This is a genomic window from Terrabacter sp. 2YAF2 (assembly GCF_052114705.1).
Lineage (GTDB): Bacteria > Actinomycetota > Actinomycetes > Actinomycetales > Dermatophilaceae > Terrabacter.
Map to the genome: position 1 here is coordinate 1 of NZ_JBFRFG010000027.1, position 42,708 is coordinate 42,708.

General features: G+C 70.5%; 42 protein-coding genes, 1 pseudogene and 1 riboswitch. Of the genes and pseudogenes, 34 read left to right on the top strand and 9 right to left on the bottom strand.

Annotation, left to right across the window (positions count from 1 at the left end; genetic code table 11):
• The first annotated feature begins 770 nt into the window (after positions 1–770).
• The 3 genes from AB4030_RS20435 to AB4030_RS20445 all read left to right on the top strand — a co-directional run bounded on the left by AB4030_RS20435 (position 771) and on the right by AB4030_RS20445 (position 2,904).
• On the top strand, positions 771–1,430 hold the full coding sequence (locus AB4030_RS20435; RefSeq protein WP_442281035.1) for a hypothetical protein: 660 nt from the start codon (positions 771–773) through the stop codon (positions 1,428–1,430).
• 113 nt (positions 1,431–1,543) lie between these two features.
• On the top strand, positions 1,544–2,311 hold the full coding sequence (locus AB4030_RS20440) for a YcnI family copper-binding membrane protein (protein ID WP_442281036.1): 768 nt from the start codon (positions 1,544–1,546) through the stop codon (positions 2,309–2,311).
• Positions 2,308–2,904, top strand: a complete 597-nt coding sequence (locus AB4030_RS20445; RefSeq protein WP_442281037.1) for a copper resistance CopC family protein — start codon at positions 2,308–2,310, stop codon at positions 2,902–2,904. Before AB4030_RS20440 ends, AB4030_RS20445 begins: the two co-directional genes overlap by 4 nt.
• 126 nt (positions 2,905–3,030) lie before the next feature.
• Here AB4030_RS20445 and AB4030_RS20450 read toward each other — a convergent pair whose 3' ends face one another.
• From AB4030_RS20450 to AB4030_RS20460, 3 genes are all read right to left on the bottom strand, one after another.
• Entirely contained in the window at positions 3,031–4,254 is a 1,224-nt protein-coding gene (locus AB4030_RS20450) for a hypothetical protein (RefSeq protein WP_442281038.1), read from the bottom strand.
• 133 nt (positions 4,255–4,387) lie between these two features.
• Positions 4,388–4,954 (bottom strand): cupredoxin domain-containing protein, encoded by a 567-nt coding sequence (locus AB4030_RS20455; protein WP_442281039.1) that lies wholly within the window; start codon positions 4,952–4,954, stop codon positions 4,388–4,390.
• On the bottom strand, positions 4,947–5,492 hold the full coding sequence (locus tag AB4030_RS20460; RefSeq protein WP_442281040.1) for a hypothetical protein: 546 nt from the start codon (positions 5,490–5,492) through the stop codon (positions 4,947–4,949). Before AB4030_RS20460 ends, AB4030_RS20455 begins: the two co-directional genes overlap by 8 nt.
• 502 nt (positions 5,493–5,994) lie before the next feature.
• Here AB4030_RS20460 and AB4030_RS20465 point away from each other — a divergent pair.
• Positions 5,995–6,534 (top strand): annotated as a pseudogene (locus AB4030_RS20465) (integrase core domain-containing protein); the annotation flags it as partial.
• Here AB4030_RS20465 and AB4030_RS20470 read toward each other — a convergent pair.
• On the bottom strand, positions 6,531–7,199 hold the full coding sequence (locus AB4030_RS20470) for an MgtC/SapB family protein (protein ID WP_442281041.1): 669 nt from the start codon (positions 7,197–7,199) through the stop codon (positions 6,531–6,533). The pseudogene AB4030_RS20465 and the gene AB4030_RS20470 sit on opposite strands and share 4 nt — an antisense overlap.
• The gene (locus AB4030_RS20475) at positions 7,156–7,887 is read right to left on the bottom strand and encodes a peptidoglycan-binding domain-containing protein (RefSeq protein ID WP_442281042.1); all 732 of its coding nucleotides are present in this window, start codon (positions 7,885–7,887) and stop codon (positions 7,156–7,158) included. Before AB4030_RS20475 ends, AB4030_RS20470 begins: the two co-directional genes overlap by 44 nt.
• 684 nt (positions 7,888–8,571) lie before the next feature.
• Between AB4030_RS20475 and AB4030_RS20480 the strand changes: the two genes are divergently transcribed.
• The 5 genes from AB4030_RS20480 (at position 8,572) to AB4030_RS20500 (ending at position 11,828) form a co-directional block, all read left to right on the top strand.
• The gene (locus AB4030_RS20480; RefSeq protein WP_442281043.1) at positions 8,572–8,772 is read left to right on the top strand and encodes a hypothetical protein; all 201 of its coding nucleotides are present in this window, start codon (positions 8,572–8,574) and stop codon (positions 8,770–8,772) included.
• A gap of 40 nt (positions 8,773–8,812) precedes the next feature.
• Entirely contained in the window at positions 8,813–9,634 is an 822-nt protein-coding gene (locus AB4030_RS20485; protein ID WP_442281075.1) for an ANTAR domain-containing protein, read from the top strand.
• A 192-nt stretch (positions 9,635–9,826) separates the two neighbouring features.
• A complete protein-coding gene (locus tag AB4030_RS20490) occupies positions 9,827–10,729 on the top strand; it encodes an SDR family oxidoreductase (RefSeq protein WP_442281044.1) in 903 nt (300 codons plus the stop codon).
• 120 nt (positions 10,730–10,849) lie between these two features.
• The gene (locus AB4030_RS20495; protein WP_442281045.1) at positions 10,850–11,119 is read left to right on the top strand and encodes a DUF7218 family protein; all 270 of its coding nucleotides are present in this window, start codon (positions 10,850–10,852) and stop codon (positions 11,117–11,119) included.
• Between the two features lie 94 nt (positions 11,120–11,213).
• A complete protein-coding gene (locus AB4030_RS20500) occupies positions 11,214–11,828 on the top strand; it encodes a flavodoxin family protein (RefSeq protein WP_442281046.1) in 615 nt (204 codons plus the stop codon).
• Positions 11,829–11,851: 23 nt separating this feature from the next.
• On the opposite strand, the gene AB4030_RS20505 is transcribed toward AB4030_RS20500, so the two are convergent.
• Positions 11,852–12,355, bottom strand: a complete 504-nt coding sequence (locus AB4030_RS20505; RefSeq protein WP_442281047.1) for a MarR family winged helix-turn-helix transcriptional regulator — start codon at positions 12,353–12,355, stop codon at positions 11,852–11,854.
• 161 nt (positions 12,356–12,516) lie between these two features.
• Here AB4030_RS20505 and AB4030_RS20510 point away from each other — a divergent pair, with 161 nt between their 5' ends.
• The 8 genes from AB4030_RS20510 to AB4030_RS20545 all read left to right on the top strand — a co-directional run bounded on the left by AB4030_RS20510 (position 12,517) and on the right by AB4030_RS20545 (position 21,571).
• The gene (locus AB4030_RS20510) at positions 12,517–14,313 is read left to right on the top strand and encodes a thiamine pyrophosphate-requiring protein (protein ID WP_442281048.1); all 1,797 of its coding nucleotides are present in this window, start codon (positions 12,517–12,519) and stop codon (positions 14,311–14,313) included.
• A 2-nt stretch (positions 14,314–14,315) separates the two neighbouring features.
• Positions 14,316–14,810, top strand: a complete 495-nt coding sequence (locus tag AB4030_RS20515; RefSeq protein ID WP_442281076.1) for a hypothetical protein — start codon at positions 14,316–14,318, stop codon at positions 14,808–14,810.
• Positions 14,810–15,535 carry a gluconate 2-dehydrogenase subunit 3 family protein gene (locus AB4030_RS20520; protein WP_442281049.1) on the top strand — a complete coding sequence of 242 codons (726 nt, stop codon included), beginning with the start codon at positions 14,810–14,812 and terminating at the stop codon, positions 15,533–15,535. Before AB4030_RS20515 ends, AB4030_RS20520 begins: the two co-directional genes overlap by 1 nt.
• Positions 15,532–17,220, top strand: a complete 1,689-nt coding sequence (locus tag AB4030_RS20525) for a GMC family oxidoreductase (RefSeq protein ID WP_442281050.1) — start codon at positions 15,532–15,534, stop codon at positions 17,218–17,220. The genes AB4030_RS20520 and AB4030_RS20525 overlap by 4 nt, the downstream gene beginning before the upstream one ends.
• Positions 17,217–18,341, top strand: a complete 1,125-nt coding sequence (locus tag AB4030_RS20530) for an enolase C-terminal domain-like protein (protein ID WP_442281051.1) — start codon at positions 17,217–17,219, stop codon at positions 18,339–18,341. The genes AB4030_RS20525 and AB4030_RS20530 overlap by 4 nt, the downstream gene beginning before the upstream one ends.
• Positions 18,338–20,104, top strand: coding sequence for a glycoside hydrolase family 15 protein (locus AB4030_RS20535; protein ID WP_442281052.1), 1,767 nt, complete (start codon positions 18,338–18,340; stop codon positions 20,102–20,104). Before AB4030_RS20530 ends, AB4030_RS20535 begins: the two co-directional genes overlap by 4 nt.
• Positions 20,105–20,183: 79 nt before the next feature.
• Entirely contained in the window at positions 20,184–21,206 is a 1,023-nt protein-coding gene (locus AB4030_RS20540) for an SDR family oxidoreductase (RefSeq protein WP_442281053.1), read from the top strand.
• On the top strand, positions 21,203–21,571 hold the full coding sequence (locus AB4030_RS20545; protein WP_442281054.1) for a hypothetical protein: 369 nt from the start codon (positions 21,203–21,205) through the stop codon (positions 21,569–21,571). Before AB4030_RS20540 ends, AB4030_RS20545 begins: the two co-directional genes overlap by 4 nt.
• A 36-nt stretch (positions 21,572–21,607) precedes the next feature.
• Here AB4030_RS20545 and AB4030_RS20550 read toward each other — a convergent pair whose 3' ends face one another.
• Positions 21,608–22,795: a zinc-dependent alcohol dehydrogenase gene (locus AB4030_RS20550; protein WP_442281055.1), complete on the bottom strand. Its 1,188-nt coding sequence runs from the start codon at positions 22,793–22,795 to the stop codon at positions 21,608–21,610.
• Positions 22,796–23,019: 224 nt separating this feature from the next.
• Between AB4030_RS20550 and AB4030_RS20555 the strand changes: the two genes are divergently transcribed.
• From AB4030_RS20555 to AB4030_RS20565, 3 genes are read left to right on the top strand one after another with little or no spacing between them, the layout of a single operon-like run.
• Complete coding sequence (locus AB4030_RS20555; protein ID WP_442281056.1) at positions 23,020–25,434, top strand: molybdopterin oxidoreductase family protein; 2,415 nt, start codon at positions 23,020–23,022, stop codon at positions 25,432–25,434.
• Entirely contained in the window at positions 25,431–25,913 is a 483-nt protein-coding gene (locus AB4030_RS20560; protein WP_442281057.1) for a hypothetical protein, read from the top strand. The genes AB4030_RS20555 and AB4030_RS20560 overlap by 4 nt, the downstream gene beginning before the upstream one ends.
• Positions 25,910–26,611 (top strand): GPR1/FUN34/YaaH family transporter, encoded by a 702-nt coding sequence (locus AB4030_RS20565; protein WP_442281058.1) that lies wholly within the window; start codon positions 25,910–25,912, stop codon positions 26,609–26,611. The genes AB4030_RS20560 and AB4030_RS20565 overlap by 4 nt, the downstream gene beginning before the upstream one ends.
• A 62-nt stretch (positions 26,612–26,673) precedes the next feature.
• Here the strand turns inward: AB4030_RS20565 and AB4030_RS20570 are convergent, their stop codons facing one another.
• Entirely contained in the window at positions 26,674–27,255 is a 582-nt protein-coding gene (locus tag AB4030_RS20570) for a DUF2231 domain-containing protein (protein WP_442281059.1), read from the bottom strand.
• A gap of 82 nt (positions 27,256–27,337) precedes the next feature.
• Positions 27,338–28,183: an MBL fold metallo-hydrolase gene (locus tag AB4030_RS20575; RefSeq protein ID WP_442281060.1), complete on the bottom strand. Its 846-nt coding sequence runs from the start codon at positions 28,181–28,183 to the stop codon at positions 27,338–27,340.
• Between the two features lie 319 nt (positions 28,184–28,502).
• Between AB4030_RS20575 and AB4030_RS20580 the strand changes: the two genes are divergently transcribed.
• From AB4030_RS20580 to AB4030_RS20645, 14 genes are all read left to right on the top strand, one after another.
• Complete coding sequence (locus AB4030_RS20580; RefSeq protein ID WP_442281061.1) at positions 28,503–29,021, top strand: hypothetical protein; 519 nt, start codon at positions 28,503–28,505, stop codon at positions 29,019–29,021.
• A gap of 106 nt (positions 29,022–29,127) precedes the next feature.
• Entirely contained in the window at positions 29,128–29,862 is a 735-nt protein-coding gene (locus AB4030_RS20585; protein WP_442281062.1) for a hypothetical protein, read from the top strand.
• Positions 29,862–31,388, top strand: a complete 1,527-nt coding sequence (locus tag AB4030_RS20590) for an Ig-like domain repeat protein (RefSeq protein ID WP_442281063.1) — start codon at positions 29,862–29,864, stop codon at positions 31,386–31,388. The genes AB4030_RS20585 and AB4030_RS20590 overlap by 1 nt, the downstream gene beginning before the upstream one ends.
• Before the next feature lie 107 nt (positions 31,389–31,495).
• Positions 31,496–32,104, top strand: coding sequence for a CDP-alcohol phosphatidyltransferase family protein (locus AB4030_RS20595; protein WP_442281064.1), 609 nt, complete (start codon positions 31,496–31,498; stop codon positions 32,102–32,104).
• Positions 32,101–33,075, top strand: coding sequence for a DUF881 domain-containing protein (locus AB4030_RS20600; protein WP_442281065.1), 975 nt, complete (start codon positions 32,101–32,103; stop codon positions 33,073–33,075). The genes AB4030_RS20595 and AB4030_RS20600 overlap by 4 nt, the downstream gene beginning before the upstream one ends.
• Complete coding sequence (locus AB4030_RS20605) at positions 33,072–33,404, top strand: small basic family protein (protein WP_442281066.1); 333 nt, start codon at positions 33,072–33,074, stop codon at positions 33,402–33,404. Before AB4030_RS20600 ends, AB4030_RS20605 begins: the two co-directional genes overlap by 4 nt.
• Positions 33,405–33,406: 2 nt before the next feature.
• Entirely contained in the window at positions 33,407–34,327 is a 921-nt protein-coding gene (locus tag AB4030_RS20610) for a DUF881 domain-containing protein (protein WP_442281067.1), read from the top strand.
• Positions 34,328–34,499: 172 nt separating this feature from the next.
• Positions 34,500–34,889: a glycine cleavage system protein GcvH gene (gcvH, locus tag AB4030_RS20615; protein WP_442281068.1), complete on the top strand. Its 390-nt coding sequence runs from the start codon at positions 34,500–34,502 to the stop codon at positions 34,887–34,889.
• A 147-nt stretch (positions 34,890–35,036) separates the two neighbouring features.
• Positions 35,037–35,507 (top strand): FHA domain-containing protein, encoded by a 471-nt coding sequence (locus tag AB4030_RS20620; RefSeq protein WP_442281069.1) that lies wholly within the window; start codon positions 35,037–35,039, stop codon positions 35,505–35,507.
• The gene (gene ftsR, locus AB4030_RS20625) at positions 35,504–36,229 is read left to right on the top strand and encodes a transcriptional regulator FtsR (protein WP_442281070.1); all 726 of its coding nucleotides are present in this window, start codon (positions 35,504–35,506) and stop codon (positions 36,227–36,229) included. The genes AB4030_RS20620 and ftsR overlap by 4 nt, the downstream gene beginning before the upstream one ends.
• A 41-nt stretch (positions 36,230–36,270) precedes the next feature.
• The gene (locus tag AB4030_RS20630; RefSeq protein ID WP_442281071.1) at positions 36,271–36,792 is read left to right on the top strand and encodes a bifunctional nuclease family protein; all 522 of its coding nucleotides are present in this window, start codon (positions 36,271–36,273) and stop codon (positions 36,790–36,792) included.
• A gap of 197 nt (positions 36,793–36,989) precedes the next feature.
• Positions 36,990–37,574: a MerR family transcriptional regulator gene (locus AB4030_RS20635; protein WP_442281072.1), complete on the top strand. Its 585-nt coding sequence runs from the start codon at positions 36,990–36,992 to the stop codon at positions 37,572–37,574.
• Positions 37,575–37,709: 135 nt separating this feature from the next.
• Positions 37,710–37,809: riboswitch (glycine riboswitch) on the top strand.
• A 76-nt stretch (positions 37,810–37,885) separates the two neighbouring features.
• Entirely contained in the window at positions 37,886–40,813 is a 2,928-nt protein-coding gene (gcvP, locus tag AB4030_RS20640; protein ID WP_442281073.1) for an aminomethyl-transferring glycine dehydrogenase, read from the top strand.
• A 106-nt stretch (positions 40,814–40,919) separates the two neighbouring features.
• A complete protein-coding gene (locus AB4030_RS20645; protein WP_442281074.1) occupies positions 40,920–42,407 on the top strand; it encodes a glutamate--cysteine ligase in 1,488 nt (495 codons plus the stop codon).
• Positions 42,408–42,708 lie beyond the last annotated feature (301 nt).

Consider the following 42,708-nt stretch of genomic DNA (forward strand, 5'->3'; position numbering starts at 1 on the left):
TGCGAGGAACCGGCCAGGACGGCTGTGATGACAAGACGACGCTTCGACACCACCGACCCTGCCGGATCCGGTTATGCCGATGACCTGCGACACGCCATTCCGATGTCCTGAGACAGCCCATTCCGATGTCCTGAGATCGGACACTGTCAGCCCGACCGATTGGGGCCTGACCTGTTCACGCAGGTCAGGCCCCGTTCTCATGTCGGCTCCGACTCACGGATCCCGCTGGTGCAGTTTCGTCCGTGGGCCCAGTTTGGGCCCACCACATCGAGAAGGCTGTCCCGGCGTGGGTCAGCGCCTCTGAGTCGGGGTGCAGTAGGTAGCGGCCGGTCACTGCCGGTCCTGGTGCCCGGCGACGCACCAGCTCAACGAGCGCCAGCTGGGTCACCACCTGGTCCCACTTGGTCGCCTCGCGAAGCGTGGCTGTCGTCTGACGCCTCCGCGTGGGCCGGTGACCAGTCGCGACTCGGGATCGCGTCCCACGGTGAGGCGGCCAGTATGTGTCTCACCGGCGCGATGATCGGGACGCGACGAGGGCGCCCCTTGGTTGCCTTCGTCACCGGGCCGCCGCGACCCGGATAGGTCTGGCGCTTCACATCGATGAGGCCGGCCGACAGGTCGATGTCACGCATGTGCAGCCCGGACACCTCACCGGGTTTGCGCATGAGCAAGACCCCGCGGTGACCGACTCTGTCGAGCTAGCCCATCCGAGCTCGGGTCGGCTGCTACCCGGGTGAGGTCGAGGAGCGGGCAGTCGCTACGTTTGAACAGTGCAGACACCGAGCCGAGGGGCTGCGCGGGTGGTCCGCGCAGGAATCCTCGGCTCTGCTTCGCTTCTGCTCGCCGCTGGCGCGCACCTGATCGGCGGCGGCCAACTTCCCGGGCTGCCGGTCCTCGCGTTCCTCGTGTTGATGGCCGCCCCGGTCGTTCTCTTCGTCACCGCCCGGCGGTGCCGCCTACCTCGCGTGCTGACTGCGCTCGGAGTCGAGCAGGTTCTGCTGCACGCTGCGCTCTCCGTGACCGCGGGTGCGTCCACGTGCGGTGTGAGCGTGGTCACGGCTTCGGGTCACCACGCGATCGTCGTGACCGGCGGGACGTGCGGCTCGATCAGCGCGACGGGTGCGGCTCATATGCCCCCAGCGGGGTTGCCGCCCGGGTCGATGGCCCACCTGATGGGCTCGTGGCCGATGCTGGCGGCTCACCTCGTGGCGACCCTGCTCACCGCCGCGGTGCTTGCCCGGGGCGAGGCTGCCCTCTGGGCGCTGGCCGACCGGATCGTGCCGCGCTCGTTGCCGTCCGCCCGCCCTCTCGCGGTCGAAGCTCGCCCCGCTGGGCCGGGCGCTGCGGTGCTGGGGCCGGTCCTGTCCTGGTGGGCCGATGGGACGTCGCCGCGCGGGCCGCCGGCGCGCGTCGTGCCGGGCCTGGCCTGACCCCGTCGCCTCGTTGTGGCGTCGGGTCGGGTGCGGCGTCCGGTTCTGGACGCACCCACCCTTGGTGCTTCGCCGACCGTGCGGAGCCCTCCCAACGGAATACGAGGAAACCCATGACCACCCGTGCGCGCTTTGCGCTTCCCACCCCTGCCCGCCGCTCCACCCGCCGCTCAGGGCACCGCCTCGTCGCGACCCTGAGCCTGGCTGCCGCGCTCGTCGCCGGCTCCGCAGCGGCCGCCCAAGCCCACGTCCACGTCGATTCGGACAGCACCGCCTCCGGGTCCTTCAGTGAGCTGGCTTTCCGGGTCCCCAACGAGTCCGCGACCGCAAGCACCGTCAAGGTCTCGGTCGAGCTACCGACCGACAAGCCGTTCCTGTCGGTCTCCGCAAGGCCGCTGCCGGGCTGGGACGTCTCCCTGACCAAGGCACCGCTGCCGAAGCCGATGACGGTCGACGGGACCACCGTCACCAAAGCCGTGCGCACCGTGACCTGGACCGCGCGCCCCGGCACCCAGATCGGGCCCGACCAGTACCAGGAGTTCGACCTCTCGGTGGGCCCGCTGCCCGCTCCCGGGCTCGTCCTGATGCCTGCCACCCAAACGATGTCGGACGGGTCGGTCGTGCACTGGGACCAGCCGACGCCGGCCTCCGGCGTCGAGCCGGAGCATCCGGCTCCCTCCTTCACCGTGACGGCTGCGACGGTTGCGTCTGGACACGACAGCGCCGCACCCGCCTCGTCGACGGGTGCCACAGGTCAGGACAGCGCCGGCGGCGACACCCTCGCCCGCACGCTGGGGGGCATCGCCGTCGTCCTGGCGCTCGGCGCCGCGGGAATCGCGGTGGCCGGTCGTCGGCGTCAGGTGACAGGGACCCGGCCGTGACAGTCCGGCTCGCGGGCGCGACCGGGCATGTGGGGACTTGGCGCCCAGTTGCCGCCCTCACCTCCGCGCTGCTCGTCCTCCTCGGTTCGGCGGTCACCCTCGTGGTGGCCGCCGGCCCGGCCGCGGCCCACGACGTCCTCGTCTCCACCGCACCCGCGAACGGCTCCACGGTCGCGCAGACTCCGAGCAAGATCGTGCTCACCTTCACCGACCCGGCGCTGTCGATCGGGACCCAGATGGTCGTGACCGGCCCTGCCGGATCGGTGGCCATCCCCAAGCCACGCCTCGTGGACAACACCGTCGTGCAGGACCTGCCCGGATCCTCCCCGGCGGGGCGCTACACGGTCCTGTGGCGAGTGACCTCGGCCGACGGTCACCCCGTCTCGGGTCAGATCTCCTTCACCTCACGCGCGGCCAGCGCCCCCAAGGCGCCCGAGACGACAGGGACCGCACCGGTCGTTGAGCACGCGACAGCGTCGGGATCAGGACTGCCCGTCGGGGCCCTCCTGGTCGTGCTCATCGTGCTCGCCATCCTCGCCGCGACGGGCTGGGAGGTTCAGCGGCGCAGGGCACGAGGCACCAAGGGCATGTGAAACGGGGCCGGCCGCGGGATGGCCGGGGTTGGCGGCGGAAGCCCGAACTTGCCATGCCCCAAACGCGTTCGTGCCACCGGCCTGAGGCGGCCTGCGTGCGACACCTGGCAAGTATCCGGTCGAGTCTCAACTGGCGAAGAGCAGCAGCAGCCCACCGCACGTGTAGATGACCATCAGGGCGAGCATGGGTAGCTGCCCGAGCAGCGCGCCGCGCCGGTCGAAGCGCGCGACGGCTCGCTCGTGGGCGTGGACGATGCCGAGGAGGTGGCCCAGCACGATCGCGGCCGCCTGCAACGTCGCCACGAGGGTGGGGGCGATGAGGTCGGAGTTGGGCATGAGGAGCCGGGTCCCGAGGTAGTCCGCGCCGGTACCGAGGGGGTCGGACAGCAGGGTGAGCGTGTGCTGGCCGGCGTAGACGCCGAGGGACCAGTAGTGCGCGACGGCGTAGCCGGCGGCAATCGGCACCAGGGACGGCGCGAACACGGTGGCCATGCCTCGGGCGTCCGTACCTGAAAGGACCGCACCGGCCCAGCCGGCGAGCGAGACGGTGCCGATCACGAAGAGGGTCATGGCGCCCAGTCCGGCGGTCTGGGTGAGCACCGGAACCGGCGATGCCTGGGAGAAGGTGAACCAGGCCGGGTTGGCCGAGAACCCGTCGTAGGCGGTGCTGCCGAGCATGACCGCGACGGTGCCCAGCAGGCCGGTTCGGACCTGGATCTGCTCGAGACCGGCCAGAGGACTGCGCAGCACCCAGCGCCTTTCGGACCGGTGTCCGAGCATGCTGAGCGCCCCGTAGAGCCGCGACAGGACCTCGAACGGGTCGGCCCACCGGAACCAGGTCCGCCCGAACACGAACGCCCCGAGCAGGTCCAGGACGACGAAGAGCGCCACGGCCGATCCGAGCACTGCCTGTGAGGTGCGGTTCGGGGCGACGAGCTCGAGCCACGTGAACGCGAACAGCCCGAGCGCGGCGGGCCAGTAGCCCAGCCGGTAGCGCAGGATGGCGGCGTCCGGGTCCACCCGGGCCATGCGGCATACGGCCAGGTGGATCCAGCGGATCGGGTTCAACACGACCCACACCGGCCCGAACAGGAGCGACAGGGCCAGGACCCCCACCCACAGCCAGACGAACACCAGGTAGGGGGCCGGGTTGTTGGCATCGTCCACGCCGAAGGCCAACGCGGCGACCGTCACCGCGAACAACAGCAGCGACACCGCGGCGGCAACCGCCCGCACCACCCGCGAATCGAGGAACGCGGCCACGAAACGGGGCAGGAGCACGCCGTGGTGGTCCCGCACCCGAGGCTCACGCCAGAACACGACCAGGGCGACGAACGAGAGGACCAGCACGACCGCAGCCCCGACGATCAGGTACCCGAACGGAAGAGGTAGGTCCTTCCGGCTGCCCACCCCATGCGCAGGGATCAAAGCAGGTGCGCTCGTCAACAGCGAGTGAGACGAAAGAGCCAGACTCGTCACGGCGTCAGCTGACCGCGATCTGCAGCAGCGTCAGCGCCGGGTGGTGCATCTCGACCTCGTAGACGCCAGGAACGTCGCCCTTGAGCTGCAGGGTCACGGGAACGCCGGCCTTGATCTCCTTCTCGACTTCGAACCCGTGCGCATGAACCTCGTCGTCGTGGTCGCTAGTCACCACCACGTTGATCGTCTCGCCCACCTTCAAGGGGATCGTCGCCGGCGCCGGCGTGATCGTGCTGCCCTTGACGGTCACCTCGACCGTCCGGCCCGAGGCCGTCGTGCTCGGCGTGGCACCCACCGGGGCGGAGCTCGTAGCGGTCGTGGAGCCTTGCGCGGATGTTGCCGCCCCGGCCGATGGAGACGCCGTGGAGCAGGAGCCGAGCGCGAAGGCGACGGCCAAGGACGTGATGGAGGCCAAAGAGGCACTCAACGGACGGCTGATCGGCATACGTGCGCCTTTCCAGGTATGGGTTGGGCCGCGCAGACGAGCGACACCAAAAAGGTAGACGGATAATCCGGGTGAAAGTAGCGAAAACCAGACCGGCGCGCCTTCCCACCGGACCAGCTCAGACATCGACCGTTCTTGAGCGCCGCCGTAGCTCGACCACGACGACGAATATGAGTAGACCGAAGGCCACGATCACGGCGCCCATCAGGATGACCCCGACGTGGCTCCTTGCCGTGGTGGGACGCTCGAGGCTGTTGGGTAGCGCAGCGACGACGGTCAGCTTCGACACCTCGCCCGCGCCGCTGAGAGTGAAGTGAACGGTGCGCACCCCGCGCGTGTACGTCACGGCGTCGACTTCAAGGTCCCACTGTCCCTCGTCCAGCGGGATGTCTGTGACGTACTGCCCCGGGGCCCCGCTCGCCCCGAACTTGAGCTGAGTCGTCTGACCCGAAGAGCTGTCTCTGACAAGCCCAAGGACGTCTTCGTCGACGACCGGGTCGCCGTCGTCGTAGCGGACCTCAGCCTGCACCCTCACCCCGCCCGGGGCGGGGACGACGGCCACGTTGATCAGCGAGTTCTTGTTGTGGGCGGGCGCGATCGCTGGCCCTGCATAAGCGCTGACCTCGCCGACCGCACCCACCAGCGCCAGTGTCACCAGCACCACGGCGCACACCCTCGCATAAGCGATGGGAAACCACGTGGCAAGGGACATGCCCTCCGTCCGCCGGATCATTGGCAGAAGGGCAGCAGGCGGCCGCGGCGAAGATGGACGACCACGAACCCCGTCATCGTGCGAGCGGTCATAGATCGTCCTCCCCGTCGAGCAGCCAGGCGCGAACCGCCGCGCGCCTTCCTGAAACGACGGTAGGGACGAAAGGGGTGCATGGGCGCCGAATGTGGGAATGTCGCTGGTTTTGTCATCTTCCGGTCATGATCGCTACCCGGTCCGGGTTCGTCGTGGCCTTGTCCGTTGCCGGGAAGCCAGTGCCATTGACCTGCAGCTCGCCCCACCCGCAGCAGACGAGGCCTACGCCAGCTCGACCCGACCAGGCAGCAGCACTACAACCCCCATGGGCCCGTCTCCCAAGTTCATGCGCGGGGCACTCGGCGTGCTTCTTCGTCCAGCGCAGCCGAGGGTGCATGAACTGCTCGCACCGGGGGCGAACGGCGGCTGGCACATCCACGGCCGAGGCTCGGACCGCAAAACGGGCCGTCGACCGGGCCAAGAGCGCCGGCGCCCGCGCCGGGTACACCTACCTGCACTCCGCCATCGACGGATTCTCCCGGTCGGCTACACCGAGCCTCTGACCGATGAGACCGCCGCCTCCGCGGTCGCGTTCCTGTCCCGGGCGCGGGTGTTCTTCGCCGCCCACGGCATCACGAAACTCACCCGCGTCGTGACCGACAACGGTTCCTGCTACCGGTCCCACGCCTTCGGACGCGCCGTGAAAGGGCTCGGCGCGAGGCACCAGCGGATCAAGCCCTACACGCCCAAGCACAACGGGAAGGTCGAGCGGTACCAGCGGACCCTCGCCTCAGAGCTGCTGTACGCCCGCCCATGGGAGTCCGAGCAGCAGCGCAACGACGCGATCAGCACCTGGCTGATCCACTACACCTACCATCGGCCCCACACCGCCACCCGGGACCAGCCCCCAGCCTCACGCCTCGAGACCGGTGTCACCAACGTCATGAGCAACTACACCTAGTCCGGACGTCCTTCGCCGCTCAGAACGCGCAGGGACTGCACGCTCGCCAGGTCCGTGATCTCCTCGACGAGGTCGCTGACGAGCTGAGGGGTCGCCTCGAGCTGAACAATCGCGCGCACCGTCGTCTCGGCACCCTCCTGCCGTAAGGTCTTCGCGTCGAGAACGGTGGCCGTAACGCCGTGCTCAGCAGCCAACCCCAGGGCGACCGGCAGCGCCCCTTGACCTGCCGTGTACCGCATGAGCAGCGTCGTGCTCACCGGGTCTGCCTGCATCCGTCGCCCCAGCTTCCCCAGGACGGTCACCGTGAGCAGGTGGCAGCCGGTGGCCATGACAGCGAGCGCCGGCATGCCTGCGCCACAGGCCATCCCGACAGCGGCCGTCAACCATATCGAGGCCGCGGTCGTCAGCCCGGACACGCTTCCTCGGCGCACGAAGATGACCCCGGCTCCTAGAAAGCCAATGCCCGACACGATCTGCGCCGCGATCCGCGATGGGTCGACTGCTGCGCCCCGGCCTGTGACGTCCGCGAACCCGTAGGCGGACACCAGCGTGAAGACCGCCGAGCCGACGCCGACGAGCGTATGCGTTCGCAGACCTGCGCTCTTGAAGCGCCGGTGGCGCTCAAGGCCGATGATCGCCGACAGCACGAACGCCAGCCCGAGCAAGGCCGTCTCGGTCCAGGTCGTGGCGCTGACCCACCTCATACTCTCTGCGTACCCACGAGGGAGCCGCGATGAACGAGCGCCTTCTGCACTCGCAACCAACCCTGCGAGGGCCGGCCTCGCCAGCCATGCGCGCGAGAACGAGTGAAGGCGGCGGCGCTGAGCCAGTGTGACGGGCACGCACCCTAGCGCGATGTCCGGCAGGCCCCGCTTTGGGCTGGATCCCAGGCCGTGAGGGTAGTGGGCCGCTCGGAGCATGGGTTCTCGCGCCAGCGACGAATAGGCGGCAAGAGAGGGATGTGGCGACGCGCCCGGTTGCCGCGGAAGGACGCACTTGCCTGCGCCACCCTGCAGAGGTCGCGCCGTGAGTCTCGACGCGGTGCTTGCAACGCCACGGTGCCGCTTCGAAGGCGCCGCTTCGGATCGCTAGGGATTTGAGTTCTAAAGGCCCAGGGACACCGTCGGCATCGTCGCCAATGTTGCGCTGGAATCGTTCGACTGCGGCTAGGGTCGCGGTTCCGTAGGAGCCGTCAACGTACTTGCGATTAAGGAGTCCCAGGAGCGCCAAGGCGTTCTCGAAAGTCTCAACAGAGTCCGTGCTGCCTGAAATCCCTTCGCCCTGAGATCGTGAAGGATCCAGAGCGGCCGCGCGCTTGGTCTCGGCCAAGGACACCCTGGGTCGCTTGTTCACTGACTCTCCCGAGCTGGCATGGCCTCCACCCCCTGGTGGCTGCGACTCTCCCGAATCCGAACTCGGGGAACTTGCCGTTGACTGAGAGACGACTGGTCCCGGATTTGCCAGTGCCCGTGCTTGTGGTCAGCCGTACCGTGCTCCCGCGAGTGTGCAGGGCAAGACGCGCCGGTGCTCCTTCCCTCACGCACCAGGTTGGTGGAAGGCGTAGGCCGGGTGATGCGCGTTCGGTCGCGGGCCCAACTTGGGCCCAACGCTGTGCACGCCGTGCCCATATCGGCACTCAAGAAGCGGTCGCTGGCCCTCATCGCGAGCGCGCGTGATGACCTCAACCGATCTGGGGTCAAGGGGTCGCAGGTACAAATCGTGTCAGCCCGACCGTTTGGGGCCTGACCTGTTCACGCAGGTCAGGCCCCGTTTTCATGCCGGCCCGGCTCTCGGAGGCGCGGCTGCACCATGCGACGCAACGCGAGCCCTCAGCCGTGCGATCCGGTGACATCTGGCCAGGGCGTCGACCTGCTCGCCATGGGATCATCGGGCCATGGCGAGTGAGTCCAAGAGCGCGTGGAGGCCGCCCGAGATGACGACGGCCAGCGCGACCCGCGTCGAGTCCGCCGCTTCCGTGAAGTGCGGGGCGGCCTTCCTCCGAGGCCGTGTGACGCCCAACGGTCGGCCCGTTGACTCATGACGTACGTCTGGGTCGCCGTCGTCGTGGTGCTCGTGCTCGGCGTCGGGCTCATCGTCTGGGGCTCGCTGTCGGGGCCGGCACCTTCGGGGCGAGATGTGTCCGCCCGGCGAACCGTCCAGACCCAGGTCGGTGCGGTGATGGTCGGCCTCTCGCTGTGCGTGCTGGTGATCGCCTACCTCAGGGCCAACTCGTCCTAGGCCGTGACAGAGGTCGCGCGCCCGACGTGCCCTCTTGCGCATGGAGGCCGATTCCACTCGTCCATCAAGGATCCGAGGGAAGCGGGCGCTGCCGGGCCTCGAGATCCGGGATAATGCGCGCATGCACGACGATGCCGGCGACCTCTCCTCGGCCGTTGCGTTCGCCAGCCTGGCGCGCGACCTGACCGAGACCCCCGGATTTCTCCCCAAGCTGCAGCTGATCACGGCTGCCGCCACAGAGGTTGCCCCGTGCCGGTGGGCGTCGATCGCGGTCACGCCGCATCTGTCCTCGCTGCCCGCCAAACGGTCGGCCTCCACGGACCCGGCTCTCGGGGCAGTCATCGCCGCCATCGCGGGCAGCACTGGCTCGAGCCCGGGCATCGACGCCTTCCAGCGCGGGGTGACCGTCGACTGTCCAGACCTGGCACGTGAGCCGCGCTTCCCCGAGTACGCCGCCCGCATGCTCGCGGAGACCCCTGTCAGGTCCGTGCTCTCCACGGCCATCCGGATCCACGACGTCACCGCCGGCGTGCTCACCTTCTATGCCGCTGAGGCTGGCGCGTTCGACGACATGGCGCTGGAACGCGCCCTCCTGCTGACCGAGCACGCCGCGGTGGCGATCGCGGCCGAGCTCAGCGAGGACCGCGCCGACAACCTGGAGGCGGCCCTCGCGAACAGCCGAATGATCGGCACAGCTGTGGGCATCCTCACGGAGCGGTTCCGTATCCCGCCGGGCCACGCGTTCGCGAAGCTGCGGGAGGCGAGTCAGCACACGAACCGCAAGCTCCGCGACATCGCCGCCGAAGTCGTCGAGACGGGCACCCTCGCGGGCGACGCGGGGGCGGCACTCGAGGTTCCCTGACGTCGCAGCTCGGCCGGCGCCCGGTGCGACGTGGCCGGCGCCCGGTGCGACGTGGCCGGCGTCTACTCCTCTGCCCTCAGGCTGCCCCCAAGCTGCCGGCACAGAGGGCAGCCTGAGGGCAGAGGAGTAGGCGCCGCTGCGCTGGGTACGGCCCCTGAGACAGACCAGTTCCTCACCCCACGGAGACGCACCGTGTCCGACATCGCCCGCCACGCTGAACAGCTCACACGCCAGGACGACCAGGGTGGCTTTCCTGCCCAGCAGCAGGAGCCACCGGGGCTCACCCGTGAGATGCACCCGGTGCCTGACCACGGGGAGAAGAGCTACGTCGGCCACGGTCGACTTCAGGGGCTTCGCGCCCTGGTCACGGGTGGGGACTCTGGCATCGGGCGCGCGATCTCCATCGCCTACGCCAGAGAGGGCGCCGACGTCGCGATCTGCTACCAGCCGCCGGAACAGTCAGACGCCGAGGACACCGCCAGGCTCGTCGAAGAAGCCGGCCGCGCGTGCGTCCTGCTCCCCGTCGACCTCGTCGACCGGCAGGCGTGCCTGCAGGTCGTCGCGGACGCTGTGCGGGGTCTCGGCGGGCTCGACGTGCTGGTCAACAATGCCGGCTACCACTGGGACCGTGGCCCCGCTGGTCTGGAGAGCCTGCAGCCCGAGCATGTCGAGCGCGTGCTGCGCACCAACCTGCACGCCGTGATCTGGCTCTGTCAGGCGGCCCTTGCCCACCTCGGTCCCGGCTCGTCCATCATCAACACGACGTCCATCCAGGCCTACGACCCGTCGCCGACGCTGCTCGACTACGCCGCGACCAAGGCCGCAATCAACAATCTCACCGTCAATCTCGCTGCGGCACTGGGCCCTAGAGGGATTCGCGTGAACGCCGTCGCCCCGGGGCCCATCTGGACGCCTCTCCAACCGGCGACACGGGACGAGAAGAAGATCGCCTCGTTCGGGTCCGACACGCCCCTCGGCCGGGCCGGCCAGCCGGGTGAGGTCGCCCCGGCCTACGTCTTCCTCGCCTCGCCGTCCGATGCGAGCTACATCTCGGGCACGGTGCTCGGCGTCACCGGCGGGGGAGCCGTCTTCTGACGATACGGAGGGTGGCGTCGACGCAGCCGGCGATTCCGCCACAACGGTCTTCCAGCACGCGGTGCATGGCACGGCCCTTGGGTAAGCACCGTAGGACAGCGCGAACCCGAAGGAGGCTTCATGCCACGCAACAGCCCCGGCCCCTCGGTCAAGGACAAGAAGATGTACGAGTCTCTGCGCGACGAGGGAGCCAGCAAGGAGAAGGCCGCCCGGATCTCGAATGCTGCCGCGGCGAGCTCGCGGTCGAAGGTCGGGCGCAAGGGTGGCCACGCCAAGGACTACGACAACATGACGAAGGACCAGCTCATGCAGCGGGCCCGCGAGATCGGCATCAAAGGACGATCGACGATGAGCAAGTCCCAGCTCATCTCCGCCCTGCGCGATCACTGACGCCTCTGGCGTCGAGGCAAAGGCCTCGCCACCCCATCCGCCCCGAATGACGGAACGAGGACCGCACCCGAATCGCCGAACGAGAGGTTGCACGATGACTTTGACCGCCGTCGCCCTCAACTGCACGCTGAGCCCCTCGCCCGCCGAGTCGAGCACCGAGCTGCTCGCCCAGCAGGTGCTCGACTCCCTCGCCGAGCACCGCGTCACCGGAGCGATGGTCCGCGTCGTCGACCATGACGTCCGGCCCGGCGTCAAGCTCGACATGGGTGAGGGCGACGAGTGGCCCGGCATCCGTGAGCAGGTCATGGCCAGCGACATCCTCGTCCTGGCCACCCCGACGTGGCTGGGCCAACACAGCAGCGTCTGCCAGCGCGTTCTCGAGCGCCTCGACGCCGAGCTCTCCGAGAAGGACGAACAGGGCCGACCACTGACCTACGGCAAGGTCGCCGTCATCGTGGTCGTCGGCAACGAGGACGGCGCCCACCACATCAGCGCCGTCTGTTTCCAGAGCCTGAACGACGTCGGCTTCACCATCCCCGCTGGCGGGGTGACGTATTGGAACGGCGAGGCCATGCACGGCACCGACTACGTGGATCTGCCCGAGACGCCGAAGACGGTCGCAAGCACCACGAAGACCCTGGCCGCCAATGCGGCTCACCTTGCGAGGCTCCTCTCGGCCGACGCGTACCCGCCGTCGGACGACGGGTGATGCGGGAGCGTCGAGGGCCGGGCCTACCCGCCCCAGCCCAGGGCATAGAGGTCGGCGGCGGCGAGCCCTCCTGCGGCCCGGGCGAACTCGCGCAGTGCGGTGACGAGGCTGCGGCGGTCGTCCGCATCCATGCGGGCCAGGATCGGCCGGATCTGCTCTGCCCGCCCGTGCATGACCTCGTCGACGACCTCGCGACCGGCTGGTGTGAGGCGCAGGAGGAGTTGCCGGCGGTTGTCAGGGTCGTCCGTACGGTCGACGAACCCACGAGCCACCAGCCGGTCGCACAACCTACTGGCGCGGGTGAGGTGGATGCCGACCGCCTGCGCCAGCGCACCGAGCGACAGGGGCGGGCCGCTCGCCAGCACCACGAGCGCGCGCAGGTGGAGCAGGTCCGTGACGTCACTCGTGGCAGCCATCGACCTCGCGGTGATCGCGACGAGCACCCGGCAGGCGTCGAGGACGGCTTCGACCTCCGGGTCTCGGGGTCGGCGACTGTCAGCAGCCTCGCTGCGGTCCGGTTCAGGCACCACCCAAGTCTCCGCGCAACTCTTGCAATCCGCAACTGTTGCGCGTAGAAAGAATACAGGTCTTCCTGTCAGACGCCGCTGGCGGAGGGCTCGCACGTGGCGAGCCGTGGGTCGGACCGGGTCCGGAGCCTCGCTCGTCGACGACGACGAAGGAGATCGAGATGGCCCAGCAGGTTGCCGACGTGGTTCTCGCCCGACTGCGCGAATGGGACGTGCGTCAGGTCTTCGGCTTTCCGGGTGATGGGATCAACGGCCTGCTCGCCGCCTGGGGGAGGGCCGAGGACAACCCGCAGTTCGTCCAGGCCCGCCACGAGGAGATGGCCGCCTTCGAGGCGGTCGGCTACGCCAAGTTCTCGGGTCGGGTCGGGGTCTGTGCTGCCACGAGCGGGCCCGGCGCGATCCACCTGCTCAACGGGCTGTACGACGCCAAGCTCGACCACGTTCCGGTCGTGGCGATCGTCGGACAGACGGCACGCAGCGCGATGGGCGGGTCGTACCAGCAGGAGGTCGACCTGATGACCCTCTTCAAGGACGTCTGCTCCGACTACGTGCAGATGTGCACCGTGCCCGAGCAGCTGCCCAACCTCATCGACCGCGCGATCCGGATCGCCCAGGCCCGCAGTGCCCCGACGTGCATCATCTTCCCCTCCGACGTGCTCGAGCTCGACTACACCCCGCCCGGCCATGCGTTCAAGATGGTGCCCTCGAGCGTCGGCACCGCACGCGCCACCGCGTGTCCCGACGACCAGGCCGTGCGCCGCGCCGCCGACCTGCTCAACGCCGGCGGGAAGGTCGCCATGCTCGTCGGCCAAGGCGCGCGCGGCTGCGAGGCCGAGCTGACCGAGGTGGCCGACCTGCTCGGGGCGGGTGCGGCCAAGGCGCTTCTCGGCAAGGACGTGCTGCCTGACACGCTGCCGTGGGTCACCGGGTCCATCGGCCTGCTCGGCACCACCGCGTCGTGGGACCTGATGATGGGCTGCGACACGCTGCTGACCGTCGGCTCCAACTTCCCCTACACACAGTTCATGCCACCGCTCGACCAGGCCCGGGCCGTACAGATCGACCGCTCCGAGGCCTGGATCGGGATGCGCTATCCCTACGAGCTCAACCTCGTCGGCGACGCCAGGGCCACCCTCCAGGCTCTCATCCCGCTGCTGCACAGCAAGGAGGACCGCTCCTGGCGCGAGGAGATCGAGGGGAGTGTCGCCGACTGGTGGCAGACGGTCGACCAGTGGGCGATGAACGACGCCGAGCCGGTCAACCCGATGCGGATCTTCTCCGAGCTCTCCAGTCGTCTGCCCGGAGACGCCATGCTCGCCGCCGACTCCGGCAGCGCCGCCAACTGGTACGCCCGCAACCTGCGCTTCCACAGTGACATCCGCGGCTCGCTCTCCGGGACGCTCGCCACGATGGGCCCCGGCGTGCCCTACGTCATCGGCGCCAAGTGGGCCCACCCGGACCGCCCGGCGATCGCCCTCGTCGGCGACGGCGCCATGCAGATGAACGGCATGGCCGAGCTGATCACGGTCGCGCACTACTGGCAGCAGTGGACCGACCCGCGGCTCGTCGTGGCCGTGCTCCACAACAACGACCTGAACCAGGTGACGTGGGAGATGCGCGCCATGGAGGGATCGCCGAAGTTCGCCGAGTCTCAGACGCTCCCCGACGTCGACTACGCCGCCTTCGCCCGGAGCCTCGGGCTCGTCGGGGTCAACATCGACGACCCCGACCAGCTCGGCCCGGCCTGGGACGCCGCCCTGTCCGCCCAGCGGCCCACGGTGCTCGACGTGCGCTGCGACCCCGACGTGCCGCCGATCCCGCCGCACGCCACGATGGAGCAGGCCAAGGCGACCGCGGCTGCGGTCCTCCACGGCGACGAGGACCGGTGGGGCTTCATCAAGCAGGGCGTCAAGATGAAGGCGCAGCAGGTGGTCCCCGGCCTCAAGGGCGGTGAGTGACCATGGCTCGAGGTGCCCAAGCCGCCACCTGGCTCGACCGGGCCCTCGTCGACGTCCGGACCGGACGGTTCGAGCGCGCCCTCGCCGGCCTGACCGCCGCCGGAGCCGGCATCACGACGGCCGAGATCTACCTTGCCCACGACGGCGCCAGCTTCGGCAACAAGCTCATGTGGTGGCCTGTCGCGATCCTGCCCGCGGCCGTCCCGGCTGGCGTCGCCGGCGTCTTCTCCAAGCGTGCCGCCCACACCGTGCTCCCGGCCGCCTCCGCCCTCATCATCGCCAACGGCCTGCAGGGGACGTGGCTGCACTGGCGCGGCGTCTCCCAGCGCCCCGGCGGCGTCACGCGCTACAACCTCGAGGCCGGCCCCCCGCTCTTCGCGCCGCTGCTGGCCACCCTCGTGGGGGGCATGGGCCTGCTGGCCGCGGTCCTGCGACGGGAGGATGACCCGCCAGCGCGTCCGCGTCATTGGGTCCGAGCCCGGCTGACGAGGGCCTGATGCCGTACCAGTCACCGAGCCGTCGCGCCGTCACCCCGCAGGGCCGCGGCCGCTTCCCCGGCTTCGACGTGCTCGACTCGGTCGACGCCTGGGACGACGTGACGGCCGGCGTCGTCCTCGGCCGCCTCGCGCACCCCTCCGACCTCGCCTTCTTCACCCCGCACGAGGTGTCGGTCGCGGCGCCGCTGCTCGACCTGCTCCTCGCGCAGGACGGCGAGCCGCGGGTGCCGGTGCTCGAGCTGCTCGACGCCCGCCTCGCGGTGGGTGAGACCGACGGCTGGCACTACGACGAGCTGCCCGAGGACGGCGACGCGTGGCGCCACACGCTGTCCTGGCTCGACGAAGACGCGGGGGAGCACTTCGACGGTGCCCGCTTCGCCGAGCTCGACGCGAGCCGGCAGGCCGCACTGGTTCAGGACGTCCAAGAGCTCTCCTCGACCGGCAAACCGTGGCACGGAGTGTCCGCCGAGCACGTGTGGAGCCTGTGGACGCGATATGCGTGCACGGCCTTCTACTCCCACCCCTGGGCCTGGAACGAGATCGGCTTCCCTGGCCCGGCCTACCCGCGCGGCTACGTCGACCTGGGGGTGGGCGCCCGCGACCACTGGGAGGTCGCCGATGCGGTCGACCGGCGGCCCACCCCCTTCGCCGAACGCGTCGAGGCGGCTCGCCGTGAGCACGCCGCCCTGCTCGAGCGCCACGGCCGAGAGGAGGGTATGCGTTGAGCCGGCTCCAGAGTCCCCGAAGCGAGCGCGAGCTGCGCGCCCGCAACGACTCCGCCTGGCTGCTGCCGACCGACGGCACGCGGACGAACCACCGCCTGCGCAACGACATGCGCCGCTTCGACGACACCGACGAGGTGGACCTCGTCGTCGTCGGTGCCGGGGCGGGCGGCAGCGTCCTGACCCAGCGCCTCGCCCGCGCGGGCTGGCGCGTGGTGTGCCTCGACGCCGGCCCGTTCTGGGACCCCGACGCCGACTGGGTCTCGGACGAGCGCGGCTCGCACACCCTCTACTGGACCGACCCGCGCCAGATCGGTGGCAGTGACCCCGTGCCGATGGGCTCGAACAACTCGGGTCGCGGCGTCGGCGGCTCGATGGTGCACTACGCCGGCTACACCCCGCGCTTCCACCCCAGCGACTTCTCCGTGCTGACCGACGACGGGGTGGGCGCGGACTGGCCGATCGCCTACTCCGACCTGCGCCCCTTCTACGAGCAGATCGAGCAGGAGCTGCCCGTCGCCGGGCAGGAGTGGCCGTGGGGCGACCCGCACTCCTACCCACACTCAGCCCACCGGGTGGGCGGCAACGGGGAGATCTTCCAGCGTGGCGCGCTCGCCGCCGGCATCGAGACGCGTGTCGGGCCGGTCGCCATCGCCAACGGCCGCTTCGGCCACCGGCTGCACTGCATCTACCGCGGCTTCTGCCTGCAGGGCTGCAAGGTCAACGCCAAGGCCAGCCCACTCATCACGCACGTCCCGGACGCCCTCGCCCACGGCGCGGAGATCCGGCCCGACAGCATGGTCACGAGGGTCGCAGTCGACGACGACTCGGGCCGGGCGACCGGTGTCACCTACCTGCGACGGGGGCGCGAGCACTTCCAGCGGGCCGGGGCGGTCGCCGTCGCCGGCTACTCCATCGAGACCCCGCGCCTGCTCCTGCTGTCGGCCACCGAGCGGTATGCCGCGGGGCTGGGCAACGACACCGACCAGCTCGGGCGCTACCTCATGGTCCAGGGGGCCCCGCAGGTCTCAGGCCGGTTCGAGGAAGAGGTCCGCGCCTACAAGGCCCCGCCGCCGGAGGTCTCCTCGGAGCAGTTCTACGAGACCGACCCGACCAAGCCCTACCGTCGCGGCTGGTCCATCCAGAACGTCAGCCCACTGCCCATCACGTGGGCCGAACACGTTGTCGCGCAAGGCCACTGGGGTGCTCCGCTGCGCGAGTACCTCCGCGACTTCGTGCACTGGGCCACCATCGGGGCGCTGTGCGAGTTCCTCCCACAGCCCGACAACCGGGTCACCCTGGCCGACGAGAAGGACCGGCACGGCCTGCCGATCGCGCACTTCTCCTACTCCCAGTGCGACAACGACCACATGCTGACCCAGGCCGCGACAGAGTCGATGGAGACGATCCTCACGGCGGCCGGCGCCAGCGAGGTCATGACGATCGACCGCTACGCCCACCTCGTCGGAGGTGCCCGGATGGCAGCCCGGGCCGAGGACGGCGTCGTCGACGCCGACCACCGCGTCTTCGGGATCCCCAACCTCTACGTCGTCGACGGCAGCGTGCTGCCGACCCAGGGGTCGGCCAACCCGGCCCTGACGATCATGGCGCTGGCCGCCCGGGCAGCGGATCGCCTTGCGGCGCAAGCGCGGCAGGGTCTGACCGAGCAGCAGGCGGTGCGGCCGTGACTGCGAGAGCCAGGGACGCGGCATACGCCCGCGACGACAGCGCCATCACCGGAGTCGAGGCGGCGGTCTACCGCTTCCCGACGCCCGAGCCCGAAGCCGACGGCACGCTCAAGTGGCACGCGACGACGGCCGTCACCGTCACACTCGAGGCGGGCGGCTGCACCGGCCTCGGCTGGACCTACTCGAGCCGCGCGGCGGCCGCGGTGGTCGAGGACGAGCTGGTTCCGCACGTGCTCGGCCGCAGCGCCCTCGACGTGACCGACGGCTGGTCGGCGATGCGCCGCGCCGTCCGCAACCTCGGCAGCAGCGGCCTGGCCATGCAGGCCATCAGTGCCGTCGACGTGGCGTGGTGGGACCTCAAGGCCCGGCTGCTGGGCGTGCCGCTCGGCGACCTGCTCGGCCGGTGCCGCGAGCAGGTGCCCGTCTACGGCTCGGGTGGTTTCACGACGCTCGACGACACCCAGCTCGCCGAACAGGTCGAGGCCTGGACCGAGGCTGGCTGCACGGCGATGAAGATCAAGATCGGCGAGAGCTGGGGTGCCGACCCCGAGCGCGACCTCCAGCGCGCCCGGCAGCTGCGCCGGCTCGCTCCCGAGGGCACGCAGCTCATGGTCGACGCCAACGGCGGCTACACCGTCGGCGAGGCCATCCGGGTCGGCGACCGTCTCGACGACCTGGGCGTCGGGTGGTTCGAGGAGCCGGTCTCCAGCGACGACACCGCGGGCCTTGCCGCCGTCCGTGAGGCGCTCACCTGCGACGTCGCGGCGGGGGAGTACGCCGCGACCCCCGACGACGTCACGGCGCTGCTGCCCGTTGTCGACTGCCTCCAGCTCGACGCCACCCGGTGCGGTGGCTACACCGGCTGGCTCCGGGGCGCGACCCTGGCCGAGGCGGCCCACCTGCAGGTCTCGGCGCACTGCGTCCCATCGCTGCACGCGGTCGTCGCGGCCGCGGTGCCCAACCTGCGGCACGTCGAGTGGTTCGTCGACCACGCGCGGCTCGAGCCACAGCTGCTCGACGGGATACCGGAGGTGGGCGACGGAGCCCTGCGCCCGCGGCACGACGGGACGGGTCACGGCATGACGGTGGGCGGGGGTGCACAGCAGTGGCGGGTCGCGTGAAGCTCCCGGCGGGTCTGCCGCTGCACGTCCTGCGGGAGTATGCCGTCCTCGCCGACGGCGAGCGTGCGGCCCTCGTCGGCCCGCGCGGCGAGATCGCCTGGCTGTGCGCGCCACGGTGGCACGACGACCCCGTCTTCGGCTCGCTCATCGGCGGCCCCGGGACGTATGCCGTCACCCCGCTCGAGGAGCGCTACGTCTGGGGCGGCTACTACGAGGAAGGCACGCTCGTCTGGCGGGGCCGGTGGACTGCCCAGGACTGCGTCATGGAGTGCCGTCAGGCCCTGGCGTTCCCCGGCGACAAGGGCCACGTCGTGCTGCTCCACCGCCTCGAGGCACAGCGGGGCGACGCCCGGTTCGCCGCGGTGCTCTCGCTCGGCGCCGGGTTCGGCACCGAGCCGATGGTCGACGTGCACCGCTCGGGCGGCGTGTGGACCGCCCGCGCCGGCCGGCACGTCATGCGCTGGACCGGCGCGCGGGACGCGCACTGGGTCGGGTCGGACAACCGCCTCGAGCTCGTCGTCGAGCTCGGCGAGGGCCAGAGCCACGACCTCGTCCTCGAGGTCGGCCGCGACCGCCTACCCGAGCGTCCACCGGAGCCGGACGCGACGTGGTCGGCGACCATGAGCTCGTGGGCCGACGCGGTGCCGAGCTTCGAGCAGACCATCGCGCCCACCGACGCCCGGCAGTCGTATGCCGTCCTGCGCGGCCTCACGAGCGCCACCGGGGGGATGGTGGCGGCCGCCACGATGTCGCTGCCCGAGCACGGTGGCCGTAGCCGCAACTACGACTACCGCTACGCCTGGATCCGCGACCAGTGCTATGCCGGCCAGGCGGTCGCGGCGTGCGGCCCCCACCCGCTGCTCGGCTCCGCGGTCACGTTCGTGTCCGGCGCGCTGCTCGCGCACGGCAACGACCTGCGCCCGGCCTACACCGTCGACGGCGGCCTCGTCCCGGACGAGCGGCAGCTGGACCTGCCCGGCTACCCCGGCGGCAAGGACGTCGTCGGCAACTGGGTCAACGAGCAGTTCCAGCTCGACACCCTCGGGGAGTCGCTCCTGCTCTTCGCCGCCGCCGAGCGCCACGGGATGCTCGACCTCGACGGGTGGCGGGCCGTGGAGACGTGCATCGACGTCATGCGGAAGCGCTGGAAGAAGCCGGACGCCGGCATCTGGGAGCTGGACGACCGCCGCTGGGCGCACTCGCGGCTCATCTGCGCTGCGGGCCTGCGTGCGATCGCCGCGGTCGCGCCGACCGCGCAGGCGGCGGAGTGGGCCGGCTTCGCCGACACCATCGTCGCCGACGCCACCTCCGACTGCCTCCACCCGAGCGGGCGCTGGCAGCAGAGCCCGCAGGACGAGCGGGTCGACGCCTCCCTGCTGCTCGCGGCCGTACGCGGTGCGGTGCCGCCCGAGGACCCGCGCAGCATCGCGACCCTCGCAGCGGTCCGGAACGAGCTCTCCGACGAGGGCTACCTCTACCGCTTCCGCCACGACGAGCGCCCCCTCGCGGAGGCGGAGGGTGTCTTCCTGCTCTGCGGTTTCCACATGGCGCTCGCCACCCACCAGCAGGGGGGTCCCGCGGAGGCGCTGCGGTGGTTCGAGCGCGGCCGGGCGGCGTGCACGACGCCGGGCCTGTTCACCGAGGAGTTCGACGTCCGCCAGCGCCAGCTGCGCGGCAACCTCCCGCAGGCCTTCGTCCACGCCGGGATGCTCGAGGCGAGCGCCCGACTGGCCGACGGACCCGGCACCCACCTGCACACCTGACCCAGCCCGCGCCACCGGCGCCCCACCAAGGTCCGACCGACGTCCCACCGACCCTGTCCGGCACGACGAGAGGAAGCCCATGAACGACGCACGCAACCATCGCCACCAGGTCGTCGCAGTGACCGGTGCCAGCGGCGGCATCGGCCGTGCCACGGCGGTCGCCTTCGGTGCGCGCGGTGCCAAGGTGGCGCTGCTGGCCCGCGGCTCCGCGGGGCTGGAGGCGGCCGCCGACGAGGTGCGGGCGGCCGGCGGCCACCCGCTGGTCGTCGAGGTCGACGTGGCGGACGCCGATGCCGTGACCGCCGCCGTCGACACCGTCGAGCGTGAGCTCGGACCGGTCGACGTCTGGGTCAACGTGGCCTTCACCTCGGTCTTCGCACCGTTCGACGAGATCGACCCCGAGGAGTACCGGCGGGTCACAGAGGTCTCCTACCTCGGCTACGTCTACGCGACGATGGCGATCCTGCCGCGGATGAAGAGGCGCGGCCACGGCACGATCGTGCAGGTCGGCTCCGCGCTGGCCTACCGCGGCATCCCCCTGCAGACCGCCTACTGCGGCGCCAAGCACGCCATCCAGGGCTTCCACGAAGCGCTGCGGTGCGAGCTGCTCCACGAGAAGAGCCCCGTGCACGTGACGATGGTGCAGATGCCTGCCGTCAACACCCCACAGTTCCAGTGGGTGCGCTCGCGGCTGCCGAAGAAGCCGCAGCCCGTTCCGCCGATCTACGAGCCGCACGTCGCCGCAGGCGCGGTCGTGCATGCCGCAGCCCACCCGGAGCGCCGCGAGTACTGGGTCGGGGGCAGCACCGTCGGCACCCTCGCGGCCAACGCGATCGCTCCCGGTCTCCTCGACCGCTACCTGGCCCGCACCGGCTTCTCCTCGCAGCAGACAGACCAGCCGAGCAACCCGGAACGCCCCGACAACCTCGATAGCCCCGCCGACGAGCACCACGACTACGGCACGCGCGGCCCCTTCGACGCCCGGTCGATCGACCGCTCGCCGCAGCTCTGGGCTTCGCAGCACCACGGCCTGCTCGGTGCGGTCGGGGGGATCGCCGTGGCCGCACTGACCGCGGCCGTGACGACGCGGCGCTCGCGGTGAGGGGAGCGAACGCTGCCGGCGTCGCGCTCGAGGTCGGCAGGGCGGCCTACGGGATCAGTGGCCTGGTCGCCCCGGCGCGGCTGGCGAGTAGGGAGTTCGGAGGCGTGCCGGGCCGCGCCACGGTGGGCGTCGCCCGGGTGCTCGGGGTCCGTCAGCTGGCGCAGGCCGTGGCCGTGGTCGTCGCGGGTGTGCCGGCCGCGCACCGCGCGGGCGCCGTGGTCGACGGACTCCATGCGGTGAGCATGGTGCTATGGGCTGCGGCGACCCGCCGCGACCGCCGCTACTACGTCACGAGCGCCGCGCTGGCCACCTCGCTCGCCGTGCTCGAGTCGCAGGTCGGCCGCCGCCGTCACAGGGTCGGGTGAGCCGGTGCAGCCCTCGACGGCGGCGCGCCACTTCCCTCAGCCGTGTGGTTTCAGCTGGATCTTGATGTGGCCGTCCCTCTTCTCCTGGAAGGCCTTGTACGCCTCGGGTGCCTGCTCCAGGGGGAGTCGGTGAGTGGCGAAGTCGTCGACTCCCAGAGGATCGTCGTCTGACAGGAGCGGCATGATCTCGTCGACCCATCTCTTGACGTTGCACTGGCCCATGCGCAGCTGGATCTGCTTGTCGAAGAGGGTCAACATCGGTATCGGGTCCGCCGCGCCGCCATAGACGCCGCTGAGCGAGATCGTGCCACCGCGACGGACGATGTCGATCGCGGAGTAGAGCGCTCCGAGACGGTCGACCCCCGCCACCTCCTGGATGGGCGCGGCTATGAACCGGGGGAGGAGCCCGGCCGCCTTCTGCACGGCCTTGGTGGCCGGAGAGCCGTGGGCCTCCATGCCGACGGCATCGACGACCGCGTCCGGCCCCCGGCCGTCCGTCAGGTCGCGGATGACGTCGCCGAGGTCGTCCCCGTGCTCGGTGAGGTCGAGAACCTCGATTCCACGGTCGCCCACGCGCTTCAGTCGCTCCGGCACGAGGTCGACGCCGATGACGCGGTACCCCTTGAACGCCCCGATACGGCAGGCGAAGTCACCGACGGGGCCCAGGCCAAGGACCACCAGCGTGCCTCCGTCTGGCACGTCCGCATACTCCACGGCCTGCCAGGCCGTCGGGAGGATGTCGGACAGGTAGGCGAACCGGTCGTCCGGCGGGCCCTCGGGCAGCTTGATGTGGGTGAACTGCGCCTGCGGCACCCGCAGGTACTCCGCCTGGGCGCCGGGTACCTGACCGTAGAGCTTCGTGTATCCGAACAGCGCAGCGCCCGTGCCCTGCTCGCGGACCTGAGTGGTCTCGCACTGCGTGTACAGCCCGGCCGAGCACATCCAGCAGTGCCCGCACGAGATCTGGAAGGGGATGGCAACCCGGTCGCCCACTCTCAGGTCGCCGGTATCGCCGCCCACGGCCTCGACGATCCCCATGGGCTCGTGACCGATGATGTCGCCCGGGGTCATGAAGGCCGCCAACGGCTCGTAGAGGTGAAGGTCCGAACCGCAGATGTTGGTCGTCGTCATGCGCACGATCGCATCGGTCGGTTCTTCGATGCGGGGGTCCGGCACGTCCTCGACGCGCACGTCCTGCTTTCCCTGCCAGGTCACTGCTCTCATGTGATTGCTCCGTAGGTCTAGCGGTTGATGGTTCTCTCGTGCCCACAACTGGGCCGCCATAACCGACGAGCCGGCACCCATCCTGGCGCGGCGCGTGTCGAAAGCGATGAGAGCTGATCCGGGACGGCGTTCCGTCTCGGGGGTAAGGGAAGCGCGACGGGTCGACGACCGGGTCGGCTCATGACGCCGCTTCACCGACGGCTCCACCCGAGGAGGAGACCGCTGTGTCGACCGAAGACCGAATCGCCCGGATCTGGGGCGACCGCACGCCCTACGCCAGAGGTGGCACGTGGCCCCAGCGGGTGGATCAGCACCTCGCCTCCGGGACCGTCGAGGCTGACATCGATGGGTGGGTGCGGACGGCGTCGACCTTGCACTCGAACGGCGACGCGTTCGACGTGGCCGTTCGGGAGGGGCGCATCGTGGGGGTCCGTGGCCGGGCCGAGGACCGGGTCAACCACGGGCGGCTGGGTCCCAAAGACCTCTTCGGCTGGCAGGCGACCCACTCTCCGGACCGGCTGACACGCCCCTTGGTGCGGCGGGACGGCGAGCTCGTCGCGTGTTCGTGGGACGAGGCCATGGATGCCGTCGTGCAGCGCAGCCAGCAGCTCCTCGAGGAGCAGGGCCCGAGCGCCATCGGTTTCTACACGACCGGACAGCTCTTCCTCGAGGAGTACTACACCCTGGCCCTCGTGGCACACGGCGGGATCCGCACCAACCACGTCGACGGCAACACCCGGCTCTGCACGGCCACGGCCGCTGAGGCACTCAAGGAGTCCTTCGGCAGCGACGGCCAACCCGGCTCCTACACCGACGTCGACCACGCCGACGTCATCGCCCTCTTCGGCCACAACGTCGCCGAGACGCAGACCGTCCTGTGGATGAGGATGCTCGACCGTCTCGACGGCGACGACCCGCCCGCGATCATCTGCGTCGACCCGCGTCGGACGCCGGTCGCCGAGCGGGCCACGGTGCACCTGGCCCCTCGACCGGGCACCAACGTCGCCCTGATGAACGGGCTGCTGCACGAGATCATCGCCAACGGACACGTCGACCAGGCATGGGTGCAGTCGCACACCGTGGGTTACGACGACCTGGAGGAGCTCGTCGCCCGTTACACCCCCGAGCTGGTGGGCACGATCTGCGACGTGCCCGCGGACGACCTCCGGCTCGCAGCCCGGCTCCTGGGGGAGGCAGAGGCGCTCCTGTCGACCGTGCTCCAGGGCTTCTACCAGTCCCACCAGGCGACGGCTGCTGCCGTCCAGGTCAACAACCTGCACCTCCTGCGCGGCATGATCGGACGGCCCGGCTGCGGCATCCTGCAGATGAACGGGCAGCCGACGGCGGAGAACACCCGTGAGTGCGGGGCCGACGGGGACATGGCCGGGTTTCGCAACTGGAGCAACCAGGCGCACGTCGACGATCTGGCGAAGGTCAGGAACCTCGACCCGAAGAAGATCCCGCACGCGACACCACCGACCCACGCGATGCAGATCATGCGATACGTCGAGGACGGGTCGATCCGCCTGCTCTGGGTCTCGGGTACCAATCCCGCGGTGTCGATGCCGGAGCTGGCGCGGATGCGCTCGATCCTGTCGCAGGACCGCCTCTTCCTCGTCGTGCAGGACATCTTCCTCACCGAGACCGCGCAGCTGGCCGACGTCGTGCTCCCCGCCGCGGCGTCGAACGAGAAGACTGGCACCCTGACCAACGTCGACCGCACCGTGCACCTGTCGGAGAAGGCCGTCGAGCCGCCGGGGGAGTCGCTGCCGGACCTCGACATCTTCGTGGAATTCTCCCGTCGAATGGGACTGCAGGACAAGGACGGTGAGCCGCTCGTCAAGTGGACGACGCCGGAGGAGGCCTTTGACGCCTGGCGCGAGTGCAGCCGCGGACGACCGTGTGACTACAGCGCCCTGAGCTACGAGAAGCTGCGCGGACCGAGTGGCGTCCAGTGGCCGTGCACCGACGCGGCACCGGAAGGGACCGAGCGCCTCTACGAAGGCGGGGTCTTCTGGGCGGCCCCGGACGAGTGCGAGACTTACGGCCGCGACCTCGAGACCGGCGCACCGCTGGAGGAGGGGGAGTACCGCGCCCTCAACCCCTTCGGGCGAGCCGTCATCAAGGCGGCCGACTACCGGCCGGCCCACGAGCTGCCGGACGAGGACCACCCGCTGCAGCTCATCACCGGCCGAACGGTCTACCACTTCCACACCCGCACCCGCACGGCGCGGGCCCCCGAGCTGCAAGCCGCCGCGCCCGAGGTCTGGGTCGAGGTGTCGGCCCACGACGCGCGTACCCACAGCCTCAAGGAGGGCGACGTCGCGGAGGTCCGCACCCGCAGGGGAGAGGTGCACGCGCGGGTCCGGGTGAGTGGGATCCGTCCGGGAGTCGTCTTCCTTCCGTTCCACTACGGCTACTGGGACACCGACACCGGTTGGCGCCCCGCAGAGCACGGACGGGCGGCGAACGAGCTGACTCCCACCGTGTGGGACCCCGCTTCGAAACAACCCATTTTCAAGACTGCCGCGTGTGCGATCCGCAAGGTCGCGGACGGTGACGGGACACCCGCTCCTGCACCGGACACGACCGCATCCGCACGCGTGTCCGTCGATCTCACGGAAGGGGCGTCACGGTGAGGATCGGGACCGTCCTGAAGGACCTGCACCACGACGAGAACGAGCTGCGCCGGGCGCTCCTGCGCGTCGCGGACGAGCACCGTGCGGACCACGAGGTCTACTACGTAGGCCGTGACCTTGCCGACTGGAGCGCCCGACACGTGCGCGAGATCGCTGCCATCGCAAGCGAGTTCGACCAGGACCTCGATCCGTCACCCGACGGCGCGCCCTCGGTCGTCGACCAGGCACGTCGATGGATGTCGGAGCGCAGCGCCCGATCATCGGAGATGGAGCTCGTCATGGTGCGCGACCTGCGGGAGATCTACCTGCGCGCCTCGAGCGTGCTCACCGACTGGGAGATGATCGGCCAGGCGGCCCAGGCCATCGTGCACGACGACCTGCTCGCACTTGCGACGAAGTGCCAGGCAGAGACGAAACGTCAAGCCACCTGGGCGAACTCGAAAATCAAGGAGTCGTCGACTCAGGCGTTGGTCGTATGAACAGCAATGCGCGACCGGGACGTGGCGAAGCATGGTCGAGCACGCAGCCCGAGCTGCGGGTCGTGGTGCGTCCCCTCGGAAACCCGTTGCCGCTGGGCTTCCTCGCCCTCATGGTGGCGACGGTCGCCACCGCCATGCTCCAGCTGCACGTGCTCGAACCCTCGCAGGGGCGAGTCGTCGCCACCGGCATCCTCGTGCTGACAGTGCCGCTCCAGCTCGTCGCCTGCGTCCTCGGCTTCCTCGCGCGCGATCCGGTGGCCGGGACCGGCATGGGCATCCTGGCCGGCACCTGGGCCGGGATGGGCTTCGCGCTCCTGCTGTCACCACCCGGTGCGACGTCGTCGGCGCTCGGCGTGCTGCTGCTGTGCTCGGCGGTGGCCATGTGCGTGCCCACGGCGGCGTCGACCGGCAAGCTCGCGGCCCTGGCGGTGATGGGGCTCAGCGCGATGCGGTTCGCAGTGACGGGGATCGGCGAGCTCACCGGTTCCCAGACCTGGCTCTCCACTGCCGGCTGGGTAGGTCTGCTGCTCGGTCTCGTGGCGGCGTATGCCGCTCTCTCCTTCGAGCTCGAGGACGTGCGGCACGCGCCCGTGCTGCCCACCGGTCGCCGCGCCCAGGGAGCCGACACCATGACCGCTTCGGCCGCCGCGGGCCTGGCTTCGGTCCCGCACGAGGGTGGAGTCCGCAAGCAGCTCTGACGGACGTGATCGACGGGGCGGGTCAGCCTCCTCCGGCGCCGCTTCTTCTGGGGCAGCCGAGCTCAGGGCGGCGTCGACGGCCCTGGCAAGGTCTCGGTTGTCGTGCCGACCTTCTCGCCGATGGCGAGGTGACCGCCCAGGTAGGCCGACACCCCGGACACCGAGAGGCCGCCGAGCGCCAGTGCCTTGCCCAGACCCTGCCGACGTGGTCGCGCCGCCCACGAGGCGGCATACAACGCGAGCGATGCCACGTTGAGGGCAGCGTGGACGGCCGCCACGCGGCGCGGGCGGGCACCGAGGCCGTCGTACTCGGCCAGCCCGGTGAGTGYCGCCGCTGGCGCGGAGGCGAGCCCAGCCGCGACGAGTCGCCGAGCGGCGACCGCTGCGCCGGGGCCGCCGACGACGTCGAGCAGCGAGGCGGAGGCCCAGAAGCCGATCGGGAGATCGGTCAGGAACGGGTGCGCGGCATGGCCGATCGCCTCGCCGGTGACGACTCGCCTCCACGCCCCGGTGCCCCGGGCCTGCCGGGCCAGCGGCGAGAGCGCAGCAGCAGGGCCGTCGAGGGAGCTGCGCCCCTCGACGAGTCGCTCGAGCAGGCGGGCGGCAGCGGGGGAGCGGGTCGCGGAGCTGTCGGTGACGTCCATGCCCGCCCTCTACCCGCTCACCGAGCCGATGAACCCCTCGACGCACCCGGCATACGACAGGTGTACTGGGCCGGACGAACGGTCAGGTCGCCGCACGGAGGAAGGGACTCGCCTCCGAAGGGCGAGTCGGGTCGGTGAGGTCGAGTCGCTCGCCGGGCCCGACCGGACGCACGGTGCCCAGGCCGGCATCGCCCGCAGCTCGCAGGAAGTCCTGCAGTGGCGAACGGAAGACGCCGTAGTCCGAGTGGTGCACCGGGACCGCTTGGCCCGGGGTGACGCGCCGCAGGAAGTCCACGCCCTGCTCGGCGTCCATGGTCACGGTGTGCATGAGGACACGCGTGCCACCCAGGTGGACGACTGCCGTGTCGATCTCGGGGAAGCGCGACCGGATGTCGTCGAGGTGGTCTCCCGTGAGGGTGTCGCCGCTGACGTAGAGGCGGTGCCGGAGCAGCCCGGCGACGCGGTGCTCGACGACCGATCCCATGACAGGCGGCAGGGCTGCGCGAAGCAGCCCGCGCGCATGGATTCCGGGGACCGAGGTGATGGTGAGGCGTTCGTCATCGTGGGCCAGCTCGACCTGGTCCCACGGGGACAGCCCCTGCGTCCTGAAGCCCCAGCGGCTCAGCCGGCGGGCTGCCTGCGGGGTCGTCACGACGGGGAGCCCCCGAGACAGTCCCTTGCGGGCGACCCGGTCGAAGTGGTCGCCGTGCAGGTGGGAGAGCAGCACTGCGTCCACCGGCGGGACCGCGTCGACCGTGAGGGCCGGGTCGGTGAGGCGGCGGGACCACAGACCCTTGCCGAGGTAGGCCCGCTGCCCCCGGTGCAGGAAGTTGGGGTCGGTGAGGAGCGTGAACGAGCCGAGCTCGATCAGCGTCGTGGCCGTCCCGATGAAGGTGAGCGCAGCGCGGTGGGTCGACGCGTCGTCCATCGGATCTCCTTCGGGATGTGGGCGCGGGCCGCTCTGAGGGGCCGCATGCCATCTCTCTACCCAGCCGCAGGTTCACGTACCGACGAACGCCGAGCCGAGATCTCGACCCAGACCCCGTTACGTGTCCCGTGAATCGTGCTGTCAGGCAAGGAGTCCGGTAGTCATCTGCAAGAACTCCCGTGGAACCGCAAGCAATCCGCAAGGTATGCGAAATGTTCGCCGAGGCGCCCCTTTTTTGCCGTTTTGAGTGTCAATGTTTCGCCAGCAGCACACCAAGAAACGGTAAAGCCACTCGAGGGGAAAGGTCATGGACGACTCCATGCGCACTCACAAGACGAGCTCCAAGAACGCCAAGAACTCGAAGAAGAAGAGGTCCGCCGCCCTCCTCGCCGCTGGAGTCATCGGACTCGCGACGGCCGGCGGCGCCTACGCCTACTGGACGAGCAACGGTGGCGGCACCGGAACGGCCACGACTGCGACTGGTACGTCGACCGCTCTCGTCGTCTCGGGCAACGCCACCAGCCCGATGTTCCCCGGCGACTCCGCGCAGACGGTCACCGCGACGGTCAAGAACAGCGGCAGCGAGAGCTACAAGCTCCAGGGCCTCAAGGCCTACGTCACGACGGGCGCGACCGACTGTGACAGCACCGACTACAAGCTCAACGGTGCGCCGGCTCCATCCACCGAGGCCACCGCGGTCTCCATCACCGTGACTCCGATCGACCTTGCGCCGAACGCGACGACGACGGGCACCTTCACCATGCAGTTCAACAACAAGACCACGAACCAGGACGCCTGCAAGGGCGCCGCGGTGACGATCCACTACGTCGCCAGCTGAGACCCGGGCGGGGTGGGAGCCGACTGGACCCCGGCGCCCACCCCGTTCGGCTTGACCGGGGGCCATGAGGGCAGCACTCGACACCGTTCGGACCGCGGAGGAACACGTGAAGACGCCGATCACCGCCAGGCATGCTGCCCTGGGGCTGTTCGTCGTCTTCGTCGCGGTCCTGGTGGTGCTGCTCGGGATGACGCGCATCGCGCCCGGCACGACGGTCGAGGCGCCGGTCCTGACGTCGGTTCCTGCCGACCCGACCTCGGCGACGACGAACACGGCCGCGTGGGTCGACGACCAGCCGGGCGTCCGGTTCCGGTGCTCCGTGGACGACGGCTCGTGGTTCGACTGCGCGTCGCCGCTGACCTGGGAGCTCGACCCCGCCAGGACGGACCGCCACCGGCTGTCCGTCCTGGCGGTCGACGGTTCCAGCCGTGAGTCGGCCACCACGGCGTACTCCTTCTCCTACCGGGACGCGCCGCTGGCATACGGCCTGCGGTTCGCGGTGGCAGGGGACATCAGCGAGCTCGCGCCCGGGCTCTGGCGCGAGGTGCCGGTCCAGGTCAGCAACCCGAACGGGATCCCGATCCGCCTGACCGGTCTCACGCTGTCGGTGGCCCCGGACAGCACTCCGCCAGGTTGCGCGACAGCGACCAACGTCGAGGTCCGGCAGCCCCGGTTCGTCGCCGGCCTCGTCGTGCCGGTCCCTTCTCGGGCCACGGTCACGCTCCCCACCGAGGGCGTCTCCGCCGCTGCGATCCGCCTCCGAGACCTGCCGGACGTCAACCAGGACGTCTGCAAGAACAAGGCCTTCACCCTCACGTGGTCCGCGGTGGCCGAGCAGTGATGCACCGCCGCACCACCCCGAAGCCGCGCGCACGCCGTGCCGCCCCGAACCGCGGCGTGCGCGCTCTCGGCATCCTCGTGGTCCTCGCGATGCTCATGGGTGTGTCCGGCACCGCATGGGCCTTCTGGACGACGGGAGGTCGTGGCACCGGGACCGCCTCGACGAGCACGCTGGTCGCGCCGTCCGGTGTCTCTGCGACGTCTTCTGCCGGCAGCTCGAGCGCTGTCGTCTCGTGGACGGCCCCCGCGAGCGGCGTCGTCCCTGCCGGGTACTGGGTCGAGCGGACCGACACCGCCACGGGGTCGAAGGCAGCAGCCTGCGCGAGCTCCGCCTCTGCGCTGCTGACCGCGACGTCCTGCTCCGACGGCTCGGTGCCTGACGGCACCTACAGCTACACCGTGTATGCGGTCCGCTCGGGGTGGACGGCAGTCAGCGCGCCGAGCGCCACCGTGACCGTCTTGCGCATCATCGCGACCAGCATCTCGCTCACGTCATCGCCCAACCCGTCCGTCGTGGACCAGTCCGTCACTCTCACGGCGACGGTCACCGCCGCGTCCGGCACCCCGACCGGAACCGTGGTCTTCCGCGACGGCGGCACGGCGATCACGTGCTCCAGCGGCAGCCAGACGCTCAGCTCTGGCACGGCGACGTGCCTCTTCGCCTGGGCCTCCACCGGGACGCGCACCCTCACGGCCACGTATGCCGGGTCGGCGCCGTACGCCGCGGCGTCCTCTGCCGCGGTGTCGCAGTCCGTGGTCAAGCGGTCGCAGACGATCTCGTTCACCTCGATCGCCCCCGCCTCGGCCACGGTCGGGGGCGCGGCCTACACCGTCACAGCCACCGCGACCTCCGGCCTGGCCGTCACCTTCTCGAGCACCACGACGGGCGTCTGCACCGTCTCAGGGCCCACCGTCTCCGTCTCCTTCGTCGCCGCCGGCACGTGCACCATCGCCGCCGACCAGGCCGGCGACGCCACGTATGCCGCAGCCGTCCGGGTGACGCAGTCGTTCACCGTGTCCAAGTCCGCGCAGTCGATCACGTTCACCTCGTCCGCTCCGGCGTCCGCGATGCTCGGGGACGCGCCCTACGCCGTGGCCGCGTCGGCGAGCTCGGGACTGGTCGTGACCTTCACGAGCGCCACCCCATCGGTGTGCACCGTCAGCGGGACCAGCGTCAGCTACGTCGCCGCCGGCACGTGCTCCGTCAACGCCGACCAGGCCGGCAACGCGACCTGGGCCGCAGCCCCACAGGCCACCCAGTCCTTCCTTGTGACCCCGACCCCGACGGCGCCGACCGGACTGGCCGTCGACGCCAGCGGGAACAGCGGAACCGCGACGTGGACCAGCGTCCCCGGCTACACCTACGAGTGCCAGATCACGAACGGCAGCAGCCCGCCCGGCACGTCTAGCTGGGCGCCATGCGCCGCGCCGTTCATGATCCCCCCTGGCAACGGCAAGCAGACCGTCTACGTCCGCGCGCTCCGTGGGGCGGTGGTGAGCACGCCCGCCTCTCAGTCCTTCAAGTAGTCAAGGACCCAACACCCGGGGTGCCGGGCCCCGCGGCGTTGGTCCGTGTCCGCATCGTGGCCGAGCGGGCGCATCGAGCCCTCCGGCAGCCGGTTAGGCTTGCCGCCGTGGAGATCGAGAAGGTGGGGGAGCCCCAGCACGTCGTGTCGGAGCGCCTGCTGACGATCCCCAACGTCCTGTCGATCCTGCGACTGCTCGGCGTGCCGGTCTTCCTCTGGGCGATCCTGTCCGGCCGCGACGGGCTCGCGCTGCTCCTGCTGCTCCTCTCCGGCGTCACGGACTACCTGGACGGCAAGATCGCTCGGCAGTTCAACATGGAGAGCCGGCTCGGCGGGTTCCTCGACCCGATCGCCGACCGCCTCTACATCCTGGCGACGCTCTTCGGACTCATGTGGCGCGACATCATCCCCGTCTGGCTCGTCGTCGTGCTCCTCGCCCGCGAGCTCGTCATGGCGATGATGCTGCTCTACCTGCGCAGCCGCGGCCAGGTCGGACTGCCCGTCCACTTCGTCGGCAAGGCCGCGACCTTCAACCTGCTCTACGCCTTTCCCCTGCTGCTGCTCGCGCACCGGGACGACTGGATCGGTGACCTCGCCCGACCCGTCGGGTGGGGTTTCGCGTGGTGGGGCGTCGTGCTCTACTGGCTGGCCGCCGTGCTGTATGCCGTCCACGCACGGATCGTGCTGACCCAGGGTGCCCGGACGGTGACACCGTGACAGCACCCCGGCGACCCGACGAGTCGATGACGTTGCTGACCACGATGATGGAGCGGCCGCTCGACCCGGGCTACCAGGAGGCCGCGTCCCGCCGCGCCGCCGCGGGCCTGCCGCGGGCGACGTCGACCCGGACCGTGCTCGTCATCGTGCTGGCGATCCTCATCGGGTTCCTCTTCGCCGTCGCAGCGCAGTCCCTGCGCCCCAAGCCCACGGCGGCTGCCGCCCTGAAGAAGGAGCTCGTCACCCGCATCGAGGCGCTGCAGAAGCACGGGAGTGACCAGGAGGCCAAGGTTGCCGTCCTCGCCAAGCAGGTCCGTGACTTCGAGGCCCTGTCCCTGCAGCAGTCCGGCGGCCCGGACCTCACCTCCTCGATCAAGAACCTCGAGGTGCAGGCCGGCGCGGTGCCGCTGAGGGGCCCGGGCCTGACCCTGACTCTCGACGACGCGGCCTCGACCGAGACCGACGCCAACGCCGGCACACGTCCCAGCGGCGGCTTCCAGCAGGGGCGGGTCACCTCCGGCGACCTGCAGATCATCGTCAACGGGCTCTGGGGAGCCGGCGCCGAGGCGATCTCCATCAACGGCCACCGGCTCAGCTCGACCGCGGCCATCCGTTTCGCCGGCCAGGCGATCATCGTCGACTTCAGGCCCCTGACACGGCCTTATGTCATCACGGCCCTGGGCGACTCCCAGGGCATGCAGCAGCTCTTCGAGCCGTCATTTGCCGGGCTCTACCTCTCGCAGTTGACGGACCAGTACAAGATCCGGTCGGTCATGGCCGGCCACGACTCGCTGACCGTGCCGGGAGACTCCGCCGCACGTCTCGAGGTCGCGCAACCGGTCGGCCCGCCCGTAGGCTCGCCCCCCACGAGCACGTCGACCCCGGGATCGCCCTCGGGCACCCCCAACCGAAGCGCCACCCCGGGCACCGGGAACCCGGCGACACCGAGCAGTCAGGAGAAGCCCTCGTGATCCCAGTTCTCGGCCTGTTGGCCGGACTCGCGGTGGGGCTCTTCCTCAATCCCTCGGTGCCGGTGTGGATCCAGCCCTACCTGCCCATCGCCGTCATCGCGGCCCTGGACGCCGTGTTCGGCGCCATCCGAGCGATCCTCGACGGCATCTTCAACGACAAGGTCTTCGTCGTCTCGTTCCTGTCCAACGTCGTCGTCGCGGCCTTCATCGTCTTCCTGGGCGACCAGCTGGGAGTCGGCTCGCAGCTCTCGACCGGAGTCGTCGTCGTCCTCGGCGTCCGGATCTTCTCCAACGTCGCCTCCATCCGGCGGCACCTGTTCAAGGCCTGAGCATGGCAAAGCGCAAGAAGGGTCGCCCGGGACCGCCCCCCGCCATCGAGGAGGACGCCCCTGACCTGGCCGTCGATGCCGACGCCCAGGGGAGCGACGAGACCTCCACAGCCGTGCCGGTCTTCGGCACCAGTGTCGACGACGGCGCCGAGGTCGACTTCACGTCGTCCGAGGCGCGCGGGACCGGGACGAGCCGGGTCCCGGTCGAGGGCCGGGCTGCGTGGAAGCGCCTCCTGAGGATGAGCTGGCCACGCGCGACCCGGGCCAACGCACTGGGCGCCTTGCTCGCGTTGCTCCTCGGAGCCGGCATCGCGGCCCAGGTCCAGCTGACGAACCAGCGCGGCCTAGACGAGCTCAGCCAGACCGACCTCGTCCGCGTGCTGGACGACATCTCGCTGCGTTCGTCACGCCTCGACCAGCAGGTCCGCGAGCTGGAGTCCACCCGCGACCGTCTCAAGAACGGCACCGGCACCGCGGCCGAGGCGCTCGAGCAGGCGCAGAAGCGCGTCGACACCCTCGGCATCCTCGCCGGGACCATCGCTGCGAAGGGTCCCGGGATCACGATGCGCATCACCGACCCGACCAATGCCGTGACGGGACCCATCGTCCTCGACATCATCCAGGAGCTGCGCGACGCGGGTGCGGAGTCCATCGACGTCGGGGGCGTCCGCGTGGTCGCCTCCTCGTTCGTGGGGGACCGCAACGGACAGATCCAGATCGACGGCGTGACGGTGCCGCGCCCCCTCGTCATCAAGGTGATCGGCGACTCGAAGACCCTGTCGTCAGCCATGACGATTCCCGGCGGCATCGTCGAGTCCGTGCGGCAGAAGGGCGCCGAGGCGGCGGTCACGGAGTCCAGCCTCATCGAGATCAACTCGCTGCACCAACCCACCAAGATGACCCACGCCAAGCCGGTCGAGTGACGCAGGGAGCCGTGCGTCGCGCACCGGGACACGCAGTGGGACCCACTTCCTGCGCGCTGGGCGCTGGCATGGCATCCTCTCAGGTGCCGCCGCATCGTCTGCGGCGTCCACGCACAGCAGCACGCGCGGCCACGACCTCCCGCCCTGGGCCGCGCATCGACGAAGGAGTGACATGAGCGAGCTGGACTACCCCTCTGACCTGCGCTACACCAGCGACCACGAGTGGGTCCGCGTCGGCGACGACGGGGTGGTTCGCATCGGCATCACCTCGTTCGCGCAGGACGCCCTCGGTGACGTCGTCTACGTCTCCCTTCCGGCCGTGGGCGACACGGTCACCCCCGGCGACTCGTGCGGGGAGGTCGAGTCGACGAAGTCGGTCAGCGACGTCTACGCCCCCCTCGAGGGCGAGGTGACCGCCACCAACGCCGCGCTCGACGCGTCGCCCGAGCTCATCAACTCGGACCCCTACGGCGAGGGCTGGATGTTCGAGCTGCGACTGGCCGACGCCTCGGCCGTCGACGGACTCATGGACGCGTCGACCTACACCGCGTCCCTGCCCTGATCCCTGCCTGGTTCCAGACTGATCTCTGCCTGACCCGTGCCGCCCGCCGGGCAGCCGCGCGCCCGTGACGCACGGCACGCTGTGACCTGCCCGGGTCAACTAGAGTGGCTGCACCCCGAATCCGCCCGCACCACAGAGGAGGACCGCATGTCGAGCGACCTGCCCGACCCCGACGACATGAACGTCGAACCCCGCACCATGCGGTTCCAGGGCGTGCCGTCGCAGGACAGCGACCACGTCGACACCGTCACGCCGCGTGGCCTCACGGCCGAGGACCATGCCACCATCGAGGCCCTGCGTCCCGGCACGGCGCTGCTCGTCGTGCTCCGAGGACCCAACACGGGTGCCCGCTTCCTGCTCGACGACCAGCAGGTGGCAGCAGGCCGTCATCCCGACTCGGACATCTTCCTCGACGACGTGACCGTCTCGCGCAAGCACGCGCTGTTCGTCGCCCAGGGCGGTGGTTACGTCGTGCGCGACGCCGGCTCGCTCAACGGCACCTACGTCAACCGGGAACGCATCGACGAGGCACCCCTGCACCTCGGTGACGAGGTCCAGATCGGCAAGTTCCGCCTCGTGTACTACTCGTCCGGAGCTGCCCAGCACGCAGGCGCATGACCGCTGGCACGGTCGCGGGCGACGGCACCGCACCCGCTCCACGACGCCTCACGATCGGCAAGGTGCTGGCAGCACTGTCCGAGGACTTCCCCGACGTCACCGCGTCGAAGATCCGCTTCCTCGAGGCGGAGGGCCTGGTGCTGCCGCACCGCACCGCGTCCGGCTACCGGACCTACACGGAGGACGACGTCCGCCGGCTGCACTACGTCCTCACCGCGCAGCGCGACCGCTACTGGCCGCTCAAGGTGATCCGTGACGCCCTCGACGCCCTCGACCGGGGTCTGGCCGAGCCGGTCGACAACGCCGGCGGCCGACCCCAGCCGCCCGCGCCGAGCGACGACCCGGAGGTGCCGCAGCCGCACGAGCTCCTGCCGCGACGTGACATCTCCCTGACCGGTCCCGAGCTGCGCGAGGCCACCGGCATCGACCGCGAGACGATGCACGCCCTGGAGACCTACGGGCTGCTCCAGCCCGACGGCCGCGGCCACTTCGGGCACGAGGCGCTGGCCATCGCGGCCGCTGCGCGCACGCTCGCCGCCCACGGTCTCGAGGCGCGCCACCTCCGGCCCTTCCGCACCGCAGCCGACCGCGAGATCGGACTCGTGGACCAGGTCCTCGCGACCCGGCGGGGGAGCGGCACCCGAGAGGACCGCGCGGCCGAGATCGCCTCTGCCTGCATCGCCCTGCACGTCGCGCTCGTCCGCGCGGGACTCGCTCGCTGAGGGCCGTCCCCGTCGTCGACAGGCCGGGGTACGGTGGAGGAGTGAGAGAGGTCGATGTCCTGGGCGTCCGCGTCGAGATGCCCACGAACCAACCGATCGTGCTGCTCCGGGAGCGGGACGGCGGACGCTACCTGCCGATCTGGATCGGGGCCGCCGAGGCTGCCGCGATCACCTACGCCCAGCAGGGTGTCGTGCCTCCGAGACCGCTGACGCACGACCTGATGCGAGACGTCCTGGCGGTGCTCGGCCACGAGCTGACCGAGGTGCGCATCGTTGCTCTCAAGGACTCCGTCTTCCACGCCGCGCTCATCATCGACGGCAAGGCCGAGGTGAGCTCCCGCGCCAGTGACGCCATCGCGCTCGCCCTGCGCACGGGCGCCAAGGTTCTCGTCGAGCCCGCCATCCTCGACGAGGCCGCGATCGTCGTGTCGTCCGAGGAGGACGACGAGGTCGAGCGCTTCAAGGAGTTCCTCGACCACGTGTCGGCCGAGGACTTCGAAGGGCCGGCTCCAGAGTCGCAGGAGCCGGGCGACCGTCCGGATCTGCCCGATCACCCCGACTGACGCCACCAGAGTTTAACCTTCACGTAGACGTCGAAGGATGCGCTGCGTCCCGACACGCCGCGCCATGCGGACCCCGGGTGATTGACCGGACCGGGTTCGCGGCCTACCTTCAGTAGAACGACGTGACTGTAGTTATCTGGTTGTCGTCTGCGCGACCGCACCACCGCGGCCCGCAGCATGAGCAGGAGGAGGACGGCATGGCCGCCATCGAGGACGCGCGCGACTCCGCGCGGGCCGTGCCCGTCGGGTCCCAGGGCCTGCTGTTCACCGACGACCTGCCCGAGCTCAACGAGGACAGCGGCTACCGCGGCCCGACGGCCTGCAGGGCCGCCGGCATCACCTACCGCCAGCTCGACTACTGGGCCCGCACCGGACTCGTGGAGCCGTCGGTGCGCAGCGCCACGGGATCGGGCACCCAGCGACTCTACGGTTTCCGCGACATCCTCGTCCTCAAGGTCGTCAAGCGCCTGCTCGACACCGGGGTCTCCCTCCAGCAGATCCGCGTCGCCATCAGCCACCTCCGCGAGCGCGGTGTCGAGGACCTGGCCCAGATCACCCTCATGAGCGACGGCGCCTCCGTCTACGAGTGCACCTCCGCCGACGAGGTCATCGACCTCGTCCAGGGTGGACAGGGTGTCTTCGGCATCGCCGTCGGACGCGTGTGGCGCGAGGTCGAGGGCGAGCTGGCCCTGCTGCCCAGCGAGCGCGTCGACGACGAGGCCGCGCTCGACCACCCGGACGACGAGCTCACCGCTCGCCGCCAGGCCCGCCGGCTGGCCTGAGCGCCGCGGCAACGCCCCCTGCGACACGGCCGGAGACGGCCGGAGACGGCTGCCCGCGGCCCGACCGGACACCCCGGCCGGGCCGTTCGCATGACCGAACGGCCCGCGCCTGCTGGTAGATTCGGGAGTGCCGATCGACCCTGCGTGGGAGAGTCCTCGGGGTGCGCTGCACCTGCGAGGCGCCGAAGGGGCAACATCCCCGGAACCTCTCAGGCGCCAGGACCACGCGGGCGAGGCAACTCTGGAGGCACGTCACCGTGCTCGACAGACGGGGAGCGTGTGTCGTCCGCTCGAACCCGTCAGGAGCCCGCATGTCGATCGACCACCTCGTGCCCGTCACCACCGGAACGTCCACCGAGACGGTGATGGCCGACTTCGTCAGCCGCCACGTCGGCCCGGGCGGTGACGACGTGCGCCACATGCTCGAGGTGGTGGGGCAGCCCAGCCTCGATGCCATGTGCGACCGCGCCATCCCGGGCGCCATCCGGTCGGAGTCGCCGCTCCGGATCGACGCGGCCGCCAGCGAGAGCGCCGTCATCGAGGAGCTGCGCGGGTTCGCCTCGCGCAACTCGGTTCTCACCTCGCTCATCGGCCTGGGCTACTACGGCACCGTGACGCCGCCGGTCGTGCGCCGCAACGTCCTGGAGAACCCCGCCTGGTACACCGCCTACACGCCCTACCAGCCCGAGATCTCCCAGGGACGCCTCGAGGCCCTGCTCAACTTCCAGACGGTCATCACCGACCTCACCGGGCTCGACGTCGCAGGCTCGTCCCTCCTCGACGAGTCGACCGCCGCGGCAGAGGCGATGTCGCTGATGCGCCGGGCCAGCAAGGCACCTGCCGACGCCGTCGTGCTCGTCGACGAGCGGCTCTTCCCGCAGACCATCGCCGTGATGCGCACGCGCGCCGACGCGCTCGGACTGCCCTTGCGCGTCACCGACCTGCGCGGCGTCACCGACGCCGACTCCCTGGCCGCCGCCGCCGACGGCAAGCCTGTGGTCGGCGCACTGGTGCAGTACCCCGACGCCACCGGCGAGATCGTCGACTGGACGGCTCTGACGGCGGCCGTCCACGAGGCCAAGGGCCTCGTCACCGCCTGCGCCGACCTGCTCGCGCTCACCCTGGCCAGCGCCCCGGGTGAGTGGGGCGCCGACATCGCCGTCGGCAGCGCGCAGCGCTTCGGCGTCCCGATGGGCTTCGGCGGTCCGCACGCCGGCTACATGGCCGTGCACCGGGGGCTCGAGCGACAGATCCCCGGCCGCCTCGTCGGCGTCTCCGTCGACGCCGAGGGGCACCAGGCCTACCGCCTGGCCCTGCAGACGCGCGAGCAGCACATCCGCCGCGAGAAGGCGACCTCCAACATCTGCACCGCGCAGGTGCTGCTCGCCGTCATGGCGAGCATGTATGCCGTGTGGCACGGTCCCGCCGGGCTCGTGGCCATCGCGAAGCGCGTAGGCACCCTCACCGCCGCCCTGCGCGGCGCCCTCATCGACGGTGGCCTCGACGTCGAGACGACGGCGTTCTTCGACACGCTCACGGTCGTCGTGCCGGGTCGTGCGGACGAGGTCACGGCCGCCTTCGCAGACCGGGGCATCAACGTCTGGCGCGTCGACGCCGACCGCGTCTCGCTCAGCCTCGACGAGACGTCCACGTCCGCAACGGTGCACGCGGTCCTCGATGCCTTCGGCGTGAACCCGACTGACGACGTGACGTCCGGCATGAGCGGGACGGGAGCACACGGCATACCCGAGGGTCTGGCCCGCTCGTCCGAGTTCCTCACCCACCCGGTCTTCCACGCGCACCACTCCGAGACGGCGATGCTGCGCTACCTGCGCCGGCTCTCCGACCGCGACTTCGCGCTCGACCGCGGCATGATCCCGCTCGGCTCGTGCACGATGAAGCTCAACGCCACCACCGAGATGGAGGCGGTCACCTGGCCGGAGTTCGCCAACCTCCACCCGTTCGCGCCGGCGCAGCAGACCGAGGGTATCCGCGCCCTCATCGACGACCTGTCGTCGTGGCTGTGCGAGATCACCGGCTACGACGCCGTCTCCCTCCAGCCCAACGCCGGCTCGCAGGGTGAGTTCGCGGGCCTGCTCGCGATCCACGCCTACCACCAGGCGCGCGGCGAGGGCCACCGTCGGGTCTGCCTCATCCCCGCGAGCGCCCACGGCACCAACGCCGCCTCCGCGGTCATGGCGGGGCTCAAGGTCGTCGTCGTCAAGACCGCCGCCGACGGCACCATCGACATGGACGACCTCCGCGCCAAGATCGAGGCCCACCGCGACGACCTCGCCGCGATCATGGTGACCTACCCGTCCACGCACGGCGTCTACGAGGACACCATCACCGAGCTGTGCGAGCTCGTCCACGAGGCGGGCGGACAGGTCTACGTCGACGGCGCCAACCTCAACGCCCTCGTCGGGCTCGCCCAGCCCGGGAAGTTCGGCGCGGACGTCAGCCACCTCAACCTCCACAAGACCTTCTGCATCCCGCACGGCGGCGGCGGTCCCGGTGTCGGCCCGGTCGCGGTGCGCGCCCACCTCGCGCCGCACCTGCCCAACCACCCGCTCGCCGCGGAGGCCGGGCCCGAGACCGGCGTCGGCCCCGTGTCCGCCGCGCCCTACGGGTCGGCGAGCATCCTGCCGATCTCGTGGGCCTACGTCCGGCTCATGGGCGGCGAGGGCCTGCGCCACGCCACCCAGATGGCCGTGCTCGGTGCCAACTACATCGCGGCCCGGCTGCGCGAGCACTACCCCGTGCTCTACTCCGGCCACGATGACCTCGTCGCGCACGAGTGCATCCTCGACGTCCGGCAGATCACAGCCGAGACCGGTGTCACGGTCGACGACATCGCCAAGCGCCTCGTCGACTACGGCTTCCACGCACCGACGATGAGCTTCCCCGTCGCGGGAACCCTCATGGTCGAGCCGACCGAGTCCGAGAACCTCTACGAGCTCGACCGCTTCTGCGACGCGATGATCGCGATCCGCGGCGAGATCGAGGCGATCCGCGCCGGCGAGGTCGCCGTGGCCGACAGCATGCTGCGACACGCCCCGCACACGGCGCTCAACATCGCGGGGGAGTGGAACCACCCCTACGACCGCACCGAGGCCGCCTTCCCGGTCGGGGTGCACGCCGCCGACAAGTACTGGCCGCCGGTCAGCCGCATCGACGGTGCCTACGGCGACCGTAACCTCGTCTGCTCCTGCCCGCCGCCGGAGGCCTTCGAGGGCTGAGCCCCCGACGCCGCAGCGGTCACCACCTGCCGGGACCCGAGCCCAGGTGGTGGCCGCTGCGTGCGTGCCACTCGCGTCGAGACCGCGAGTGTGGTTGTCTCCTCACGTGGGAGCCGACGTCGAGCAGGCCAGGTACACGCGCGAGCAGCGGCAGGAGTACCGCGAGAAGGTGCGCCGTGACCTCGACGTGTTCGAGCGCATGCTCGGCAAGAGCGAGTTCGAGTTCGACCGACCGATGACCGGTCTCGAGATCGAGCTCAACCTCGTCAACGAGGACCTCGGGCCCAAGCTCGACAACAAGACGGTGCTCGAGCAGATCGCCGACGAGGACTACCAGACCGAGCTGGCGCGCTACAACATCGAGCTCAACGTCCACCCTCGCCCGCTCCCGGGCGACTCGGCCATCGAGCTCGAGCAGCTGCTGCGCGAGTCCCTCAACCGGGCCTCCGCCAAGGCCGCCGAGGCCCATGCCGGCATCGTGGCCATCGGCATCCTGCCGACGGTCATGCCGGAGCACTTCGAGGGCGACTGGATCAGCGAGAACATCCGTTATGCCGCCCTCAACAACGCGGTGCTCGATGCGCGCGGTGAGGATGTCTGGCTCGAGCTGGAGGGCCCGACGGGGGAGCGCATCGCGCGTTACTCCGACAGCCTGGCCCCCGAGTCGGCGTGCACCTCGATCCAGCTGCACCTGCAGGTCCAGCCCGAGCGCTTCGCCGACCACTGGAACGCCGCGCAGGTCCTTGCCGGCCCGCAGCTCGCGCTCGGGGCCAACTCGCCGTTCTTCCTCGGGCAGCGGCTGTGGGCCGAGACCCGGATCCCGCTCTTCACCCAGGCGACCGACACCCGGTCGGTCGAGCTGAAGAACCAGGGCGTGCGCCCTCGGGTGTGGTTCGGCGAGCGGTGGATCACCTCGATCTTCGACCTCTTCGAGGAGAACGTCCGCTACTTCCCGGCGCTGCTGCCCGAGCTCTACGACGAGGAGCCCGAGGAGGTCTTCGAGCGCGGCGAGGTGCCCGAGCTCAAGGAGCTGCGCCTGCACAACGGCACGGTCTACCGCTGGAACCGCCCGATCTACGACATCGTCGGCGGCCGGCCGCATCTGCGCGTCGAGAACCGCGTCCTGCCGGCCGGCCCGAGCATCGCCGACGTCATGGCCAACGCCGCCTTCTACTACGGCACCATGCGCATCCTCGCCGAGGAGGACCGCCCGGTCTGGACCCGGATGAGCTTCTCGGCCGCGGAGGCCAACTTCGAGGAGGGCGCCCGCCTCGGGATCGACGCCAGCACCTACTGGCCCGGCTTCGGTGACGTGCCGGCCACCGAGCTCGTGCTGCGACGACTGCTGCCCATGGCGCACGAGGGTCTCGAGCGCTGGGGCGTCTCGGCGGCCGTTCGCGACCGCTTCCTGACGATCATCGAGCAGCGGTGCCTCCTCGGCGTCAACGGGGCTTCGTGGCAGACCGAGTGCGTCGCCCGGCTCGAGGCCCGGGGCCTGCCCCGCGACCGGGCGCTGCGCGAGATGCTCCGCCACTACATCGAGGGGATGATGGCCAACGAGCCGGTGCACACCTGGGAGCTGCCTCGCGTCTGACGGCAGGACCCCGTCGTCTGCCCGACCCCGAGTTCCCGTATGCCGGTTGCCCCGACCCCGTCGAGTGCCCAGTTCCCGACGCGCACCGGCGTAGGAAGTTGAGCACTCGACGCTCGAGTGCGCACTTCGCAGCGGACACCGGCGGGGGCGGTCTCAAGTCGTCTGCGCAACGGTGAGTAGTTCGTTGAGCCTAACGGCGGGGGTGTGGAAGCCGAGGGTGGCTCGGGGTCGGGTGTTGAGCAGGTGTTCGACGTGGGCGACGCGTTCGTCGGTGACAGTGGTGAAGTCGATGCCTTTGGGG

Excerpts from the sequence above, each read along its gene's own strand:
- AB4030_RS20440 (WP_442281036.1), top strand. The coding sequence starts at position 1,544 with ATGACCACCCGTGCGCGCTTTGCGCTTCCCACCCCTGCCCGCCGCTCC.
- AB4030_RS20455 (WP_442281039.1), bottom strand. The coding sequence starts at position 4,954 with ATGTCTGAGCTGGTCCGGTGGGAAGGCGCGCCGGTCTGGTTTTCGCTA.
- AB4030_RS20480 (WP_442281043.1), top strand. The coding sequence starts at position 8,572 with ATGACGTACGTCTGGGTCGCCGTCGTCGTGGTGCTCGTGCTCGGCGTC.
- AB4030_RS20485 (WP_442281075.1), top strand. The coding sequence starts at position 8,813 with ATGGAGGCCGATTCCACTCGTCCATCAAGGATCCGAGGGAAGCGGGCG.
- AB4030_RS20495 (WP_442281045.1), top strand. The coding sequence starts at position 10,850 with ATGCCACGCAACAGCCCCGGCCCCTCGGTCAAGGACAAGAAGATGTAC.
- AB4030_RS20500 (WP_442281046.1), top strand. The coding sequence starts at position 11,214 with ATGACTTTGACCGCCGTCGCCCTCAACTGCACGCTGAGCCCCTCGCCC.
- AB4030_RS20510 (WP_442281048.1), top strand. The coding sequence starts at position 12,517 with ATGGCCCAGCAGGTTGCCGACGTGGTTCTCGCCCGACTGCGCGAATGG.
- AB4030_RS20515 (WP_442281076.1), top strand. The coding sequence starts at position 14,316 with ATGGCTCGAGGTGCCCAAGCCGCCACCTGGCTCGACCGGGCCCTCGTC.
- AB4030_RS20520 (WP_442281049.1), top strand. The coding sequence starts at position 14,810 with ATGCCGTACCAGTCACCGAGCCGTCGCGCCGTCACCCCGCAGGGCCGC.
- AB4030_RS20540 (WP_442281053.1), top strand. The coding sequence starts at position 20,184 with ATGAACGACGCACGCAACCATCGCCACCAGGTCGTCGCAGTGACCGGT.
- AB4030_RS20550 (WP_442281055.1), bottom strand. The coding sequence starts at position 22,795 with ATGAGAGCAGTGACCTGGCAGGGAAAGCAGGACGTGCGCGTCGAGGAC.
- AB4030_RS20565 (WP_442281058.1), top strand. The coding sequence starts at position 25,910 with ATGAACAGCAATGCGCGACCGGGACGTGGCGAAGCATGGTCGAGCACG.
- AB4030_RS20575 (WP_442281060.1), bottom strand. The coding sequence starts at position 28,183 with ATGGACGACGCGTCGACCCACCGCGCTGCGCTCACCTTCATCGGGACG.
- AB4030_RS20580 (WP_442281061.1), top strand. The coding sequence starts at position 28,503 with ATGCGCACTCACAAGACGAGCTCCAAGAACGCCAAGAACTCGAAGAAG.
- AB4030_RS20590 (WP_442281063.1), top strand. The coding sequence starts at position 29,862 with ATGCACCGCCGCACCACCCCGAAGCCGCGCGCACGCCGTGCCGCCCCG.
- AB4030_RS20610 (WP_442281067.1), top strand. The coding sequence starts at position 33,407 with ATGGCAAAGCGCAAGAAGGGTCGCCCGGGACCGCCCCCCGCCATCGAG.
- gcvH (WP_442281068.1), top strand. The coding sequence starts at position 34,500 with ATGAGCGAGCTGGACTACCCCTCTGACCTGCGCTACACCAGCGACCAC.
- AB4030_RS20620 (WP_442281069.1), top strand. The coding sequence starts at position 35,037 with ATGTCGAGCGACCTGCCCGACCCCGACGACATGAACGTCGAACCCCGC.
- ftsR (WP_442281070.1), top strand. The coding sequence starts at position 35,504 with ATGACCGCTGGCACGGTCGCGGGCGACGGCACCGCACCCGCTCCACGA.
- AB4030_RS20635 (WP_442281072.1), top strand. The coding sequence starts at position 36,990 with ATGGCCGCCATCGAGGACGCGCGCGACTCCGCGCGGGCCGTGCCCGTC.
- gcvP (WP_442281073.1), top strand. The coding sequence starts at position 37,886 with ATGTCGATCGACCACCTCGTGCCCGTCACCACCGGAACGTCCACCGAG.